Origin of the sequence: Marinicella gelatinilytica (assembly GCF_026410405.1) — a bacterium.
Classification (GTDB): Bacteria; Pseudomonadota; Gammaproteobacteria; order Xanthomonadales; family Marinicellaceae; genus Marinicella; species Marinicella gelatinilytica.
Map to the genome: position 1 here is coordinate 57,672 of NZ_JAPMLN010000014.1, position 57,671 is coordinate 115,342.

The 57,671-nt window shown below is 42.9% G+C and carries 52 protein-coding genes and 3 pseudogenes (2 of these 55 cut by a window edge); 31 read left to right on the forward strand and 24 right to left on the reverse strand.

What is annotated here, in order from left to right:
- Positions 1–348 carry the final stretch of a GspE/PulE family protein gene (locus OS173_RS09785; RefSeq protein ID WP_267184103.1) on the forward strand. The gene continues 1,413 nt to the left of window position 1, outside the view, so 348 of the gene's 1,761 nt are visible here — the last part of the coding sequence; its start codon lies off the left edge, out of view; the stop codon is at positions 346–348.
- A gap of 31 nt (positions 349–379) precedes the next feature.
- Positions 380–1,114 (forward strand): glutamine amidotransferase, encoded by a 735-nt coding sequence (locus OS173_RS09790; RefSeq protein ID WP_267184104.1) that lies wholly within the window; start codon positions 380–382, stop codon positions 1,112–1,114.
- Positions 1,115–1,343: 229 nt separating this feature from the next.
- On the opposite strand, the gene OS173_RS09795 is transcribed toward OS173_RS09790, so the two are convergent.
- From OS173_RS09795 to OS173_RS09810, 4 genes are all read right to left on the reverse strand, one after another.
- Positions 1,344–1,931, reverse strand: a complete 588-nt coding sequence (locus OS173_RS09795; protein WP_267184105.1) for an FMN-binding negative transcriptional regulator — start codon at positions 1,929–1,931, stop codon at positions 1,344–1,346.
- Positions 1,932–1,950: 19 nt separating this feature from the next.
- A complete protein-coding gene (locus OS173_RS09800; protein ID WP_267184106.1) occupies positions 1,951–2,568 on the reverse strand; it encodes a cation transporter in 618 nt (205 codons plus the stop codon).
- Positions 2,569–2,789: 221 nt separating this feature from the next.
- Positions 2,790–3,911, reverse strand: a complete 1,122-nt coding sequence (locus OS173_RS09805) for a PilT/PilU family type 4a pilus ATPase (RefSeq protein WP_267184107.1) — start codon at positions 3,909–3,911, stop codon at positions 2,790–2,792.
- Between the two features lie 26 nt (positions 3,912–3,937).
- Entirely contained in the window at positions 3,938–4,975 is a 1,038-nt protein-coding gene (locus tag OS173_RS09810) for a type IV pilus twitching motility protein PilT (RefSeq protein ID WP_267184108.1), read from the reverse strand.
- Positions 4,976–5,083: 108 nt separating this feature from the next.
- Between OS173_RS09810 and OS173_RS09815 the strand changes: the two genes are divergently transcribed.
- Together OS173_RS09815 and OS173_RS09820 are read left to right on the forward strand one after the other, a co-directional pair.
- Positions 5,084–5,497 (forward strand): DUF192 domain-containing protein, encoded by a 414-nt coding sequence (locus tag OS173_RS09815; protein WP_267184109.1) that lies wholly within the window; start codon positions 5,084–5,086, stop codon positions 5,495–5,497.
- Between the two features lie 118 nt (positions 5,498–5,615).
- Positions 5,616–7,130 carry an alanine/glycine:cation symporter family protein gene (locus OS173_RS09820; protein WP_267184110.1) on the forward strand — a complete coding sequence of 505 codons (1,515 nt, stop codon included), beginning with the start codon at positions 5,616–5,618 and terminating at the stop codon, positions 7,128–7,130.
- A 119-nt stretch (positions 7,131–7,249) separates the two neighbouring features.
- Here OS173_RS09820 and OS173_RS09825 read toward each other — a convergent pair whose 3' ends face one another.
- Positions 7,250–7,414, reverse strand: a complete 165-nt coding sequence (locus OS173_RS09825; protein WP_267184111.1) for a hypothetical protein — start codon at positions 7,412–7,414, stop codon at positions 7,250–7,252.
- A 152-nt stretch (positions 7,415–7,566) separates the two neighbouring features.
- Between OS173_RS09825 and gap the strand changes: the two genes are divergently transcribed.
- From gap to OS173_RS13480, 10 genes and pseudogenes are all read left to right on the forward strand, one after another.
- Positions 7,567–8,568 carry a type I glyceraldehyde-3-phosphate dehydrogenase gene (gap, locus tag OS173_RS09830; protein WP_267184112.1) on the forward strand — a complete coding sequence of 334 codons (1,002 nt, stop codon included), beginning with the start codon at positions 7,567–7,569 and terminating at the stop codon, positions 8,566–8,568.
- Between the two features lie 10 nt (positions 8,569–8,578).
- Complete coding sequence (locus OS173_RS09835; protein WP_267184113.1) at positions 8,579–9,754, forward strand: phosphoglycerate kinase; 1,176 nt, start codon at positions 8,579–8,581, stop codon at positions 9,752–9,754.
- Positions 9,755–9,796: 42 nt separating this feature from the next.
- A complete protein-coding gene (locus OS173_RS09840; protein ID WP_267184114.1) occupies positions 9,797–10,822 on the forward strand; it encodes a class I fructose-bisphosphate aldolase in 1,026 nt (341 codons plus the stop codon).
- A 68-nt stretch (positions 10,823–10,890) separates the two neighbouring features.
- The gene (locus tag OS173_RS09845) at positions 10,891–13,167 is read left to right on the forward strand and encodes an NADP-dependent malic enzyme (RefSeq protein ID WP_323373188.1); all 2,277 of its coding nucleotides are present in this window, start codon (positions 10,891–10,893) and stop codon (positions 13,165–13,167) included.
- Between the two features lie 4 nt (positions 13,168–13,171).
- The gene (gene aceE, locus OS173_RS09850; protein ID WP_267184115.1) at positions 13,172–15,838 is read left to right on the forward strand and encodes a pyruvate dehydrogenase (acetyl-transferring), homodimeric type; all 2,667 of its coding nucleotides are present in this window, start codon (positions 13,172–13,174) and stop codon (positions 15,836–15,838) included.
- Positions 15,839–15,857: 19 nt separating this feature from the next.
- Positions 15,858–17,213 (forward strand): dihydrolipoyllysine-residue acetyltransferase, encoded by a 1,356-nt coding sequence (aceF, locus tag OS173_RS09855; RefSeq protein ID WP_267184116.1) that lies wholly within the window; start codon positions 15,858–15,860, stop codon positions 17,211–17,213.
- A gap of 11 nt (positions 17,214–17,224) precedes the next feature.
- Positions 17,225–17,884, forward strand: coding sequence for a hypothetical protein (locus OS173_RS09860; RefSeq protein ID WP_267184117.1), 660 nt, complete (start codon positions 17,225–17,227; stop codon positions 17,882–17,884).
- 11 nt (positions 17,885–17,895) lie between these two features.
- Positions 17,896–19,671, forward strand: a complete 1,776-nt coding sequence (lpdA, locus tag OS173_RS09870; protein ID WP_407659818.1) for a dihydrolipoyl dehydrogenase — start codon at positions 17,896–17,898, stop codon at positions 19,669–19,671.
- 260 nt (positions 19,672–19,931) lie between these two features.
- A pseudogene (locus tag OS173_RS09875) lies at positions 19,932–20,432 on the forward strand (UPF0149 family protein); the annotation flags it as partial.
- Between the two features lie 21 nt (positions 20,433–20,453).
- Positions 20,454–20,549: pseudogene (locus tag OS173_RS13480) on the forward strand (SEC-C metal-binding domain-containing protein); the annotation flags it as partial.
- A 35-nt stretch (positions 20,550–20,584) separates the two neighbouring features.
- On the opposite strand, the gene OS173_RS09880 reads toward OS173_RS13480, so the two are convergent.
- The 3 genes from OS173_RS09880 to OS173_RS09890 all read right to left on the reverse strand — a co-directional run bounded on the left by OS173_RS09880 (position 20,585) and on the right by OS173_RS09890 (position 24,194).
- The gene (locus tag OS173_RS09880) at positions 20,585–22,582 is read right to left on the reverse strand and encodes a DUF262 domain-containing protein (protein WP_267184119.1); all 1,998 of its coding nucleotides are present in this window, start codon (positions 22,580–22,582) and stop codon (positions 20,585–20,587) included.
- Between the two features lie 274 nt (positions 22,583–22,856).
- Positions 22,857–23,828 (reverse strand): alpha/beta hydrolase, encoded by a 972-nt coding sequence (locus tag OS173_RS09885; protein ID WP_267184120.1) that lies wholly within the window; start codon positions 23,826–23,828, stop codon positions 22,857–22,859.
- Positions 23,829–23,843: 15 nt separating this feature from the next.
- Entirely contained in the window at positions 23,844–24,194 is a 351-nt protein-coding gene (locus OS173_RS09890) for a VOC family protein (RefSeq protein WP_267184121.1), read from the reverse strand.
- Between the two features lie 80 nt (positions 24,195–24,274).
- On the opposite strand from OS173_RS09890, the gene OS173_RS09895 reads away from it, so the two are divergent.
- On the forward strand, positions 24,275–24,553 hold the full coding sequence (locus tag OS173_RS09895) for a WYL domain-containing protein (RefSeq protein WP_267184122.1): 279 nt from the start codon (positions 24,275–24,277) through the stop codon (positions 24,551–24,553).
- A 9-nt stretch (positions 24,554–24,562) separates the two neighbouring features.
- On the opposite strand, the gene OS173_RS09900 is transcribed toward OS173_RS09895, so the two are convergent.
- Entirely contained in the window at positions 24,563–24,892 is a 330-nt protein-coding gene (locus OS173_RS09900; protein ID WP_267184123.1) for a putative signal transducing protein, read from the reverse strand.
- Between the two features lie 91 nt (positions 24,893–24,983).
- On the opposite strand from OS173_RS09900, the gene OS173_RS09905 reads away from it, so the two are divergent.
- Together OS173_RS09905 and OS173_RS09910 are read left to right on the forward strand one after the other, a co-directional pair.
- On the forward strand, positions 24,984–25,226 hold the full coding sequence (locus OS173_RS09905) for a DUF6868 family protein (protein ID WP_267184124.1): 243 nt from the start codon (positions 24,984–24,986) through the stop codon (positions 25,224–25,226).
- Positions 25,214–26,155: an FkbM family methyltransferase gene (locus OS173_RS09910; RefSeq protein ID WP_267184125.1), complete on the forward strand. Its 942-nt coding sequence runs from the start codon at positions 25,214–25,216 to the stop codon at positions 26,153–26,155. The genes OS173_RS09905 and OS173_RS09910 overlap by 13 nt, the downstream gene beginning before the upstream one ends.
- A 37-nt stretch (positions 26,156–26,192) precedes the next feature.
- Here OS173_RS09910 and bioC read toward each other — a convergent pair whose 3' ends face one another.
- Positions 26,193–27,023, reverse strand: a complete 831-nt coding sequence (gene bioC, locus OS173_RS09915) for a malonyl-ACP O-methyltransferase BioC (protein WP_267184126.1) — start codon at positions 27,021–27,023, stop codon at positions 26,193–26,195.
- The gene (gene bioH / locus OS173_RS09920) at positions 27,020–27,766 is read right to left on the reverse strand and encodes a pimeloyl-ACP methyl ester esterase BioH (protein WP_267184127.1); all 747 of its coding nucleotides are present in this window, start codon (positions 27,764–27,766) and stop codon (positions 27,020–27,022) included. The genes bioC and bioH overlap by 4 nt, the downstream gene beginning before the upstream one ends.
- Before the next feature lie 124 nt (positions 27,767–27,890).
- On the opposite strand from bioH, the gene msrA reads away from it, so the two are divergent.
- Both msrA and OS173_RS09930 read left to right on the forward strand, forming a co-directional pair.
- The gene (gene msrA, locus OS173_RS09925; RefSeq protein WP_267184203.1) at positions 27,891–28,391 is read left to right on the forward strand and encodes a peptide-methionine (S)-S-oxide reductase MsrA; all 501 of its coding nucleotides are present in this window, start codon (positions 27,891–27,893) and stop codon (positions 28,389–28,391) included.
- 160 nt (positions 28,392–28,551) lie between these two features.
- Entirely contained in the window at positions 28,552–29,445 is an 894-nt protein-coding gene (locus tag OS173_RS09930) for a restriction endonuclease (protein WP_267184128.1), read from the forward strand.
- A gap of 5 nt (positions 29,446–29,450) precedes the next feature.
- On the opposite strand, the gene OS173_RS09935 is transcribed toward OS173_RS09930, so the two are convergent.
- The 4 genes from OS173_RS09935 to OS173_RS09950 all read right to left on the reverse strand — a co-directional run bounded on the left by OS173_RS09935 (position 29,451) and on the right by OS173_RS09950 (position 32,483).
- Positions 29,451–30,614, reverse strand: a complete 1,164-nt coding sequence (locus tag OS173_RS09935) for an aminotransferase class I/II-fold pyridoxal phosphate-dependent enzyme (RefSeq protein WP_267184129.1) — start codon at positions 30,612–30,614, stop codon at positions 29,451–29,453.
- Positions 30,615–30,619: 5 nt separating this feature from the next.
- Complete coding sequence (bioB, locus tag OS173_RS09940; protein ID WP_267184130.1) at positions 30,620–31,585, reverse strand: biotin synthase BioB; 966 nt, start codon at positions 31,583–31,585, stop codon at positions 30,620–30,622.
- A 386-nt stretch (positions 31,586–31,971) separates the two neighbouring features.
- Positions 31,972–32,259, reverse strand: a complete 288-nt coding sequence (locus OS173_RS09945; RefSeq protein ID WP_267184131.1) for a hypothetical protein — start codon at positions 32,257–32,259, stop codon at positions 31,972–31,974.
- Positions 32,259–32,483: a helix-turn-helix transcriptional regulator gene (locus OS173_RS09950; protein ID WP_267184132.1), complete on the reverse strand. Its 225-nt coding sequence runs from the start codon at positions 32,481–32,483 to the stop codon at positions 32,259–32,261. The genes OS173_RS09945 and OS173_RS09950 overlap by 1 nt, the downstream gene beginning before the upstream one ends.
- 177 nt (positions 32,484–32,660) lie before the next feature.
- Between OS173_RS09950 and OS173_RS09955 the strand changes: the two are divergent.
- Positions 32,661–33,629, forward strand: a pseudogene (locus tag OS173_RS09955) (IS30 family transposase).
- Between the two features lie 53 nt (positions 33,630–33,682).
- On the opposite strand, the gene OS173_RS09960 reads toward OS173_RS09955, so the two are convergent.
- Together OS173_RS09960 and OS173_RS09965 are read right to left on the reverse strand one after the other, a co-directional pair.
- Positions 33,683–35,158: a PepSY-associated TM helix domain-containing protein gene (locus OS173_RS09960; RefSeq protein WP_267184133.1), complete on the reverse strand. Its 1,476-nt coding sequence runs from the start codon at positions 35,156–35,158 to the stop codon at positions 33,683–33,685.
- Entirely contained in the window at positions 35,155–35,685 is a 531-nt protein-coding gene (locus OS173_RS09965; protein WP_267184134.1) for a hypothetical protein, read from the reverse strand. The genes OS173_RS09960 and OS173_RS09965 overlap by 4 nt, the downstream gene beginning before the upstream one ends.
- A gap of 241 nt (positions 35,686–35,926) precedes the next feature.
- Between OS173_RS09965 and OS173_RS09970 the strand changes: the two genes are divergently transcribed.
- The 4 genes from OS173_RS09970 to OS173_RS09985 all read left to right on the forward strand — a co-directional run bounded on the left by OS173_RS09970 (position 35,927) and on the right by OS173_RS09985 (position 41,745).
- On the forward strand, positions 35,927–38,113 hold the full coding sequence (locus tag OS173_RS09970; RefSeq protein WP_267184135.1) for a TonB-dependent receptor: 2,187 nt from the start codon (positions 35,927–35,929) through the stop codon (positions 38,111–38,113).
- Between the two features lie 158 nt (positions 38,114–38,271).
- Positions 38,272–39,066 carry a TerC family protein gene (locus OS173_RS09975; protein ID WP_267184136.1) on the forward strand — a complete coding sequence of 265 codons (795 nt, stop codon included), beginning with the start codon at positions 38,272–38,274 and terminating at the stop codon, positions 39,064–39,066.
- Positions 39,066–40,913 (forward strand): cation:proton antiporter, encoded by a 1,848-nt coding sequence (locus tag OS173_RS09980; protein WP_267184137.1) that lies wholly within the window; start codon positions 39,066–39,068, stop codon positions 40,911–40,913. The genes OS173_RS09975 and OS173_RS09980 overlap by 1 nt, the downstream gene beginning before the upstream one ends.
- 46 nt (positions 40,914–40,959) lie before the next feature.
- On the forward strand, positions 40,960–41,745 hold the full coding sequence (locus OS173_RS09985) for an oxygen-binding di-iron domain-containing protein (RefSeq protein ID WP_267184138.1): 786 nt from the start codon (positions 40,960–40,962) through the stop codon (positions 41,743–41,745).
- 74 nt (positions 41,746–41,819) lie between these two features.
- On the opposite strand, the gene OS173_RS09990 is transcribed toward OS173_RS09985, so the two are convergent.
- The 3 genes from OS173_RS09990 to OS173_RS10000 form a co-directional block, all read right to left on the reverse strand.
- Positions 41,820–42,488 (reverse strand): OmpW/AlkL family protein, encoded by a 669-nt coding sequence (locus tag OS173_RS09990; protein WP_267184139.1) that lies wholly within the window; start codon positions 42,486–42,488, stop codon positions 41,820–41,822.
- Positions 42,489–42,624: 136 nt separating this feature from the next.
- The gene (locus OS173_RS09995) at positions 42,625–44,811 is read right to left on the reverse strand and encodes a M3 family metallopeptidase (RefSeq protein ID WP_267184140.1); all 2,187 of its coding nucleotides are present in this window, start codon (positions 44,809–44,811) and stop codon (positions 42,625–42,627) included.
- Between the two features lie 157 nt (positions 44,812–44,968).
- Positions 44,969–45,715, reverse strand: a complete 747-nt coding sequence (locus OS173_RS10000; RefSeq protein WP_267184141.1) for an FKBP-type peptidyl-prolyl cis-trans isomerase — start codon at positions 45,713–45,715, stop codon at positions 44,969–44,971.
- 279 nt (positions 45,716–45,994) lie between these two features.
- Here OS173_RS10000 and OS173_RS10005 point away from each other — a divergent pair, with 279 nt between their 5' ends.
- Entirely contained in the window at positions 45,995–48,250 is a 2,256-nt protein-coding gene (locus OS173_RS10005) for a carboxy terminal-processing peptidase (RefSeq protein ID WP_267184142.1), read from the forward strand.
- 56 nt (positions 48,251–48,306) lie between these two features.
- On the opposite strand, the gene pepQ is transcribed toward OS173_RS10005, so the two are convergent.
- Both pepQ and OS173_RS10015 read right to left on the reverse strand, forming a co-directional pair.
- On the reverse strand, positions 48,307–49,587 hold the full coding sequence (gene pepQ / locus OS173_RS10010) for a Xaa-Pro dipeptidase (protein ID WP_267184143.1): 1,281 nt from the start codon (positions 49,585–49,587) through the stop codon (positions 48,307–48,309).
- Positions 49,588–49,601: 14 nt separating this feature from the next.
- Positions 49,602–50,387: a TatD family hydrolase gene (locus OS173_RS10015; protein WP_267184144.1), complete on the reverse strand. Its 786-nt coding sequence runs from the start codon at positions 50,385–50,387 to the stop codon at positions 49,602–49,604.
- Between the two features lie 68 nt (positions 50,388–50,455).
- Here OS173_RS10015 and OS173_RS10020 point away from each other — a divergent pair, with 68 nt between their 5' ends.
- Positions 50,456–51,484, forward strand: coding sequence for a hypothetical protein (locus OS173_RS10020; protein ID WP_267184145.1), 1,029 nt, complete (start codon positions 50,456–50,458; stop codon positions 51,482–51,484).
- Positions 51,485–51,645: 161 nt separating this feature from the next.
- Complete coding sequence (locus tag OS173_RS10025; protein ID WP_267184146.1) at positions 51,646–51,930, forward strand: TraR/DksA family transcriptional regulator; 285 nt, start codon at positions 51,646–51,648, stop codon at positions 51,928–51,930.
- Positions 51,931–51,941: 11 nt separating this feature from the next.
- Here the strand turns inward: OS173_RS10025 and OS173_RS10030 are convergent, their stop codons facing one another.
- Positions 51,942–52,589 (reverse strand): rhomboid family intramembrane serine protease, encoded by a 648-nt coding sequence (locus OS173_RS10030; RefSeq protein WP_267184147.1) that lies wholly within the window; start codon positions 52,587–52,589, stop codon positions 51,942–51,944.
- Positions 52,586–53,518, reverse strand: coding sequence for an LpxL/LpxP family Kdo(2)-lipid IV(A) lauroyl/palmitoleoyl acyltransferase (gene lpxL / locus OS173_RS10035; protein ID WP_267184148.1), 933 nt, complete (start codon positions 53,516–53,518; stop codon positions 52,586–52,588). The genes OS173_RS10030 and lpxL overlap by 4 nt, the downstream gene beginning before the upstream one ends.
- Before the next feature lie 133 nt (positions 53,519–53,651).
- Here lpxL and sppA point away from each other — a divergent pair, with 133 nt between their 5' ends.
- The 4 genes from sppA to OS173_RS10055 form a co-directional block, all read left to right on the forward strand.
- Positions 53,652–55,511, forward strand: a complete 1,860-nt coding sequence (sppA, locus tag OS173_RS10040) for a signal peptide peptidase SppA (RefSeq protein WP_267184149.1) — start codon at positions 53,652–53,654, stop codon at positions 55,509–55,511.
- Between the two features lie 189 nt (positions 55,512–55,700).
- Positions 55,701–56,555 (forward strand): RNA polymerase sigma factor RpoH, encoded by an 855-nt coding sequence (rpoH, locus tag OS173_RS10045; protein WP_267184150.1) that lies wholly within the window; start codon positions 55,701–55,703, stop codon positions 56,553–56,555.
- A gap of 249 nt (positions 56,556–56,804) precedes the next feature.
- A complete protein-coding gene (locus OS173_RS10050) occupies positions 56,805–57,284 on the forward strand; it encodes a cytochrome c (protein ID WP_267184151.1) in 480 nt (159 codons plus the stop codon).
- Positions 57,285–57,409: 125 nt separating this feature from the next.
- A protein-coding gene (locus tag OS173_RS10055; protein ID WP_267184152.1) for a hexameric tyrosine-coordinated heme protein crosses the window boundary here: on the forward strand, positions 57,410–57,671 show its 5' portion. 68 nt of this gene lie beyond the right edge of the window; 262 of the gene's 330 nt are visible here — the first part of the coding sequence; the start codon lies at positions 57,410–57,412; its stop codon lies off the right edge, out of view.

Sequence of the window (57,671 nt, forward strand, 5' to 3'; positions counted from 1 at the left end):
CGTTTGTTGTGCCCACATTGTAAAAAACCTCATAAAGTGGATGCGGAAAAATGGGTGTCGATGGTTCATCCTTATGATTTATCACCACCTGCTGAACTTTTTGAAGCTGTGGGCTGTGACGAATGCCGAAATACCGGCTATCATGGTCGTACCGGGGTTTTTGAGATGATGCCCATTGATGCGGAAATCAGAAAAAATATTAAAAAGGACACACCTTCAGAAGTCATTACCAAAATCGCTTATGGCCAAGGTATGTTACCTTTGCGGGTGGCCATTGCAGAATTATTAAAAGCCGGACAAACCTCTTTAGAAGAAGCCATTCGTTTGGCGCCGCCGAATATGGATTGATTTAACGCTCAACAGCCCATAACTATACCGCATGAAAAACAAATTCTTGATCATTCAAACCGGTGACCCGGTACCTTTGTCCGCCCCCAATGGTGAAACTTTTGCCGACTGGTTTATCGACGGTATGCAGGTTAGTCGTGATGTTGTCGATGTGGTGAACGTTCACAAAGGCGAAACCTTGCCCAACATTGACCACGCTTTTGAAAACTACCCCGGCCTACTAATTACCGGCTCTAAAGCCATGGTCACTGAAGGCGATGATTGGGTGTTAAAAACCCAAGCCTGGTTGCGTCAGACCATGTCCCATAAAATTCCCATGTTAGGCATTTGTTTCGGGCATCAACTATTGGCTGATATGCTTGGTGGTGAGGTGGGCTATAACCCCAAAGGTCGTCGCATGGGTTTGAGCCGTTGTACCCTCAGCGCCGAAGCCGCCACGGACCCATTGTTTCAAATTTTGCCGCAACCTGAGTTTGATGTGCTGGTATCGCATTCACAAACCGTCATTAGTCCACCGCCGATGAGTATGGTTTTTGGCCACACCGAAGCCGACGCCAATCATTTATTTCGCTACCATGATTTTATCTGGGGTGTGCAGTATCACCCGGAATGGAATGCGGATATTACGGCGGGATATATCAAACAACGCAGTGAGGATTTAAAGGCGGAAGGTTTGCGCCCTGATCATTTGTTGGCAGAACTAAAGGATTGTCCTGACGCGAAAAAAGTGTTATCTCAATTTGTAAAAATAACTTCAAATGCTTAACCCGAATATTTCATGTAAAAATGGAATCGAGGGAAAAATGGCAAAATAGATTGTATAAATATCGCATCAAGCTTAGTTGTTCATAGTTTTAAGCGATTTTATGCAAGATATGCAGACATTTTCTTTCTCAAGCCATTCAGGTACAAACTGTATTTTATAGGAATTTACCTAAATTATTGATACTGATAATAAATATAGTTATTTGTACCATTTACATGAAATATTCGGGTTAAAGCTTGAGGGCTTGTTTCATGGCTTCAGCAAGTTCGGGTTGACCATTTTCTTGTAGTGCATTAATGACGTTTTGTCGGTCAGTTGCAGAACGGTCTTGACTGAGTTTAAACTGACAAGACATGTCAATAATATCAATTTTAAGGGCAACAATGGCCGATAACATGGCCGGATTGTAATCATTGCGCCAGCTTAAACCGAGCGACTTTTGGTGTAACGCTGAGAGTTCATCGACAATCCCCTGGGTGATTTTTTCAGATGTATCTGTCTGACAAATCCCCCGGGCGTGAACGGTTTGGTAATTCCATGTCGGTACCCCGGGTTTATCATACCAATTCGGTGAAATGTATCCATGTGCACCTGAGAAAACCACGGTAACGCGAGAATTACTCAGGTACTTTAAATCAGAATTGTTTTTAGCCAGATGCCCCCACAGACAGCGCTGTCCGGCATCATATAACAACGGCATGTGATTAATAATCGGGAAATTATCGCCGGCACACACCACTTGCGCAAAAGGCTGCTGTTGTACAAACGCGCTGATAACAGCGGTATCCTTAATTATGTAGTCAGACGGAATATACATGATTTACACAAATGCTCAGCTAAATACGGCAACTTGGTGTCAGATTTTCACGGGCACTGTGAATGACCTGAAATCCTGAACGTAACAGATACAAAGCCAGTAAGGTCGCGACCAGTAAATCAGGCCAGCCAGATTGCGTAAACCAGACTAAGGCGGCAGCCACAAACACCGATAGATTAGCAACTATGTCATTGCGTGAGCAGGCCCATACTGAAGACATATTCACATCTTCATGGCGGTGTTTACTGAGAAGCAATAAGCACAATGCGTTGGCAGCTAAAGCAATCAGACTAAACAAGCCCATGAGTTCAAAGATAGGCACAGCCGGATTGAATAGTTTATAGACCACCTGGCTCAAGACCAACAAACCACCCAATAAAATCAAACAGCCTTTAAAAACAGCCACTTTGGCTTTCACCGTATTGGAACGACTGACGGCATATAAACTCACCGCGTAAGTGATGGCATCACCTAAATTATCGAACGCATCGGCAAATAAAGCCGAGGACCCGGCCAGCCAGGAGGCCACAATAATCACTCCAAACATCAACGCATTGATAATCAATACATAGATTAAAGTGCGTTTTTGGCGGTGATCTCGTGCCGATAAGGCCGATTCATGCTCGCAACAACCCATAAGAATATTAACTTAAAAAAATCAGTGGTTATTATAGCAATTACGCCTTAGCATCATGCAATAGAACAGGTGTTAAATGAGCACAAGTATTCTAAATTTGAATTAAGCCAGCCATTGGTGCGCGACAGCGCATCAGCCGCTGACTCATCAAATTATTGTGGTTTGCGCCAAGTTAATTATCGATGGCAGCTTTGCTGTAAGAAGCGAATCGCAAATTCCCCTTACTTGTCCTCTTCCAAACCCACACCGTCCATGCCCATGGAGAGGGTGTCGGCGTCGCCGCCTTGGGACAGTTTAATGGCGAGGCGGACTTCGTTGGCGGAGTCAGCATGACGCAAGGCGTCTTCGTAGGTGATTTCGCCGGCTTGGTACAGCTCGAACATGGCTTGATCGAAAGTTTGCATACCCATGTTGGTGGATTTTTTCATCAGATCTTTGAGCTTTTCGATTTTGCCTTTACGGATATATTCTTGTGCCAGGGGCGAATTAATGAGAATTTCCACCGCCGCCCGTCTGCCGGTACCGTCAGGAGTTGGAATCAGTTGTTGTGCCACCATGGCACGTAGGTTAAGAGACAAGTCCATCAGCAGTTGATCACGACCGTCTTTTGGAAAGAAATGCAAGATTCGGTCTAAGGCCTGGTTGGCGTTATTGGCATGCAGTGTGGCTAAACACAGGTGGCCGGTTTCAGCAAACGTGACCGCTTGTTGCATGGTTTCTTTTGTTCTAATCTCGCCAATCATAATCACATCCGGTGCTTGTCGCAGAGAGTTTCTTAAAGCCACCTCAAAAGATTCTGTGTCGATACCAACTTCGCGCTGGGTAATGACGCAGCCTTGATGTTCATGGACGTATTCAATGGGGTCTTCAATGGTAATAATGTGGCCGGTGGTGTTGACATTGCGGTAGCCAATCATGGCTGCCAAAGAGGTCGATTTACCGGTTCCGGTACCACCGACAAAAATGATAATGCCACGTTTAGTTAAGGTCAGTTCTTTCAGTACTTCGGGTAGTTTTAATTTTTCAAAAGTGGGTATTTTCGATTCCACCCGACGAATAACCATGCCCACAGCGTTGCGTTGATAAAATGCGCTCACCCGGAAGCGGCCGACACTGGAGACTCCAATGGCGAAGTTACATTCGTGGGTTCGTTCAAACTCTTCTTTTTGATAGGGAGACATAATGCCGGTGACCATGTCCCGTGCTTGGGCTTTGGTTAACGGTTGTTGGGTAATGGGAATAACACGGCCATGAATTTTTATACTGGGTGCCAAACCGGCGGTGATAAATAAATCAGATGCTTTTTTGTGCACCATTAATTTTAAATACGAATTAAAGTCCATGGTTGTCTCCTGGAATTGGTGTCACATTAATCAAAATCAGCTTTTGACACAGCTCGCGAACGCGCTTGTGCTTTGCCAATCAGACCGCGATTAACCAAATCTTTTAAACATTGGTCCAAAGTCTGCATACCAATGGCTTGGCCGGTTTGAATGGATGAATACATTTGTGCCACTTTGTCTTCTCGAATTAAGTTACGAATGGCCGGAATTCCGATCATGATTTCATGGGCTGCAATTCGACCGCCGCCCACGCGTTTAATCAAGGTTTGTGCCACCACCGCTCGCAATGATTCTGATAACATAGAACGCACCATGGGTTTTTCTCCTGCGGGGAAAACGTCAATGATACGGTCAATGGTTTTAGCCGCTGAGGTGGTGTGCAAGGTGCCGAATACCAAGTGACCGGTTTCAGCTGCTGTTAATGCCAAACGAATGGTTTCTAAGTCACGTAACTCACCCACCAGAATAATATCCGGGTCTTCACGAAGTGCGGAGCGTAATGCGTTCTCAAAACTCTTGGTGTCCCTGTGAACTTCACGTTGGTTGATCAGACACTTATTGCTGGTGTGAACAAATTCAATCGGATCTTCAATGGTTAAAATATGTCCGTGTTCTTTTTTGTTGAGGTAGTCAATCATGGCCGCTAAGGTGGTTGATTTACCGGAACCGGTGGGGCCGGTGACCAATATTAAACCGCGTGGAACGTCAATGATGTCTTTAAAAATAGCCGGACAATTAAGATCTTCAAAGGTTAAAATTTCGGTGGGAATGGTTCTGAATACGCCGCCGCAACCACGGTTTTGATTAAAGGCATTAACACGGAATCGAGCCATACCGGGAATCTCGAAAGAAAAGTCAATTTCATAGTTTTCTTCGTACTCCTTGCGTTGGTAATCATTCATGATATCGTAAATCATGTCGTGCAATTCTTTGTGCTCAAGTGGCGGTAAATTAATCCGCCGTACGTCACCATCAACCCGTATCATCGGTGGTAATCCCGCCGACAAGTGTAAATCTGAGGCTTTATTTTTGACTGTAAAAGCCAATAGTTCTGCAATATCCACTCAATTTTCTCAACAGTAAACAGTTTATTGAGTTTAGCCTTGTTAAGTGATAAATTCCAGTATGCTGTATAAAAAAACAATGAAAAAATGTATAAAACCAGCCTTTTAATGACACTCATTCTGTTACTAAGTGCTTGCCAGTCCTTGCCTGATCGGGTCAGTATTAATGGTGTTGCCTTTCAGGTCACTGTTGCTGATGATGATAACAGTCGCGCCATGGGCCTGATGTATCGGGAATCTATGCCTGAGGATGTCGGCATGTTATTTATTTTTCCTGATAGCCAACCGCGGGCTTTTTGGATGAAAAATACCTTGATTCCTCTGGATATTTTATATTTCAATCAACACAAAAAACTGGTGAGTATTCAAGCCGATGTGCCACCTTGTCGAAGCACCACAACGCGTTGTCCAAATTATCCAAGTAAGTATGCGGCACAATATGTGCTAGAGATTAATGCCGGCTTAGCCAATAGGTATGATTTTAAACTGGGTGATGAGTTGTTGATTAATTTAAAAAAATAGGTTTACCGCTACATACCGTTAAAAAAAACAGTTAAGATGAGCCATCGATTTATTGCCCGATGTCTTAAATGCGGCGGGTAGAGACATCACTAAAACTAAAAAAACGGGAACAGTATTAATGATTTTTAAAAAACTTTTACCTTACTTATTATTGATGGTGGGAACACCTGCGTGGGCGATTAAAGCTGACGACAAAATTAACGAAATTGTACAGCCGGTGGCCGATGCCATTGCCGGTGTGGTGTTTGTTGAGGTGCCATTTTTCGGTGGACGTTCTGTGCCTTTGGTGCTGATCTGGTTAATCGTGGCGGCTATTTTCTTCACGTTTTATTACAAGTTCGTCAACATGCGATCTTTTCGTCATGGTTTTGATTTAATTCGTGGTAAATATGATCATCATGATGCCGATGGTGAGGTGACTCACTTTCAGGCGCTATCGACGGCTTTATCAGGTACTGTTGGCTTAGGTAATATTGCCGGGGTGGCGGTGGCTGTGAGTTTAGGCGGTGCCGGTGCCACTTTTTGGATGATTGTGGCCGGATTTTTAGGCATGTCAACCAAATTCGTTGAATGTACCTTGGGCGTTAAATACCGAACGGTATTGGCCGATGGCACCATTCACGGTGGGCCAATGCAATATTTAACCAAAGGATTTAGCGAGCGAGGGTTTCCTAAAATTGGTAAGTTTTTAGCCATCTTTTTTGCCATTATGTGTATTGGCGGCTCTTTTGGCGGCGGCAATATGTTCCAAGCCAACCAGTCGTTTCAGCAGGTGGTGAGCATCACCGGCGGCGAAGACAGTTTCTTAATTGGTTACGGTTGGTTATTCGGCGTGATTGTGGCGGCTTTTGTGGGTATCACCATCATTGGCGGCATTAAAGGTATTGCCAGAGTGACCTCTAAATTAGTGCCTTTTATGGGCATTATTTATGTGCTGACCGGTTTGGTGATTATTGGTATGAATTACCAACATGTGCCGGAAGCGTTTAGTGACATTTATTATGGTGCCATGGATGCCAAAGCGGCTTTTGGTGGTGTGATTGGGGTTTTGATTGTCGGTTTCCAACGTGCGGCATTTTCTAACGAAGCCGGTATTGGTTCTGCAGCCATTGCCCATTCAGCGGTGACCACCAATGAGCCCATCACAGAAGGCTTGGTGGCTTTGTATGAACCTTTTATTGATACCGTCATTGTTTGTACCGTAACTGCTTTGGTTATTGGTATTACCGGCTTTATTCCGGCAGCCTCCGATGAAACCATTCAAGGCATTGAACTCACTTCTGCGGCTTTTGCCAGTAATGTTTCTTGGTTTCCATATGTATTGACCTTGGCTGTTGTGTTGTTTGCGTTTTCCACCATGTTGGCCTGGTCTTATTATGGTTTACGTGCGTTTACTTTCTTGTTCGGTCCGGGTAAAAAGCAAGAAACGGTTTACAATGTCATGTTTCTGGTGTTTGTGGTGCTCGGTGCTTCCATGAATCTGTCGGGGGTCATTCTGTTTTCTGATGCCATGATATTTGCCATGTCTTTTCCTAATATCATTGGTTTATATTTCTTAGCGCCGGTGGTTAAACGTGAGTTAAAACAGTATTTTAAGAAGTTGCGCAATGATGACTTGCCCACGGTCGATTAAGTGTTGCGTGACAGACTTATGAATTAATAGTGAATCGGGTTAAATCGATTGCTGTTAACATAAAAAAACCCGGCTGGTGTTAACTTGCCGGGTTTTTTTTGTGGGTAAAGAATGTAATGTTAGTTAATTCTTTTTTTTGATTTTTTGGACGTGGTTTGATGTTCTGTGTCTTGATTCAAAGCTTCAGGAAAAGGCGCAAACGGCGCTAAACTTTCTCTGATGGCTTTTTTGTCGGAAATTCTTGCACAGAAACCGCGTTTCGTTATTATAGAATTATTTCTCATGGTGACTCTCCTCACAAAAATTTGTGGTTATTGACCATTTTAATTAAAATATTAGAGTAAACAATCCAATTTCCGAGCCAACCATGCTTATTTATGTTGAAATATCAGCTTTTAGCATTAGATAAGATAACTACCCTAAAAGGAACGCAATAATGACAATAAGAATAGCAATCAACGGATACGGCCGTATTGGTCGTTGTATTTTACGGGCTTTGTATGAGCTTGATAAACACGATATAAAAGTCGTTGCCATCAATGATCTTGGTGATGCCAAAACCATGGCTCATTTAACCCGATATGATACAGCACACGGCCGATTTAATGCAGACGTCTCGCAGCAAGACAATGTCATGACTGTAAACGGAGATGACATAAACATATATCATGAAAAGGATCCCGCTCAATTGCCATGGAAATCTTTGGATGTTGATGTTGTCATGGAGTGTACTGGGCTTTTTAGAAAGCGTAGTTTGGCGGCGAAGCATATTGATGCAGGCGCTAAGAAAGTCATTATCTCCGCACCGGCTCATGGAGAGATTGATAATACGGTTGTTTTTGGTGTTAACCATGACACCTTGAAAAGTAGCGATCAAGTGATTTCTAACGCCTCTTGTACCACCAATTGCCTGTCGCCTCTGGCCCAGGCTTTGCATCAATCCATTGGTATAGATTCAGGGTTGATGACGTCAATTCACGCCTATACCAACGACCAGGTGCTCAGTGATACCTATCACAGTGATTTGCGCCGGGCACGATCAGCGACCATGAGTCAAATTCCCACAAAAACCGGTGCAGCTGCAGCCATTGGCTTGGTTTTACCGGAATTAAATGGCCGCTTAGATGGTTATGCCATGCGGATTCCTACGATAAATGTTTCAGCAGTGGATTTAACTTTTATGGCAAGCCGTGAAACTTCTGTAGAAGCTGTCAATGAAGTGGTAAAATCCGCAGCCGCACAATCAGCCGTTTTGGCTTACAGTGAAGAAGACTTAGTATCAGTTGATTATAACCATAATCCATATTCTTCGATTTTTGATGCCGGTGTCACCAAAGTCACCAATGGACGATTGGTGAAGGTGTTGGCCTGGTATGATAATGAGTGGGGTTTTTCATGTCGAATGCTGGATGTGGCTGAGGCCTTAATGGACGCGTGAGGAGATGTAAATGATGAAACACATGAGTGATATCGATTTGACCAACAAGCGTGTACTCATACGTGAAGATTTGAATGTGCCCATGGACAAGGGCACCATCAGTAATGAAACGCGGCTATTGGCGGCTGTACCCACCATCAAACAGGCCTTGTCACAACAAGCAGCTGTTATACTGGTCTCTCATTTAGGCCGTCCGACTGCCGGTAAATATGAATCAAAATACTCCTTATTGCCTGTGGCCAATCGTCTTGGCCAGTTGCTCAATCAAGATGTACAGCTGATTAAAGATTGGCATCAAGGTGTGGATGTTCAACCCGGTGAAATGGTTTTGCTGGAAAACATTCGTTTTGAAGCGGGTGAAAAATCCAATGACGATGAATTGGCTAAAAAGTTAGCGGCATTGTGTGATGTGTTTGTGATGGATGCTTTTGGCACTTCTCACCGAGCCCACGCCTCAACCTATGGTGTGGCTCAATTTGCTCCCATGGCTTGTGCCGGGCCATTGCTGATCCAGGAACTGGATGCGTTACAAAAAGGGTTAAAGAATCCTGAAAAACCGATGTTAGCTATTATTGGTGGTTCCAAAGTATCTGGAAAATTACAGGTTTTACATAGTTTGGTTAATCAGGTTGACAAATTGATTGTTGGTGGCGGCATTGCCAACACTTTCATCAAAGCGGCAGGTTTTAGAGTTGGACAATCTTTGCATGAGCCGGATTTGGTGGAAGAGGCTAAACAACTGATCGATAAAGCCAAACAAGCAGGTAATGAAATACCCATACCTGAGGATGTTGTGGTGGCCACAGAATTTAGTGCGGATGCTTTAGCGGAGGTTAAAGCAGTGGATGAAGTGGCTGACAATGAGATGATTTTAGATATAGGTCCTAAAACTGCGGCCTTCTATGCCTACATTGCCAAACAGGCTAAAACCGTGGTTTGGAATGGGCCGGTGGGGGTCTTTGAGTTCCCCCAATTTAGCAAAGGCACTCAACTACTGGCAGAAGGCATTGCCGAAGGTGGGGGCTTTTCTATGGCCGGAGGTGGTGATACCTTGGCAGCACTGGCGCAATTTGGTATAGAGGATAATATATCCTATATATCGACCGGTGGCGGGGCTTTTTTACAGGTGCTGGAAGGCAAGCCTTTGCCGGCCGTTACCATCCTTGAACAAGTGGCTGATCGATAACCATCGACAGCACAACAAATTTAAAAACTATTAGGAATGATTATGACTGACAGAATTGAAGAAATGATTGAAACAGCGGCTGCTATGGTGGCTTCAGGACGGGGCGTTTTGGCAATTGACGAAAGTACCGGCACCTGTCAAAAGCGTTTTGACACCATTGGCGTGGAATGTACTGCCGATAACCGCCGTGATTACCGCCACACCTTATTAAGTGCCGATGGGCTGGGTGAATATATTTCCGGAGCCATCTTGTTTGATGAAACCTTGCGTCAACAAGCCCCCGACGGAACGTCTTTGGTAAAAATTATGCAGGATGCAGACATTATTCCGGGTATTAAAGTGGATAAAGGCGCTAAGGAAATGGCTGGATTTGAAGGTGAAAAAATCACCGAAGGTTTAGATGGCTTACGTGAACGATTACAGGAATATTATGATTTGGGTGCACGTTTTGCCAAATGGCGAGCCGTCATAACCATTTCTGAAGGCACCCCAACGCAGGCATGTGTGGATGCCAACAGCCATGCTTTGGCACGTTATGCAGCTTTGTGCCAGGAAGTGGGTCTGGTGCCGATTGTGGAGCCCGAAGTATTAATGGATGGCAGCCACGATATTGCCACAGCTTATGAAGTGACTGAATTGACATTAAAAACATTGTTTGATCAGTTGTTTCAGCAGAATGTGATTTTGGAAGCGTGTATTTTGAAATCATCGATGGTGGTTCCCGGCAGTGACTGTGCGGAACAAGCAGATGCTGAAGAAGTGGCGGAAGCGACGTTAAGCTGTTTTTTTAATACTGTTCCTGCATCTCTGGCTGGTATTGTGTTTTTATCCGGCGGACAATCAGAAGTTGAGGCCACTGAGCATTTGAATGCCATGAACCAAATGGGTCAACTGCCTTGGCCGTTGAGTTTTTCCTATGGTCGTGCCTTACAGGCGTCTGCACTTAAAGTCTGGGGTGATAACCCAAAAGCCAATGTCAAAGCGGCTCAGGAAGAATTACTACACCGTGCACGTATGAATTCTCTGGCAACTTTAGGGCAATACGACGAACAATCAGAAAATAATTAAATTTGCATAGTTGACGGCGTGACCCGGATGGTCATGCCGTTTCGCCAACATCTAACCGGGGTGACACCATGAGTCTGACAGAAGACATGAAGCAAGCGGCGCTTGAGTACCATCAGTACCCAACGCCCGGAAAAATTAAAATCACCGCAACCAAACCGCTAACCACCCAGAAAGAATTGGCTTTGGCTTATTCGCCCGGTGTCGCTGCGGCCTCTGAAGCCATTGCCACTGACCCAGATAAGGCCGCTGACTACACGGCGCGTGCTAATTTAGTCGCCGTTATTTCCAATGGTACCGCTGTGTTGGGATTAGGTGATATTGGTGCCTTGGCCTCAAAACCGGTGATGGAAGGTAAGGGGGTCTTGTTTAAGAAATTTGCCGGTATTGATGTGTTTGATATCGAAATCGATGAAAAGGATCCGAAGAAACTGATTGAAATCATTGCTTCTTTAGAGCCCACTTTTGGCGGCATTAATTTAGAGGATATTAAATCACCGGAGTGTTTTGAAGTTGAAGCGGCATTAAAAAAACGCATGAAAATCCCGGTGTTCCATGATGACCAGCATGGCACCGCCATCATTACGGCAGCGGCTGTGATCAATGCCTTAAAGATTACCAATAAAAAAATCGAAGATGTTAAATTGGTGACATCAGGAGCCGGTGCGGCCGGTATGGCGTGTTTGGATTTGTTGGTTGCCATGGGTATGAATAAGGACCATATTATTGTTTCTGACTCTAACGGTGTACTTTATGAAGGCCGTGAAGATTTAGAGGGTCCCAGACGGATTAGTTATTCAATCGGTATTAAGCCGCAAACCCTTACAGAGGCCTTAGATGGTGCGGATATCTTTTTGGGTGTTTCTGTGGCTGGGGTATTAAAACCGGACATGATTAAAAAAATGGCCAAAGATCCGCTTATTTTGGCTTTAGCCAACCCAACGCCCGAAATCATGCCGGAATTGGCGTTAGAGGTGAGACCGGATGCCATTATTGCCACCGGGCGTTCTGATTATCCTAATCAGGTCAACAATGTGTTGTGTTTCCCTTATATGTTTCGTGGCGCTTTGGATGTGGGTGCCACGGCCATTAATGAAGACATGAAAATTGCCTGTGTCAATGCTTTAGCAAAACTGGCACGTTTAGAAATCAGTGATGTCAGTCGTGAAGCTTATGGTGGTAAAGATTTGAATTTTGGCCGTGATTATTTGATACCACAACCTTTTGATCCGCGTATTTTGTTACATGTGGCACCAGCAGTGGCGAAAGCAGCCATGGATAGTGGTGTTGCTAATCGGCCGATAGAAGATTTGCGTCAGTATGAGCATCAGCTCAGTGAGTTTGTCTATCAAAGCGGGCTTTTGATGCGTCCGGTGTTTGACCAAGCTCGAAAAGATTTAAAAAGGGTGGTGTTGGCTGAAGGTGAAGATGAGCGGGTTTTACGTGCGGTACTAACCATCAACAACGATAAGCTGGCCAAACCCATTCTTATTGGACGTCCTGAAGTGGTTGAATCACGCATTAAACGCATTGGCATTAAGCTCACCATTGGTGAAGATTTTGAGTTGGTTAACCCCCAGGAAGATCCGCGCTTTAAAGATTATTGGATGCTCTATCACAGTCTTATGGAACGCCGTGGTGTCAGTCCGGAGATCGCCAAAGCTGTGGTCAGAACCCGAACCACCGTGATTGCAGCACTCATGGTGAAACGCGGTGAAGCCGATGCCATGCTGGCCGGTCTCAATGGCCGCTACCACAAAGTATTACAGCATATTATTGATGTGATAGGTTTAAAAGACCAAACGCCATCGAGTTTAAGTGCCGTGGCCACGGATCGAGGCAGTTATTTTATTACTGATACCAATGTCAATCCTAATCCAACCGCGGAAGAATTAGCCAGTATGGCCATCAGCGCGGCCGAACGGGTGAAAGCCTTTGGTAAAACACCCCGTTTGGCGCTTTTGTCGTATTCAAATTTCGGTACCCGTGAAGGTAACAGTCCGGAAAAAATGCGCAAAGCCCTAAAACTGATTAAACAACAAGCACCTGAATTGCAGGTAGAAGGTGAAATGGATGCCGAATATGCCTTAGTGCCTAAAATCCGTTCACAAGTTTTTCCCAATGGCCAATATGATCAAAAGGCGAACTTATTAATTATGCCTAATTTGGACACTGCCACCACCGCTTTGAATATGATAAGATATTTCTCTGAAGGCGTGACTGTAGGTCCCATGCTCATGGGTACGAAATTGCCGGCTCATGTGCTTACCCCATCCTCCTCTGTTCGCAGAATTTTAAACATGGTCGCCATCGCAGCTGTTGACGCCCAAAACACCCAAGTGAAGTGATATTATGACAAACATTAAAACCCAACATGATATTGATGAATTAGAAACCCAGGAATGGTTGGATTCTTTAAGGGCCGTGATTGCCGAAGAAGGCCCGGAGCGGGCTCACTATTTGATTGAGCAATTAATTGATTTAAACCGCCGATCCGGTGGTCACTTACCCTATCAAGCCACCACCGCATACTTAAACACCATTCCGGTGACGGAACAAAAACAGTCACCCGGTGACAGTGATTTGGAATGGAAAATCCGCGCCATGATTCGTTGGAATGCCATGGCCATGGTGGTACGCGCTAATCGCCGCCCCGGTTCATTGGGTGGTCACATTGCTTCATTCGCGTCAGCCGCCACCATTTATGATGTTGGTTTTAACCATTTTTTCCGTGGTAAAGACCATGATTCCGGTGGTGATTTGTTGTATGTGCAAGGTCACAGTTCGCCGGGATTTTATGCCCGTGCCTTTTTAGAAGGTCGCATCAATGAACAACAACTGGATAAATTCCGTGAAGAAGTCGGTGGTGAAGGTTTGCCTTCCTATCCGCATTCATGGTTGATGCCGGACTTCTGGCAGTTTGCCACCGTATCCATGGGCTTAGGACCGATTCAAGCGATTTACCAGGCCCGTTTCATGAAGTACCTGCAAAGTCGCGGTATCATCGAAAAAACCGACCGTAAAGTCTACTGTTTCTTAGGTGACGGTGAAACCGATGAGCCGGAATCTTTAGGCGCCATTTCGTTGGCAGGCCGTGAAAACTTAGACAATTTGGTGTTTGTGGTTAACTGTAATTTGCAGCGTCTGGATGGACCGGTGCGCGGTAACGGTAAGATTATTCAAGAACTCGAAGGCGTGTTCCGCGGAGCCGGCTGGAATGTGATTAAAGTGATTTGGGGCTCTTATTGGGATAAATTATTTGCCAAAGACACTGACGGTTTATTGCGTAAGCGTATGGAAGAAGCCGTGGATGGTGACTACCAAATGTATAAATCCAAAGACGGTGCTTATGTGCGTGAACACTTTTTTGGTAAATACCCTGAACTGAAAGCCATGGTTTCACACATGACTGATGAAGATATCTGGCGCTTAAATCGTGGCGGACATGATCCGCATAAAATGTTCGCCGCTTACAGCGCGGCCACATCTCACGAAGGTCAGCCGACTGTGATTCTGGCAAAAACCGTCAAAGGTTACGGTATGGGTGCCACGGGTCAGGCCGCCAATACCACCCATCAACAGAAGAAAATGGACACGGAAGCGATTCGGGAATTTCGGGATAAATTTAATGTGCCAATTAAAGACGAGCAGCTTGAAGACGTGCCTTACTATAAGCCTGATGAAGATTCTGAAGAAATAAAATACATGCTGGCACGGCGGCAAGAACTGGGTGGGTTTTTACCACAGCGCAGCTATGACGACCAACCTTTAGAGATCCCGGAACTGGGGGCCTTTGAAAGTATTACCAAAGGTTCCGGTGATCGGGAAATTTCGACCACCATGGCCTTTGTTCGATCTTTGGCGGTGATGTTGCGTAATAAAGACATCAAAGAAAAAATCGTACCGATTATCTGTGATGAAGCCCGAACATTTGGTATGGAAGGTTTATTCCGACAGCTCGGTATTTATTCCCATCAGGGTCAAAAATATGAACCGGAAGACTCAGATCAATTGATGTTTTACAAAGAATCTGAAGACGGCCAGGTGCTGCAAGAAGGTATCACCGAAGCCGGCGCCATGTGCTCATGGATTGCCGCCGCGACGTCCTATGCCAACTACAACACGCCGATGATACCATTCTACATTTATTATTCCATGTTCGGTCATCAGCGCATTGGTGATTTGTGTTGGGCTGCCGGTGATATGCGCGCCAAAGGGTTCCTGCTGGGTGGTACTTCCGGTCGAACCACCTTAAACGGCGAAGGTTTACAGCATCAGGATGGCCATTCTCATTTGATTGCCTCCACTGTTCCAAATTGTATTAGTTATGACCCGACCTATGGTTATGAGGTTGTGGTGATTTTACAATCCGGGCTTAAACGCATGTATGTGGACAATGAGGAAGTGTACTACTACATTACCCTGTTGAATGAAAATTACCCACACCCTGAAATGCCCAAAGATTGTGAAGCAGGCATTATTAAGGGTATGTACAAATTGAAAGAACGTCCGAAAAAAGGTAAAGCGCAGGCACAATTACTTGGCAGTGGCAGTATTTTACGTGAAGTAGAGGCCGCCGCTGAGATGCTGCATAAAGATTTTGAGGTGGCTTGTGATGTCTGGAGTACCACCTCGTTTACCGAGCTCAAACGTGAGGGCCAAACGGTGCAGCGTTATAACCGCTTACATGCCGATAAAAAAGCCAAACTCAGCTATGTCGAAGAATGTCTCGATAAACAACCGGGACCGGTGATTGCCGCGACTGATTATGTGCATGATTTTGCCGAACAAATCAGACCCTGGATTAAGGCGCCTTATGCCACTTTAGGTACTGATGGCTATGGCCGCTCGGATACCCGTGAAAAACTCAGAGAATTTTTTGAGGTATCGCGTCATCACATTGCGTACACCACGGTGGTGGAATTGGTAAAAACCGGTGATTTGCCGAAAACCGCGCTTAAAAAAGCCATCAAAGCCTATAACATTCAGACGGATTTAGACGATCCAAGAATCAGCTAAGCCAATCGAGGACAGTATTGTGAGTGAAACAAAACAAATTAAAGTACCTGATATCGGTGATTTTTCCGATGTTGAGGTGATTGAGGTATTGGTTAGTGTCGGTGACGAAGTGGCCGCCGAAGATGCCATTATTACGCTTGAATCTGAAAAAGCCACCATTGAAGTCCCCAGCCCCGAAGGTGGGAAAGTGGTCAACATGTTGGTGAAAGAAGGTGACACGGTTTCGCAAGGTACGCCGATGATGGAACTGGAAATCAGTGCTTCAGATGATGAGTCTGACGATGATAAACCAGAAGCTAAAAAATCTGCTGATAGTAAAACTGAAGCCAAACAAGACAAGTCAAAAGAAGATAAAGCCACAGAAGATGAGCCGAAACAAACCAAGAGCAAACCGGAACCAGGCAACAGTGACGATGAAGGTGGTCCTAAACCACCGCCGGTGCCCGAAGAAGTGGCTACAGAACGCAAAGGAAAATTAGCCCATGCCTCACCTGCCGTGCGCAAATTTGCGCGTACCTTGGGTGTTGATGTGGCGCAAGTCAAAGGCACCGGACGTAAAGGTCGGATTACCAGGGAAGATGTGGAAAAACACGTTAAAACCGCGATGCAATCCGGTGATACCGTGGTGAAAAGCGGCTTTGATGTACCACCATTCCCGGCGGTTGATTTCACTGAATTTGGTGAAATAGAAACCCAACCCTTAACCCGAATTCAGAAAATATCCGGTAAATACCTGCACCGCAATTGGGTGCGTATTCCCCATGTCACCCAGTATGATGAAGCCGATATCACTGAACTGGAAGAATTTCGTCAGGAAAATAAACAAGATGCCAAAGACATGGGCTTTAATTTAACGCCGCTGGCGTTTATGGTCAAAGCGCTGGCCAAAGCCCTGAAAAAATTCCCGAGATTCAACAGTTCACTGGATATCAACGGCGAAAATATTATTTACAAAAAATATTTCCACATTGGTATTGCCGTGGATACCCCCGATGGTTTGGTGGTGCCGGTGATTCGTGATTGTGATAAAAAAGAAGTGTTCGAAATCGCCAAAGAAATGGCTGAAATATCAGAGCGTGCCCGGGACGGCAAACTATCACCCTCAGATATGCAGGGTGGCAGTATGTCGATTTCTTCCTTAGGTGGCATAGGCGGCACCGCCTTTACGCCGATTATCAACGCACCCGAAGTGGCGATATTGGGTATTTCAAGATCACAAATGAAACCGCTATGGAACGGCCAGGATTTTGAACCGAGACTGATGTTACCATTGTCTTTAAGTTATGATCATCGGGTGATTGACGGTGCCGAGGCCGCCCGATTTATCGTGTATTTATCCGATATCTTATCTGATATGAAGAAAATGCTGTTGTAAATTTAATAGCAATGAAAAAGTGGCTGGAAAAAATAAAAGCCCAAGCTGAACAAGCCATGGCGGCTGAATCGGTTGATGTGGCACACAGCCGTTTTAATGATGAATTTAGTCGCCGGGTAGACTGGTCACCGCTAAAACCCGGTGGAAGTAATTTTGGCACCCACTATTTAGTGGCCCCGGAATCCGGCGGTCGAACATTGATTTTTAAAGCCACCAAAGGTGGTATGGCTTTTGGCCTGTTGTTTTTAATCATTGGTGTGGCCATGGTAGGCTTTGTGGCTTGGCAGATTGTGACCGGGCAGGGCTTTGAACTGTTTTGGCTGGGTTTATTCATTGGTCTGCCGTTTACCGTGGCCGGTTTTTTTCTGGTGCGTTGGCTCACTAAACCACGGGTTTTTGATCTGGTTAATCGAGATTATTATGTCGGTTTTAAGAAACCCGGCAGACAGCAGCAAGACAATCTCACAGATTTAAACCGGGTTAAAGCCTTACAACTGATCACAGAGCGCGTAAAAAGCAAAAATAACCGCTATAACAGTTACGAACTGAATTTAATTTTAGATGATGGCAGCCGAGTTGCGGTTATCGATCACGGCAATTATGGACAGATGCTACTGGATGCAGAACAATTGGCCCAAGCTTTACATGTACCCTTATGGGATAACACTTGACGAGATTTATTATGAGTAAAACAATAGACATAAAGATACCGGATATCGGTGATTTTGATAATGTACCGGTGATTGAAGTTTTGGTCGCTCAAGGTGATCAGGTAGAAAAAGACCAGTCATTACTCACACTGGAATCAGAAAAAGCCACCATGGAAATTCCCAGTCCTGAAGCCGGTACCATTGTCAGCTTAACGGTCAGTGAAGGAGATAATGTTGCCAAGGGTGCGGTGATTGGGCAAATGGAAGTCAGCGAAACCACTGGCGAAGAAGTCAGAGAAGACAGTAAAAAAGAATCAAGCCGGGAAAACAAACCGGAGGCCAAACAGGATAAGCCTGCAACAGAAAAGCAACAAGAACCTCAGAAAGAAACAGACCGGACTGTTTCACAAGACCATGACTACGACACGGATCTGGTGGTGATTGGCGCCGGTCCCGGTGGTTATACCGCCGCTTTCCGAGCCGCCGATTTGGGGTTAAAAGTGACGCTGGTTGAACGCTATGACACCTTGGGCGGTGTCTGTTTAAATGTCGGCTGTATTCCTTCAAAAGCCCTGTTGCACACCGCTGCCATCATTCGCGAAACCGAAAGCCTGAGCCAACATGGCGTGGTCTTTAAAAAGCCGGACATTGACCGTGAGAAACTGCTCGACTTTAAAAACGGCGTGGTCAGTAAACTCACCGGTGGATTGGCACAAATGGCGAAACAACGCAAAGTCACAGGCATCACCGGTGAAGCGCAATTTATCGATGACCATACCTTACAGGTGGGTGATGAGAAACTAACCTTTAATCAGGCGATTATCGCAGTCGGCTCACGGGTCTTTAAACTCCCGGATATGCCCTGGGATGATGAGCGTCTGATGGATTCCACCGATGCCCTGGATATGAAAGAAATCCCGAAATCTTTACTGATTATCGGCGGTGGCATTATCGGTTTGGAAATGGCCGCGGTATATTCAGCACTGGGCAGCAAAATCACCGTGGTAGAAATGATGGACCAATTGATTCCCGGTGCCGATAAAGACCTGGTTAATCCCCTGCATCAGTATATGAAAAAAACCATGGGCGCCGAGATTAAACTCAAAACCAAAGTCACCGAATGTACTGCCCAGAAATCCGGACTTAAAGTCACCTTTGACGGTGATGACAGCGCCACCTTTGACCGAGTGCTGGTGGCCGTCGGTCGCCGACCGAATGGCGATTTAATTGCCGCTGATAAAGCCGGTGTCAAAGTCGATGACCGCGGTTTTATCGCCGTCGATAAACAAATGCGCACCAACGTAAATCACATCTTTGCCATCGGTGATGTGGTCGGTCAACCGATGTTGGCACACAAAGCCAGCCACGAAGCCAAAATTGCCGCCGAAGCCGCCGCCGGTGAAAAAGTCTATTTTGATGCCCGCGTCATTCCATCGGTGGCCTACACCGATCCGGAGGTTGCCTGGGTCGGTCTGACTGAACATGAAGCCAAAGAACAAGACATTGATTACGAAATCGGTAAATTCCCCTGGGCCGCCAGTGGCCGTGCCATCGGCAACGACCGCACCGAAGGTTTTACCAAGCTCTTATTTGATCCCGAAACCGAACAAATCCTCGGCGCCGGTATCGTCGGCACCAATGCCGGTGAACTGATTAGTGAGCTGTGTCTGGCCATCGAAATGGGCTGCGAAGCCGCCGATATCAGCCTCACAATCCATCCGCACCCAACCCTGGCCGAATCCGTCGCCATGAGCGCCGAAGCCTTCGAAGGTACAATTACAGATATGTATTTGCCGAAGAAGAAGTAAGATACTCATTAATGCCAATTTGACATAAGTGGTATTGATGGTATAAATTAAAATAAAACAAAACCCGCCCAGGTTAGTTCAATGCACTGCACTAGGATCTTCGGATTATCCTCAAACTGGCGGGTTATTTTTTGACGATAATAAAGTTTACAGTGCGGAATTAATTAATGTTAATAGATAAACAGTTAACTCAGGAAGAACTCGAAACACTGCATGAATTTCTGATCTATCGTGGCTACAGCGAAGAAGAGTTACTCAAGATGGAGGAAAAGGGCACGATCGGCGATGAGGGTATTTTTGAAATCAATGGATTAGACGGTTTTTTAGCGGCCATCTGTAGTTGTCCAACCATGGTACCGCCATCACGCTGGATTCCGATGGTTTGGGGCGATCTTGAGCCACAATATGAATCCCAGGAGTCAGCCACTGAAATCATGGGCTTACTCATGCGTTTTTATAATGAGGTCAATGAGATGCTGCGCAGTGACCAAGCGCCGTATTCACCGTATATTGGACAGCGAGAGACCGTAGATGGTGAGTATGTGGATATACTTGATGAGTGGTGTCACGGTTATATAAGGGGTATTTATTTAACACTGACGAAAACTGAGCTAAACGATGAAGCGTTGCAGAAAATGCTGGTGCCGATGGCTGCGTTTACCGAATACACGGATTATGAAGCGCATAAACGTAAAGAAGCGGGTGATGAAGATGTTTTTGAACATTTTAAAGAATTGGTGAAAATTAATCCGCAGCGCATCTACGACTATCTGGTTTATCAACCGGCCCAGCAACCCACTACACGTCAAAAAATTGGCCGCAATGACCCTTGTCCATGCGGGAGTGGAAAGAAATACAAAAAATGCTGTTTGCATTGAGCTATATTTTATTAACCCCAACAATAAAATTGATTTTAATCTATGAGTTTATAAATTTTTTCACCACAAGGTTTTAATTCTTTATATTTGAAACTATTAATTTCTACCTGGCTGTTTCTGGCATTATTTGAATTTAAATTTGGCACTGCCCACTCTTTTAATGCAAAGTTGATAAGTTTGGATTCCCATATATCTAAAAAAACAGAATAATTTAAGACGTCTTGACCTTGTGCTCCTTTAAAATTAACCCCCTTGTAACTGAAGTTTTCTTCATGCTTAACGTACGAAAAATATTCCTCAGCAATTTCGACTAGTTTTTTATTAAGCATATAATCTGAATTTCTATAGATTTCCATTTTGTTTAATATTGGTAGATGGTAATTAACTGAATTTTCAGATCTAGATAGTAACGTAAAATTTCCTAATCGTTTTTTATTAAATTCAATTAAGTATGTTAAGTTAGTTTTAGGAACGGATATATTCATATTCGCAGGATTAAATTCTTTTGACCAAATATGTTCTCGCTCACTATGATTGTTTGTTTTTATTTTTTGTCTTTTTGGAATAATCTCTTTTAGAGAGTAAGTTTTTCTTTTATCTTTTGTAATCCTTAGGTCAAGTTCATACCTTGATAATAAGAATAAAAGACCTCTATTCCAATTTCTATAAAAATCTGTCTCTTCTTCTGGATGAGTTGCTAATTTTTCTATAAATTGTTTGTCTTTAGTTTTAGTGCTTAAAAAAGCAATTAACAATGCTTTAAGGTCAGGTTCGGAAAATGAATTTCCATTTTCATCCTTCTTGGTATATAACCAGTGAGCCCACTTCAACAAATCAGCTTGATTACTGTCGTTTCTATTGGCTATTTGTAAAATATAGTATCGAAAATTAAAAATTTCTATTAATTCAAGTAATTCAACATGAAAATTATCTTTACTATCTGTTATTGCGAATACAGAAAGCACTAAAGGCAACATACTTGATTTGTTTATGTTTAAATTTACAGATAATTTTTCATAAAGGCTATCCAATTTTGAGTAAGGTTTATTTTTATCGAGTTTAGCTTGAAATAAATTAGATAGGGATTGACTAGAAAAAACTAAGAAATCAAAGAAGTCAGAACAATATCTCGATCTGATTTTTTTGTTATGAGTTTTATCTTTTAAAGATTGATAAACTTTGTAGCTATTTTTCTTTATCGGTGAACCAAAAACAATCCAAGCAGATCTTAAAAATTCATTTTCTTCCTGAATTGTCTCAAAACCAGCTTCTTGAATATTCCTTAAAATAGTACCCCATTTATTGTTAATTTTTTTTAAAAACTTATCGTAATTTTCATCTTCCGCAATATAGACAAAATAATTTTTAATTTTATCTAACTCGCTCAGGTTTTTTCCGCGGTTATTAATTACCTCGAACATTCGACCTGCTGTTTTTGAAGTTTTTGGAACAAAAAATATAAACCCTAATTTGTTTTCCAAAATATTTAAAAATTCATGAGGTTTGAGGATGTTTTCTCCATTTTCTGAATTAAATCGCTTACTATTGAAGAAAATAATAAATTGATTTATGGCGTCAATAATATTTTGGTCTTGTTTGATTTTGGCTTGTTGACTGTAAAGTGAACGACTTAAAACATCTGCAAGAATTTCTTCCTGTAAACCGGATTGAAAAACTTGTTTATTATTACGGTATAGATATAAATTATTAAGTCGATCTATCTCATCGGGCTTTAATATATTTTCAAACACTGTTACGAATGAATGAATTAATAAAATAATTGTAGTTAACCTCTGTTGACCATCAACGATATCATAGTTCTTTTCATCTTGTTTATTTACAGCAACGATAGTTCCCATAAAATGTTTATATTGGGAATCAGTTAAATGTTTTTGTGTAGATAAAATATCATCCAAAAGAGCTTGGCGATGTTCGTTTTCCCAGCTATATCCGCGTTGATAATCTGGTATATAAAAATAATTGTTATTAAAAAGTGTTGGCAAATCTATTTGGCTGACTATTACGTTGTTCATAATTATATTTTTATAAGATTCTGCAAAAATTTAAATAAAGGAGGTTTGTGCTAATGTAATAAAATTATAACTAATAAGCAATGTATTGGTGCTGTAATAGATTGAGTAAAACTGTCTAACCTTGAATTTAAGTCATATATTTTTAATAAAAAGAGATTAAAAAATAACTTTGATTAGTGATTGAAAATAGCCATAATATCAAAAACTTAAAATCTACAAGATTCCTCCATGCGGTCCGCTTAGTCGGAATGACAAGCAAGAAATCAAAAATCTTCTAAAACCGCCAACTATTATTGATATCATCGTAGAATAAATCCAGTGAATCATCGGGACGTTTTCCGTTGAGGACGGTTTTGAAGAAGGTTTTGATGGTGGCGTTGGTGTCGGCATAGAACAGGCCATGGGTGCGTTCCACGCCGGGGCCGTCGGTGAAATCGTAGTAGTTAGGTTTTTGCGCGATTAGGCCGCGGGCGGTGCGGCCGAGGCGGTCTTTTTGGAAATTGCTGTCAGACCATTTCAGGACCCAGTCGTTTTCGTTGATGGTGATGTAGATGCGTTTGCCGGTTTCGATGGCATCGACCCAGTATTGATGACCGGGGTGATCGACATCGGCTTGACAGAGAACTATATTAGCGAAAATATTGGCATCGTTTTCATAAAGGGCATCGCGGACATAGTTTTGCAGCAGGAAATTACCCAGGCTGTAAGCCATTAAAGACAGTTTAACGTCACAACTTTCTTGGGCTTCTCGGTCAAAGGGGCCGCAATGGTAAGCGCCAAGTTTCATTAAAGTGGCATCCAAAGCGGCCACCGAGGCCTGGGCGGTGCGTTTTGCGTCACGGTATTCTCTGGTGGTGAAGCCACCGGTATTGGATGGCCAGGAAAAAGCCACCACTTCGACATCGTACAGTTCTTCAATCAGTAGGCTTTGTTCCAGGTTCTTCTGAAACGACTGGTTATAACCGTGGATAAAAAACACACAATTCTTATTGGCTTTTTGCAGGCGTTTACGCAATGCCGCAAACTCATGTTTTGACGGCAGGTTTTCGGCGGTCAGGTTTCTGGGCTCTTTGACTAGTTTGATGCGCCAATCTCCTGAATTGGCACCGGTTTTAACTTTTTTGGCGTGTGCCAGGCGGATTTCATTGGGACCTTTGGTATTGACCTGTTCGCCAAAAGCGAATTCATCGGCCACACCGTTTTCAAAGCGGTCTTGATTGATATTGCGGTTGGTGACAATAAGCATAACAGTGACTCCACCTTATTCAGACCACACGGCCATTTCATTGCCGCCGGGTTCTTTAAAATGAAACCGTCGGCCGCCGGGAAAGTCAAAAATATCACGGGTAACTCGACCACCGGCGTGGCGTATTTTGTTTAAGGTTTCTTCTAAATGGGCGGAATAAAAAACCGTTAATTGACCGCCTTCATGGGCAGTTTTCACGTGTTTGGCAGCATAAAATCCACCATCGATATTGGCTAAACTAAAGGCCGTATAATCAGGACCGTAATCGGTAAACGACCAGTCAAAAACGGTCTTAAAAAAAGATTTTGTTTCGCTTAAGTCCCGACTGGCAAATTCTAAATAATTGATTGATTCGTGTTTTGGCATGCTCAGTCTCTATAAAGTACTGATTTTATTATAGCCTGTTAACGAGGCGGCTTAGTGGCTTTTAGTGGTAAAATGTTTCCATGACTGCGCAACTGCCATGTGGCGCCCATGATTTATTAGAGTCGGCGATTGTTCAACGGCGGCGCTTGGATGTGGTTTATGTTAAGAACAACGGTCATACTCAGCATTATGCGCATGTGTTACCGGTGGACATTGCGAGCGAAAAAGGGGTCGAGTGGTTGACTGTTATGGCGGCTGATAAATCCGGTCAGATTCGTCGGTTACGTTTTAATACCGCGCAACTGATATCTTTTCAGGCGGATGATCAACTACAACCGATCATCGCCTATAATCCGTAAGACTGTGGATTAAGCGGATTCCAAGGGCAACTCAAAACCACAGGACCAGCATAAAAAATAATGGCCGTCATTGGCTTCACCACATTTGGGACACGTCCAGGGTTGCTGGGGTGCATCATCTGTTAAAGTGGCTTTGAAAGTGTTGACCATTTTCATGGCAGATTCGTAATCGGCGTTGCTGTGAATCCACAATTCCGGCCAAGTTTCAGTAAAAGGTAATTCACCGGTACCACCGGACAGCATCTCGTTTTTAACAAAACAGGAAATACCGGCATCCAGCAATTGTTGTTTAAGCTGAATTAAAACAAATAATCGATTATCGGTGAAAACTTTACGCATCTTGTGATTATACCAATATTTATCGACAAGTAGGATTGCTGATTCATACTAAACAACAATCGGTTATAATAATGATTGATTTCTAAACGAGATGATGATGTTTGATTGGCAGGCTTTTTTGGGTTGGAATGTGATTGTCCATTTTGGTTTATTAATGTTGGCAACCTTAATGGTGGCCGGTGCCACGGATTGGGTCATACGCATTCATCAAAAAATGTTTGATCTGCCGCGAGAGCGTTTATTATTGTCTTATTGGTATTTTTTGGCCTTTTATAAGGTGCTTATCTGGGCCTTGTTTTTAGGTCCTTATGTGGTGATTAGATGGTTGATGTAGATCAGATAATGAGCCATCATTTTGGGCACTTTGCACCGGATGAGGTGACCGCCGGGCGCATTGCCTGGTGCCGTAAATTACCGACCAATTGGTTGGGTAAGCAATTGGCTCAGTGGCAACGAAAGCGAGTGATCAGGGATTTGGACGGGCCGCTTGATTTAAGACTGGATGGCATTAAGTTACGGGTATTCTTAGTGGATAATGTCTCAGAGCGCAGTTTTGTGTTTATGCCGTGGCGGTTTGATGCCATAGAGCGGGATTTAATGTTAAAACTATTACCAAAGGATGGGGTGATGGTGGATATCGGTGCCAATGCCGGCATTTATAGCTGTTTAGCGGCAAAGAAATTAGGTCAATCGGGGGTGGTGGTGGCGGTTGAACCGAATCCGGCGATGGTGACACGTTTACGGTTTAATCTCGAAGCGACGCTGGCCGATTGTGTCAACAAACCACGGCTAGAAATCCAACCAATCGCAATCAGTGATGACAATGGTTCGATGCCTTTTTACATCAACCGTAAAAATTTAGGTGCGTCATCTCTGACCGATACGCGACAGGGCGACAGGATTGACGTGGAAAGTCGGCCCTTACTGGATCTGATTAAAGACTTAAAGTTATCCCGAATCCATGTCCTGAAGTGCGATATTGAAGGCAGTGAAGATCGGGCCTTGGTACCGTTTTTTACCGATGCACCGAATCATTTGTTGCCCGGCTGTGTGATTATTGAGCACAATGCCAATCAGTGGCAACAGCCCTTGTTAGAAGTGATTAAACAGCGCGGTTATGTAGAAAGTCATCGCACCCGTATGAATGTGGTGTTGCAACAACGGCGACAGATAAAACTCAGTGAAACAGAACAAACCGTTCGACAGGCGGCAAAAAACAGCAGTGTCGCCGGTTTAGCTTACCACGAAAAATTTAGAGATTAGCCCGAATATTTTATACTGGTTACATAAAATATGTGGATTAGTCCTTAATGCGTAGCGGCAGACCTTTGTCTTCACCGGATTTTTTTGCCCGTAAATACACCAGTTCAAAGGTGGCGGGATAAAGACCGTCATCGGTGCGGAACTGTTCATAGTGTTTCGCCAATTCCTTTAATGTGCGTGGTGAGGTCAGGCCTTTACTGCGTTTGTCATCGGTATTATGAGCGCCAATATTTTTCAGGTCCTTCATGACATCAATTACCGAAGCGTAGGTCATGGTAATTAATTCTGAATCGGCAATAACATCATCATAAGATTGACGCAGGGCTAAATCAGCCAATTCATTGGCGGGTAAAAAATGATTAACATGCGGCTTGTCATCAATCTGCGACCAAGCATAGCGCAGTTCATGCAAAGTGTGTTGCCCCATGGTGGTGAGATGTACCAGACCGCCGGGTTTTAAGGCACGTTTAATTTCACGTAAGACGGTTTGTTCATCGCACCACTGCAGCATCAGATTAGAAAACAATAAATCGATACTGCCGGCATGGACATCAATGGCATGGGCATCGGTTTGACGGGTTTCGACTTGTTTATGCGGTTTAATTTGTCGCAGCATATCAGCACTGAAATCAGCGGCAATAATTGTGCTGTCGGGAAAGCGTTTGAGTAAAGGTTCAATCGCCCAACCGGTGCCACAACCCAAATCAAGAATGGTTTCAGGAAGAAAAGCTTGATGAGATTCAAAGGCATCAAAATCCACACGATCTAAAAGACGCGCCAAGGCTTCTTTTTGTAAAACAGCGTGTTTTTCATAGTGTTTGGCTGCTTTACTAAAAGCCGCTTTAATTTGGTGGTGCTCTAAACTCATAAAAATTCTCGAATGACTGTCGACATGTCATCGGCGTGTTGTAAAAAAGGCGCATGACCGCCCCGGAATAAGTGAAATTGACCGTTTGCCAACTGTGCGGCATGACGCATGGCGTCAGGGTGAACTATGCGGTCGCGCCGTCCACTGAGCCAAAGTGAGGGCATTTCAAGGTTTTTCAATGCCTGACTTAAGTCCATGTTCTGTAATAATTTCAGGCCGTTAATCAGCGAGGCTTTTTGCGGTAGGGGTTGTTGAAAAACAATTTCTTTTAATTGCTTTAAATGTTGCTGTTGATTGCGTACTCCCATGACTTCCAACGTCAAAAAGCGGTCAATGGTGGCCTCAACATCTTGTTGTAAACCGGCTTGAAAGGCTTGCACAGTTTTTTCCGGCATACCATGTGGCCAGTGTGAGCTTGCCTGGAAACACGGTGTGGCGCAAACCATCACCAATGCATGGACTTGTTGTGGTTGCTGAAGGGCTTGATTGAGGGCAATTAAACCGCCCATCGACCAACCGAGCCAAATGCCTGCAGGTAATTCTTTAAAATCAGCCACTAAATCACTTGATTGGTCAGGCAGGTGTTGATTTTGATTTTGACCATGGCCCGGCAAATCAATGAGATTCAATGTGAAGTCATTTGATAAATGAGTCGCCCAGGTGCTAAAAATACCGGCATGCATGCCCCAGCCATGCAGCATATTAATGACCGGGCCCTGGCCAAGGGTTTTAATTATTTTCATAAACTGGCGCTGTTGTATTCAATGGCCAGCATTGTATCGGAAACCACTTTAGACTGAAATTTGTCTCTTGATTATTTCATTATTAACACCCAAAATTAAGTCTTGGACTTTTGAGAATATGACCATGACACAAGAACGCATTATTTTAGCCGGTGGCTGCTTTTGGGGTATGCAGGATTTATTTAGAAAACAACCCGGTGTGGTATCAACACGGGTAGGTTACAGTGGTGGCGAAGTGGCCAACGCCACCTATCGAAATCATGGTAATCACGCTGAAGCCATCGAAATTATTATTGATAGAGATAAGACCAGCTTTAAAGACATGTTGCGGTTTTTCTTTCAAATTCATGACCCCACCACAGAAAATCGCCAAGGTAACGACATCGGCGCAAGCTATCGTTCGGCAATTTTCTATACCTCGGATGACCAAAAAGAGATTGCCGAAAAGGTTATTGAAAAGGCCAATGATTCAGGTTTCTGGAACAATGAAGTGGTCACAGAATTAGTACCTGCCGGTGACTTCTGGGAAGCGGAACCCGAGCACCAGGATTATTTAGAGCGCTATCCCGATGGCTACACCTGTCACTTTGTGCGTAATGAGTGGCAATTACCGGAAGATTTGTAAAGGGTTCATCAACTTAATTAAGTGAAGTCTTGAGTTAACTGCGGATTACTTTTAAATATCTGTTAAGCCCTAATAAGATCCAGTGTGAGTCGCTTATATTTAAGATAGCTTCATGTAATGAATTTGTTTAGAATAAACAAATCTAAAGCACGGTAATCAAATGGCTATACCTGACTATGAAACACTAATGTTACCAATTTTAAGCTTTCTGGAAGACAAGAATGTAAAAAGAACCAGAGATATTATCAATCATATAATTTTAAAATTTAATATTACCGAAGAAGAAAGCAAAGAGTTGATACCAAGTGGTCGCGCTAAATTAATTGATAATCGTGTGGGCTGGGCATGCACGTATTTACGTAAGTTCGGTCTTATTACATCTCCTAATCGAGGTCAAAATGTTATCAGTCAAGAAGGTTTATTTATATTGTCTGATAATCATAAAAAATTAAGTCATAAGAAATTAAAGAAGCTTTTTCCTTTAGTAGATACTGAAAGAGATGGGAGTGATCAGGTCTCTAACAAAGATCTGGCAGAAAAAACACCAGAAGAAATTATTGGTCTTCAGCATAAAGAAATTAATGAAGCATTAGCAAAAGAAATTATCGATCAAGTTATTCAAATTGATCCTAATCAGTTTGAGCAATTAGTTGTCGATTTATTGTTGGCCATGGGGTATGGAGGAACCGTTGAGGATGCTGGTAAATCTGTTGGCCAATCTAATGATGGAGGAATAGATGGACTTATTAAAGAAGACGTCCTTGGCTTAGATACGATTTATATTCAGGCTAAACGATGGCAGGGGATAGTTCCAATTAAAGAAATAAGAGATTTTGCAGGTGCGCTTCTATCAAAACGATCCAATAAAGGTGTTTTTATTACAACAAGTGATTATCCTAAATCTGCACATGAATTTGTTGCAACCATTGATCGCAAAATAATTTTAATCAATGGTGCAAAGCTTGCAAATTTTATGATTAAGTTTGATTTAGGGGTTAGTACTAAGGATATCATTACAATAAAAGAAATTGATTCAGATTATTATAATTTTTAAATTTGTCAATAATTTCGAATTAAACATTGCACCAATAAATCGATGTCTTCGATTTCTAAGGCGTGATGGAGCGTAAATCGCAATCTTGATTGGTTTTTGGGTACCGTGGGTGGTCGAATGGCGGCGGCGAAAATACCTCGGGACTTCAGATAATTAGCCGTTTCTAAGGCGGCGGATTCCGTGTTGAGAATAAACGGTTGGATGGGTGTTTCACTGTCGCTGAGACTATCGGCAATACCGTATTCCTGGCATTGTTGCTGTAAACGTTCGATTAACTCCAGTAATTTTTCACGTCGCCAGGGTTCGGATTGAATCAGTTCTAAGGCTTTTAAACTGGCGGCGGACACCGGTGTCGGCATGGCGGTATTAAAGCGATAGCTTCTGGCTTTTTGCAGAATGGTTTCGATTAATTCATCATCACCCACCACAAAAGCCCCGGCACTACCGAAGGCTTTGCCAAAGGTGCCGGATAGAAGTGGTATCTGGCTCTGGCCTAAGCCTTGATGTTCTACTATCCCGCCACCTTTGTCACCCAGTACGCCGATACCATGAGCATCATCCACCCATAATAAGGCATTAAACATATCAGCACTTAAGGCTGTGGCGGATAAGTCCGGACTGTCACCATCCATACTAAATACACCCTCAGTGGCCCATAAAATGGTATTTTTTGGGTGTTCTTCATGGAATCTTTGGCCATGCTTTTCGACTTTTTCATGGGCTAAGTGTGGATAGCGCTTTAATTGAGCGCCGGCCAATTGAGCGGCATCAAGCAAAGAAGCGTGGTTAAGTTTGTCCTGGATAAATAAATCATGACGATTTAGTAACGCACCGGCAATGCCTAAATTGGCCAGATAACCCGATGAGAACAGCAAGCAGCGTGGATATCCTAAAAATTCAGCCAGGGCAAATTCCAGTTCCTGATGAACCGATGTGTAACCGGATAACAGCGGTGAGCCGGTGGCGCCAAAGCCAAACCTGACGGCGGCTTCATGGGCCGCTAAAATCACTTCCGGGTGATTGGCCAATCCCAGATAATCATTGCTGTTAAAGTTAAGTAACTGTTCACCATTAATACTGACATAACGACCTGCTTGGCTGGTTCTCAGTGACCGCCGACGGAACAAATTCTGTTTTTTTAAGCGATTTAATTCAGATTGTCGAGACATAGCGCTTAGTGACGTTTCGGCATGGGTTTAATACCGAGTTTTTGGAACAGAGCCATGTCTTTGTTTTCTTCCGGGTTCTGAGTAGTGAGTAATTTTTCGCCATAGAATATCGAATTGGCACCGGCCAGGAAGCACATCGCTTGTACGGCTTCAGACATCTCATTCCGCCCGGCAGACAAACGCACCATGGATTTTGGCATCATAATCCGCGCCACCGCAATGGTGCGCACAAAATCCAAGTCATCAATTTTTTCAATGCCATGCAGCGGTGTGCCTTTAACTTGCACCAACGCATTAATCGGCACGCTACCCGGGTGCTGGTCCAAATTAGCCAAAGCCATCAGCATACCGGCTCGGTCCTGTTGTGTTTCTCCCATACCGACAATGCCACCGGAGCAGACATTAATACCCGACTGCTGCACGTTCTTCAGGGTATCCATGCGCATCTCAAACTTTCGGGTGGTGATGATTTTTTCATAAAAAGATTCAGAGCTGTCGATGTTATGGTTGTAATAATCCAATCCGGCATTGGCCAGTTTTTGGGACTGTTGTTCATTCAACATACCCAAAGTCAGACAGGTTTCCATGCCCAGGGCTTTCACGCCTTTCACCATATCAATCACCTGATCTAAATCGCGGTCCTTGGGTGAACGCCAGGCGGCGCCCATACAAAAACGGGTGGCACCTTGTTGCTTCGCCGCCGCGGCTTGTTCGACAACGCTATCAACTGCCATAAGCGGTTCTTTTTCGACACCCGTGTCATACCGTACTGACTGTGGACAATAACTACAATCTTCAGGACAAGCACCGGTTTTAATACTGAGTAAGGTGCTGATTTGTACCTCGTTGGCGTCGAAATAATGGCGGTGGATTTGTTGCGCTTGATACATCAAGTCATTGAAAGGCGTCGAAAACAACGTGTCCACTTCTTCTTGGGTCCAATCATGACGGATTGGTGAGGCTTGGTTCATAATGTGCAGGTGTATTAAGAATAAAGCAGTATGCTTTTTTGACTGGCAATAGTCAATAAACAGGCGTTTGAAATTATTGCGGGTCTAGTAAATTTAAATTTATAGTCATTAAAACTGTTAAGAATAGGTTGATACCCCGTCCTTTGAGTAAGCTAATTAAATATTAGATCACATCCGGACGGTAGGTAGCTTTAACTTAAGCATACCCGTGGTGCATTTGGAGTAAATTGTGCTATTTTTGGCATCGGATAGCAGTTAAAAGCCGTAAAAATGAACAACTTTTATGGTCATCTTGCGTGTTTTAATCTAAAAGATCAGCTTTTCTGGCCAAAAACTTACATAAATTTGATTAAATTCCGGTAAAAATTTCCTAAATGCACCACGGGTTAAGCATGTTTTTTCAAATAAGTTATTGAAAATGCGTTAATTAAAATTAATAAGGAAAATGTTACCACAATGATCACTTTCAAAACTTCAGCAGATACATCTAAAAACCCCACGATTAAGCATAATATTGAATAAGCCAAGAATAAAAAACTCATCGTGGTATGTGAAGCTTGGGATAGAATGGCTTTCCCTCTTTCATCGACGCCTTCCTCTTTAGAAAAGATAATGTACTTACCTGCTCCCCAAGCAGATAAAATGACGGAAATTACAATAAATAGATTTAACATTAGCTGTCTCCTTTATTCTCATAAGTAAAAATTTCTTCAATTTTTTTGTTAAATAATAAAGCAATTTCAAAAGCCAGTTTTAAAGATGGATTGTATTTATTTGATTCAAGTGAATGAACCGTTTGTCTGGTGACGTTAATTTGCTCCGCAATATATTTTTGTGTCCAACGTTTTTCAGCTCTAAGGATGTAAATATTATTCAATATATCCCTTTCTTTTTTCATTGCTTACCTCTTTTCAATAAAAATGCAATAAATATATTACATATGCAAAGTATGTATTACATAAGCTATCTTTGTCAACTTTAAAGTTACCTGAATTCGGATAATAAGTGCAATTTCCTGAGAAGGTCGGTTAACTAATATAGTTACTGATTTTTCTCACCAAAAGGAAAATGCAATATGAGCTATAAACAGTTAACCGAATTAGAACGATATCAGGTTTACAGACTAAAGAAAATGGGTTTTAAGCAAAAGATTATAGCCAAAGAGCTTGGCCGATCACCTTCGACTATTTCTCGTGAGATATCCCGCAATACTGGCAAAAAGAATTACCGGCCGAAGCAAGCCCAACGAATGACTGAAAACCGTCGTAAGAACGCCCATAAAGCCATTAAAATAACAGAGTAAGTTAAACATTGGATTATCACACTTCTGTATCATGACTTGAGCCCGGAACAAATCACCATTTATCTTAAAAAGAACAACGGTGTCTCATTGCATCATGAAACGATATACCAGCTTATTTATGCTGACAAGAAAGCAGGAGGTGCTTTATATAAGCAATTAAGGGTTGCCAGTAAAAAATACCGCAGGCGTTACGGCAGTTATGATAAACGCGGTAAAATCAAGAACAGGGTCAGTATTGACGATAGACCAGCTGTGGTTGATAAGAAAACCAGAGTTGGTGATTGGGAAGGTGATACAATCATTGGCAAAGGTCGTCAAAGCGCTTTACTCACCTTGGTTGAAAGAAAGACCTTGTACACCATGATTTTCCGGTTAACCGGAAAACAAGCCTCATTATTGGCAGAGGTGGCCATTGAAGGTATGGTGCATTTGGTTGACCAAATACTGACAATCACATTGGATAACGGCTTGGAATTTGCAGCACATGAATTGATAGCTGAGGGACTAAAGGCTGATATTTATTTTGCCCACCCGTATAGTTCCTGGGAACGTGGTATCAATGAAAACATCAATGGATTAATCAGGCAATATTTTCCAAAGGGAACCGACTTCAATCAAGTCACAGATAAACAAATAGAACACGTGATGGATCGCCTGAATAACAGGCCACGAAAAACCAGAGGTGGGAAATCACCAAATGAATTATTTATGGGGCAGCAAGTCGATTTACTTGCTGCATAATTAAATTGCACTTATTACTTGAATCCAAGTTAAATAAAACTCCGGGACAGACATTAAGACTTAAAGGTTGTTTTAACCGGTTTTTTGAGAAAGGCGAATAAAACAGCGGTCACTATTAAAATCAGGTTAAAACCGTTAAACCAACTCAGTAAAGCATAATCGTAGTGTATTAAATGGCTAAGGACGCTGACAATGATGACGGCTAACGTGGCGAATCTCAGGTATTTAACCCATTTTATTAAGCGCTGTTGCTGTTGCGGGTGGCTTGGGTTAGCGACAAAAAACCAAGCGGCAATCAATAGGTAGCTTACCCAGAAGCTCAAGGTCACGGTTGTGCCGAAAAGGATTGACGTTAATAAAGCCAGACTGAAGCTTAAGGGCGCGCCCCAGATAATGCCCTGCCATAGTGCGTACCAGCGGTTCAAACGATGTCGCTTAATAAACCAGAGATTGACACCGGTGGCCACCATAATTGTCATGGCAATGCCTAAGAAAAAGTAAAGAACTTTGATGGCAAAGGGTCCGAATTGTCCGAAATGCAGCCGATAACTGGAATAAGCCACTTGCCGACCCCAGTCGCCGTCTGACATGTGTTTGGAGTCGATGTAGTCGCCGTTGTTGTGGAAACGAAATACTTCTGAGTAAACTAAACGTTCCGGCATGTGTAAATTGACTTCAATATATTGTCCGGTGCTGCCACCGTTTTTAAGGGTTACGAACATTAAGTCAGCTTCGGGATATTGATTTTTGAGCTGATTTATCATCGGTTGTAATTGTACAGGCTCGGTTGGTCTTTCTATATCAAGCTGTGCCGGAAATATGGTATCAACAATCTCACCAGAACTGGTGTCTTTATCCAGTAAATCATAACCAAAAACAGTGATACTAAATAAACCGATGTAAGCACCGGTTAAACAGACAATAAAAAAGAAAGGCAGGCTCCAGACACTTAAACGGTTGTGAATATCGGTTTGTTCCAGTTGACGACTACCGCCCCAGCGCAACTTAAAAGCATCTTTGAATAAGCCCGGGTGGGCTAAAATACCTGAGATCATCAGGCCCAGCATCATCGCCCCCAACAAGCCCACCAATATAATACCGATGGTGCTGGGCAGGTGCAGATAAATATGCAAATCACTGAGCATGTCGGTCCAAGGTGTGTGCATATCAACACCACGGCTGCCGTCTTTATTCAGGTAATAGCCGCCACTGCGGTTGCTGACATGTGCCCGCGGGATGACGTCCGAGGGTGGTGCAAAGTAGAGTGTTTTAGGCAGTGTCTCCTGGTTGTTGATTGCGCGATTAATTGCATTATTGATGGCGGTTTCTAACTGTTGAATATCAACTTGGGCGGATTCGGTAACCGTTGGCTGCTCCCAACGTTCTGTTTCTTGAAAAAACACCACCAGGGCGCCGCTTAAGCAAACCAGATAGAGGAATACCGAAAAAAACAAACCCAGCCAGGCATGACTGCGCAGTGATTTTTTAACCACATGTTTTGAAGTTGTGAGTGATTTCTTTAAGTTCATTGTAGCCCCCAAATACTTAAACAGCTGATACTAATTAAAATAACACTGGTTCGACTCAAATGGGAAGTGGCCGTTAACCAGACGGCAATCAGGCCCCACAACAAAGGCACCAACATAATCATCACAACCAATCGATTCAAAGCTAACAGCGGCAATAGGTATGTGATTGCAGCGGACAGAATAATGGCCATCGCCAATGCCAAAGGACCCGCCATAATAACCATAAAAAGTTTATACCAAACAGAAGCGGTGGATTGGTAAGGATGTGTGCGTTTTGGGGACTTTTCTGGTTTACGGGTGCTGTTTACATATATCCATAGATAAGCAGGGAGCGTGATTAAAAATAAGCTGAAAAAAAGTGCATATTCAAATCCGTTAGCCCAATTAAAGAGATAAAAAGAAGTGGCGAATAACAGTACAATGAGTAAACGTAAGGGCCATTTTCGGCTTGTCTTTTGGCTGAAATAACCAATACCCGGTGTCGCGGCCAGTAGTAAAAAGGCTATGGTCGTTAAGATAGCAGGCATAAAGATGGATTGTATAAAGGCTAAGAAGAATCGGTATATTAGGACAAATGATAATCATTATCAATCATTTAAGAAGACTTTTAGGGTGATTTTAATGCGCTAATAAAATAAAAATACCATTGAAATAGGAATCATTATCGTTATAATTCGCATCTATCTTCTGTTTGAGTGAATGTCCACCCATTATCTAACGGGGTTTCTCAACGAACAGTTCTCACATGACTCAAAAAAAGAAATTATAATGATGAATATAAAATATTTTAGTGTCCATATTTTGTTAGCAACGACCTGTCTTTTTATGGCAGATGTAAAAGCACAAACTGAAAACAACACGTCCGAAAACATGGCCATGGATGAAATGGTGGTTATCGGCTCCAGAACACCCACAGAAATCAGCCAAATTCCGGGTACTGTTTGGGTTATTGATACCGCTGAAATCCAACAGCAAGCGGATTCTGGCGCTGATTTAAAAACCGCTTTGGGCCGTCTGGTACCGGGTTTGGATTTAGCGCCTCAAGGCCGCACCAATTTTGGTCAAAATTTACGCGGCAGAAGTGTGCAAGTATTGATTGATGGTGTTTCCATGAATGGCTCTCGCGGTTTATCGCGACAATTTGATGCCATCGACTTATTTAATATCGCCCGCATTGAAGTGTTATCCGGTGCCAGTAGTTTATATGGCGGCAGCGCCACCGGTGGCATTATTAATATTATTACTAAGTCAGGTGATGGCGGGGATTTAAGTTTTGAAACACAAGCACAATTAAAATCCGGCTTTAACAGCAGCGATGATTTACAAAAACAATTGGCGCAATCAATCAGTGGTGGTAATGAAAATGCCCAAGCAAGGCTGGGTATTTCGGTCACCGACAACGACCGTTTTTATGACGGCAGTGGTAACGAAATATTCCCTGATATTACGCAAACAGATTTACAGGACAATCGCATGGTTGATGTGTTGGGTCGTTTACGTGTTAATCTGACAGAGACTCAGACCTTGGATTTTGGCGGCCAATTTTATCGCTCAGGATTTAAAGGAGATCGTGATGTTTTCTTTCCCGGCATTGCCGATAACCCTGTGGCTAATTTGAATGGTGCTGAAATTCGTGATGGTTTTGATTCAGATCGGGAGCCGGCGACAGACCGTGAATTATTTAATATCCAATACCATAACAGTAATCTATGGAATCAGGATTTTTACCTGCAGGCTTTTTATCGCAATGAATCATCGGCCTTTCATGCTTTTCCATATCCCTTTTTATTGGCAGCGGAACAACGTTTTGCCATTCAATTCGCCGCATCTGAGCAAAATACACGTCAAACAGGTCTCAAAGCATTGTTTGATAAACGCATCAATGACCGGTTTAGAATCAGTTATGGGCTGGATTTTGAACGGGAGCAATTTAATGCCAACCAGATGTTTTTTGATTTTCGACAAAGTGATGCCAGCGGTGGTTTAGTGCAACGTCAAAACAACATAGAAGATCGTTACCCGACCTATGATGTCGATGGTCTGGCAGGCTATGTGCAAAGTGATTGGCAAATCACCGATGCCTTTAAATTGACCGGAGGTTTGCGTTATCAGCACACTGATGTCTCAGTGAATGATTTTATTAAATATGGTTATTCCGGTTTTGACGAAACTCGAATCGGTGAGTTGGTGCCCGGTGGCAGTAATGATTATGATTCCACTTTAATAAACCTCAGTGGTTTATATGATTTTGGACGTCATCAAACCTGGCTGCGTTTTTCACAAGGTTTTGAATTACCCGATCCGGCCAAATATTATGGTAAATCACCGGACATTAATGTCAATGATAATCCCTTAACCGCGATTAAAACCGATCAGGCTGAATTAGGCTGGCGCTATATGAATGATCGCATCTCAACCCAATGGGCTTTGTATTATGCTTGGTCCGATAAAGCGGTTGAAAATACCGATGATTTAGCAGTGATAGTGGTGGATGAGGATAAGCGTGATTTTGGATTAGAAGGGGCTTTTAACTACTATGCTGATCATGGTTTTGAATATGGTGGTACCATGCATTGGGTGCGTTCAGATCAAAAGAATGCCAATGATGAGTGGAAACGACAAGATGCCCGATATGCTTCAGTGTCATCATTAACGGCTTTTGCCGGATGGTCGGACAATAGTCATGAAGTACGAATACAAGGAAATCGCGCTTTTGATTTAAAAGATTCAGCCGGTCGCGACATAAATGGTCAGACAACGTTTGATTTAGTGGCGTCAAAAAACACAGGGTTTGGTCGTTTTACATTGGGTATTGAAAACCTATTGGATAACAGCTACTCAACCATTTGGGGCCAGCGTGCGGGTATGTTTTATGCATCCTACGGACCACCCTATTTATTTGACTTCCAAGGCCGAGGACGAACATTTGCTTTAAATTGGTCGTATAGTTACTAAGTAATTAACAATTAATTTCAAAGCCGTTACTCATATTGGGTGCGGCTTTTTTTTGTGTTTTGATAAAAATAAAAAAATGTCTGCTTATGACTCAGAGGTTCTATACAATATTGGTCTTGAAATGAATTTCGTTTTTAACAAGATTAAGAGGACAGGATATGGAAGGCTTATTGACCATTGATAATTTATTGACCTTGGGCATGTTAATCATGTTGCAAGCAGTTTTGGGGTTTGATAATTTACTTTATATTATTATTGAGTCCAAACGGGTTGAAGTGACACGACAATCCAAACTGCGTAAGACCGGTATTTGGCTTGCAGTGGTTTTCCGTTTGGTGTTGTTGTTTTTATTGCTCAAAATTCTCAGTTATTTTACTGAGCCTTTGTTTTCAATCGGCTGGCAAGGGGTGGTTGAGGGGACTTTTAATCTCAGGGCAGTGGTGGTGCTTTTGGGTGGAATTTTTATTATTTATACGGCCACCAAAGAAATTTTGCACATGCTTTATATGGAAGAACACATGCAGGAAAAAGACAAGCCACAATCCTCTTTTGCCAAAGCCCTGATTCTGATTGTCACCATGAATGTGGTGTTTTCCTTTGACTCGATTTTAAGCGCCATGGCCCTCACCGATAATTATATTGTGATGGCCACTGCGATTTTAATCGGCGCTTTGCTGATGGTGTGGTTGGCGGATACCATTGCTGACTTCTTACAGCGTAACCGAATGTTTGAGGTTCTGGGTTTATTTATTTTGTTAATTGTCGGGGTGATGTTATTGACCGAAGGTGGCCACATTGCCCATTTGAAATTCTTTGATCATGAGATTGTGCAGATGAATAAAGCCACCTTCTATTTTGTGATTGTGGTGTTGGTATTGACTGATATTGTGCAATCACGTTATTCGAAAAAATTAAATGCCATGAAAAAAGCCGCTCAAAAGGATGTTAGCTGATGGATAACTATTTATTGATTGCAATTGCCGCCATTGGTGTTTTAGGTTCTTTAGCGCATTGGCTATCCTGGTGGTTAAAGCTGCCTTCGATATTGTTTCTGTTGCTGATTGGTATTGTTTTAGGTGCGCCGGTGACCGGTTGGCTCAAGCCGGATCTGATATTTGGTGATCTGTTATTTACCATTGTGTCACTGTCGGTGGCGGTGATTCTATTTGAGGGTGCTTTAACCTTAAATTTTAGTCAGATTCGTGGGCTTGAAACAGTGGTTAGGCGCATGGTGACCATCGGTATGATTGTCACTTGGTTGGTCATTGCAGTGGCAACGCACTTATTGCTTGATTTAGACTGGTTGTTATCTTTGCTGTTTGGTTCCTTGGTGGTGGTGACCGGGCCGACAGTGATTGTGCCGATGCTGCGGATTTTAAATTTAGATAAACGCATTGCCAATGTACTGCGCTGGGAAGGCATCGTCATTGATCCGTTGGGCGCTTTACTGGCGGTGTTGGTGTTTAACTTTATTATTTCCTCTCAAAAAGGTGCCGAAGGTTTGCTGGGTGTGTTGTTTGATTTTGGCTGGATCATCATGGTTGGTGTCATTCTTGGTGGTTTAGCCGGTGAGCTCATGGCACAAATTTTGCGCCGACATTGGGTGCCTGATTATCTGCATAATGTGTTTACATTAACCTTGGTATTTGGTGTTTTTGCTGTTTCTGATGTTCTGGCACACGAATCGGGCTTATTAACCGTGACGGTGATGGGTATGTGGCTAGCCAACAGTAAGAATGTTGCGATTGAGGATATTTTAAACTTTAAAGAAAGTTTAACTTTGTTACTGATTGCCGGCTTGTTCATTATTTTGGCGGCACGCATGGACATTGAACCGTTAATTGAAATCGGTTGGTTGTCGTTGGTGTTGTTTTTGATTATTCAGTTTGTGGTGCGACCTTTAAAAATTGCTGTCTGTACTTGGGGATCTGATTTAAACTGGAAAGAACGGGTGATGTTGTCGTGGATTGCACCGCGCGGTATTGTGGCTGCTGCAGTTTCGGCTTTATTTGCTTTGCGACTTGAACAAGAAGGTTATGCAGAAGCACCATTGTTGGTGTCACTGACTTTTATGGTTATTATTGGTACGGTTGTGTTTCAGTCAGCAACCGCCGGCTGGTTATCAAAACGTTTGGGCGTGGCCAGTCCTGAAAGTAAAGGAATTTTAATTGTTGGTGGTAATCCGGTGGCTTTAGCGATTGCTGAAGCGCTGAATAAACAAGGTTTTGATTGTATGATTACGGATTCCCACTGGCGCTATATTAAAGAAGCCCGGATGCGGGACATTAAGTCTTATTGGGGCAATGTGGTCTCCGAGCATGCTGATCAACAATTAGATTTGATTGGCGTCGGCCGAATGCTGGCCATATCAATGAACCGAGAATTGAATTTATTGGCCGCCACCCGATATAAATCGGAATTTGGTGCGGCTAATATCTACGTTATCACCAATGAAGAAAAGCAAAAAGATGAACGCAAACACACCACCTCAAAAGGTGGAAAAGCGCAAACCTTGTTTTCGCGTCAAGTAACCTTTGCAAACTTAGCCAGCTATATTTCTCGTGGTGCACAAATTAAAACTACGTTGTTAACCGATGAGTTTGATATTGAAGCCTATTTGGCGAAGCATGGTGATAATGCCATTCCTTTGTTTGGTATCGCGCCGGATGGTATTGAGCTGAAAGTTTTTACCGGTGAGCGTGATTATGAGAAACTGAAAAGCGATTGGAAAGTCATGAGTTTAATTATTGAAGAAGACACCGATGACAAACGGATAGTTGATAAAAGTCAAAACTTCTAATCTCAGCCGGTTTTACAATGCCGGTTTTGTTTAATAGAGATTGACTATGTCCGGTAAGGCAGAGGTATTGTTTCGTAGTGGTACACATGAATGTTTGATGTTTAATGACTTGGTGGAAGGTCACGGTGTTCAATCAAACCAATTTTTAATTCGCAGCGGGCAACATTCAATGCTCCTGGATCCGGGTGGTGATTTAACCTATATACCGCTGACCATCGCCTTGTCTCGACATATTCGCTTGCGAGAGCTGGATTATATTTTTGCTTCACACCAAGACCCTGATATTATCGCGGCCATTGATCGATGGATTGTTAACACCGGATGCCGGGTATTGGTGTCGCAATTATGGAGTCGCTTTTTACCGCATTTAGTGGCAGCAAATGTGGATAAACAGATGGGTAGCTTTGCCAATCAGATAGATGCCATTCCGGATGCCGGTAAACGCGTTTTATTGGGAGAGGCTGAATTGATTATTTTACCGGCCCATTTTTTACATTCTGTTGGTAATTTCCAGATTTATGACCCCACCAGTAAAATTTTATTTTCAGGTGATATGGGTGCTTCCATTGATGATCATGTTGGCAGTGCTTTTGTTGAGGACTTTGATAGCCATATTCCAAAAATGGCCGGTTTCCATAAGCGCTATATGGTTTCCGGGAAAGTCACCGGCTTATGGGCGAGAATGGTGCGTGATTTGGATGTTGATATGATTGTGCCACAGCATGGTAAAGCCTTTAAAGGCGAGCATGTCGAAACGTTTTTAGATTGGGTGAGTGATTTAGAGTGTGGTATTGATTTAATGAATCGAGGAAATTACACCATACCTGATTGATGAGATGGGAATCGTTTAGGACACAAAAAAAGCCGGTATAAAACCGGCTTTTTGGGGCACAAAGATATTGGTTTTTAAAAGGTTTTACCAAAACCAATACCAATAACAGTGGGGTTAATATCGACATCGACAGAGGCTTTGCCTAAAGCGGTGTCAAAGGTGGCTTCGGTATCAATATCAATGTACTTGACATCGACATTAAAAGACCAATTGTTACTCAATTCCCAGTCGATACCGAATTGAGCGCCCCAGCCGAAGGAATTATCCAAATCCAGGTTATCAGCACCCAATACTTGTTGCGCAGCCGCACTTAAATCATCATTAAAAAAGTGTGTATAGTTAATGCCGACACCCATATATGGTCTGACTTTAGCAGTCGGGCGGAATTGGTACTGTAAAAATACGGTGGGTGGTAAGACATTGGTATCAACCACATCAGTACCGTCTGGAACCCCTAAAGCGCCTAAGCCATTAGCAGAAACCGTGTGTTTCGAGCTTAAGTCTGCCAATAATTCAATGGCCCAGTTATCTGTCATCATGTAGCCGATGGAGATATCTAAGGAGTAGTTGTCATCCACAGTGACACCGGTACCGGGAACTGCGACACCATCGACACGGATGGCACTGCTGTCATCGTTAGGATTAATATTGATGGCACGCATATGAAGCAGCCAATCGCCTTTTTCTACTGCCATGGCTTGCGCCGCGGCCATTACTAATAAAACAGTGAATAATTTTCTCATTACGTTTCTCTTGGTTAAAAACGTATTTTAAAAAATAATAATACACTTGATTTTGACAATTGTCATGGTGCGTCATAATTAATCAAAAAAGCCCCAAAAAATTGGGGCTTTTAAGGATCTTAAAAACAAATTTTGGTTAATCGGCTTTTTTATCTTTTTCGGTGCTTTCTTTGGGTTCAGCAAATCCACGATCACGCATTAAAGCATCAATCTTAGCATCACGGCCACGGAACTTGCGGTAGGCTTCAGCCGGATCCATGGCATTACGCGGTGCGAACAGATAGTTAACCAATTTAGCGGCCATTTCTTCATCATAAAAACCACCGGGTGCTTCTTGAAATGCTTCAGCGGCATCGGCGGTAAGCACATCGGCCCACATATAACCATAATAAGCGGTGGCATAACCCTCGCCTGAGAAAACGTGACCAAAGTGCGGTGTACGATGGCGCATCACCAATTCATCGGGCATACCCAAAGCACTTAAGGTTTCTCGTTCAAACTTATCGACATCTAAGGTGTCAGGGTCAGCTAAATGTAACTTCATGTCCATTAAGGCTGAGGCCAGGTATTCGGTGGTGGCAAAACCCTGATTAAAAGTGCTGGCTTTTTTGATTTTAGCAATCAATTCATCCGGAATCACCTCACCGGTTTCGTGGTGTTTTAAGTATTTATTAATAACTTCATCGGTAGATAACCAGCGTTCCAATAGTTGTGACTGAAATTCGGTGTAATCGCGGACACCACCGTTTAAGCTTGGGTACCGCACATTGGAGGATAAGAAATGTAAGGCATGACCAAATTCATGGAAAAACGTGGTGGCATCATCCCATGAAACCAATACCGATTCACCGGGTGCCGGTTTGATAAAGTTAGAATTATTCGATGACAATACATTTTTTGGTCCGTCAAAGGTGGAATGTGAACGGTAGGAGGTTGCCCAAGCGCCTGAGCGTTTGCCGGGGCGCGCGAAAGGGTCTAAATACCATAAACCAACCAACTCACCGGTGGTTTTATCGTTGACTTCCCAAACCTTGACATCTTCATGAAATACCGGAACGGTACCTTCTTTAACCGGTTTGAAATCAAAATTAAACAACTTGCCGGCCACATAAAACATGGCTTCTCGTAAATTGTCTAATTGCAGGTATTGTTTCACCTCATTGGAGTCAAGCGCATATTTATCCATGCGTACTTTTTCTGCATAATAACGATAGTCCCACGGCTTAATGGTAATCTCGTCGCCTAAGCTATCAGCCACGGCTTGCATGTCGGCCACTTCCTCTTTAACACGGGCAATGGCAGCCGGCCAAACAGCCTCCATTAAATTCATGGCATTTTCAGGAGTTTTTGCCATGCGGTTTTGTAAACGCCACTCGGCATAATTTTCATGACCCAGAAGTTCAACCCGTTCACGACGCAGTTTAAGGATTTGTTTGATTAAATCATTGTTATCATATTCATCGCCATTATCACCGCGAGAATAGTAGTTGTTCCAAACTTGTTTGCGCAGCTCGCGTTCGGTAGAGTAAGTTAAAAAAGGATCCATGGAAGAACGGGTATTGGTAACAGCATACTGACCTTCTTTGCCGTTATTTTCTGCGACTTTCGCTGCCGACTTAATAAAAGAATCCGGCAAGCCGCCCAACTGATCTTTGTTTAGATAGGTAATGTAACCTTCTTCGTCATGTAGTACGTTATTGGCAAACTGCGTGTACATGCTTGACAGTTCTTTGTTGATTTCAGCATAGCGCTTTTGTTTTTCCGGCGATAAATCAGCACCGTTCATGGCAAAGGATTCATAGGTGGTTTTAACTAAGCGCTGCTGATCAGACTCAAGTGGCGTTTTAAGACTGTCTTCGTAAACGTTCTTAATGCGGGCGAATAATTTTTTGTTTTGAGAAATTTTAGAACGCATCTCGGAAAATTTCGGTGCCAATTCCATTTGTAATTTGCGAACTTCGGGACTAGACAGGTTTGCGCCCCAGATACCGAAGTAAACCCCGGCACGGTTGAGTTTTTCACCGGCTTTTTCCATCGCCACGATGGTGTTTTCAAAGGTTGCCGGCTCATTGTTATTGGCAATTTTGTCGTAATCGGCTAAATTTTCTGTCATGGCCACTTCAAAAGCCGGTATGACGTCTTCTAACTTCATTTTATCAAAAGCCGGAACACCGCCATAAGGGCCGCTCCATTCCGCCAATAAGGTATTGTTTTCAGTGGTTGTTTTAGATTGTGGTGAATCTTTGGCTTGTAAACCAAAACTGAGTGTTAAGCCCAAAGCCAAAAGGCCGGACCATTTCTTTATGTTGTGTAATGTATGCATAATTAATAATAAGTTTTTGATGATGTATAGTGTGGGGACTGAACAGGGTGTTTACCAGTGCCAAAAGTCCCATATGTTGACAAAGCTGTCACCATAAAATGATCAGGCATAAAAAAGCCCTGCATCTTATCAGGGCTTTTTATCGAATAAATAAGATTTATTCTGCTTTTGGTTTGTCCGCTTGTGGATTGATATCAATGAGCTCAACATCAAAAATCAGCGTACTATTGGGGCCAATCGGACTGCCTGGGCGGGCGTCAGAACCATAGGCCAATTCAGGTGGGATATAAAAACGGTATTTAGCACCTTTTTTCATTAATTGCAGGCCTTCAGTCCAACCGGCAATAACTTGATTTAATGCAAAAGTGGCCGGTTGACCACGATCAACGGAACTATCGAATTTAGTGCCATCCAATAAAGTACCGGTGTAATGAACCACCACAGTGGCATTTTCACTCTCAGGCTTATCACCGTTGCCGGCTTCAATGACTTCATACATTAAACCTGAATCAGTGGTTTTAACCCCTTTTTCATTGGCTTTTTTTGCACGAAACTCATCGCCTTCTTTTTTATTGGCAACTTTTTGCGCTTCCATTTCAGCCATCATTTCTTGTTGGCGTTCTTGCGCCAGCTTTTGTTGTTTTTCACGGATGACGGTTTGAACTTTAGCCAGCTCTTCGTCACTTAATCGCAAATCACGTCCCGCTAAACCGTCTTCTAAACCGGTAATAAAAGCTTGTTTGTCGAATTCCATTTCAGACTTATTCATGTATTGTCCGACGTCAGAACCGATTTTGTAATTAATTTGGCTGTTTTCATTGTCTAACTGTGCCAAACCGGTGGTGCTGATTAAACTACCAACCAGACCTGAAGTTAAAGCAAAAGTGAGGGCGATTTTTTTCATTCGTTTCTCCGATTTTTAAATTTGGTTATGATTAAAAGAAGTGAGCCATATTGAGCTCAGTGTAATTTTAATCAAGCATTATACAAAAATATAAAACCATTCACAGTGACAAGCCATTGTTTTTGGTATTCTAACGAACAGAATCAAAATAACGTGAAACTTGTATTGCCATTAATTGGTCTATATGATTTACATGTTCTATCAGGCAGTATTTGATCTAAAAAGTTCAACTGTCCTTTTGACCACCGACAAAACTTCGCTTTTTGAAGAGAGATTATAATGATTAAACCAACATATACACGATTGCTGTTAACTCTTTTGTTAACGACCTGGCTGGTTTCAGCTTCAGCTTTGGTAGCTGATAAGCCACTCAATCCGGAAATTAAACACGAACAAGAAAGTCGTTTACTGGTTACTTTGGTTGATGAGCTGCATTATCAGAGTAAGGAGCTGAATGATGAATTATCAGGCAAAATATTAGATGAGTATATTGCGGTTTTAGACCCCAATAAAATGTATTTCTTAAGTACGGATATTGTCAATTTTGACCGTTGGCGAAATCAAATGGATGATTTTATCAAAGCCGGCGACTTAAAACCTGCTTTTGAAATCTTTAATTTATTCAAAAAACGTGTGGAAACCCGCAAGAATCATTCTTTGTCGCTGTTGGAAAGCACGTTTGATTTCAGTGAAGATGAATCATATCAATGGGACCGTAAAAAGGCTGAATGGGCCATGACGGAAAAAGAACTGGATGAAATCTGGCGTAAAAAAGTTAAAAACGACTACCTGTCTTTACAGTTGTTAGACAAAGAGACAGATGATATTAAGAAAACTTTGACAAAGCGCTATAAGGTCATGGCTAAACGCGTTAATGATCTAAAAAGTGACGATGTGTTTCAATATTTCATTAATGCCTATTTAAGTTTAGTGGAGCCGCATACCGGCTATATGTCACCGATTACTTCTGAAAATTTTGACATGAATATGAGCTTGTCTTTAGAAGGTATTGGCGCGGTGTTGATGAATGATGGTGAGTACACGCAAATAAACACCATTGTTAAAGGTGGTCCGGCTGATTTGGAAGGCACATTAAAAAAAGGTGATAAAATTTTAGCTGTCGGCCAAGGCAGTGAAGGTACCTTTGAAGATGTGGTGGGTTGGGGCATTGAAGATGTGGTACAACTGATACGTGGTGAAAAAGGCAGCACTGTTCGCATGCGTGTCATCGGTGAAGATGATGGTCCTGATACGCCGCCGACAATCATCAGAATTGTTCGGGATAAGGTCAAGCTGGAACAACAAGCGGCCCAGTATAAAATCTTAGAAATTAAGGAAGGTGGTGCGCAACATAAAATCGGAGTGATTGATTTACCGACTTTCTATTTGGATTTTGCTGCTTTGAGAGCCGGTGACAGTGATTATCGAAGCACCACCAAAGATGTGAAAAAAATATTAGAAACCTTCAAAAAAGAAGAGGTTCAAGGTGTGGTTGTGGATTTACGCAACAATGGAGGTGGTTCACTCTATGAGGCCATTAATTTATCGGGTCTGTTTATTGAACGCGGCCCGGTGGTGCAAACCAAAACCTACAGCGGTAAAAAAGATGTTAAAAAAGATGTCGATCCAAGAATTGAGTGGGAAGGCCCCATGATGGTGATGGTCAATCGCTTTTCGGCGTCTGCCTCTGAAATTTTTGCCGCCGCCATGCAGGATTACGGCAGAGCTGTGGTGGTTGGTAATCAGACTTACGGTAAAGGCACCATCCAAAATGTCATGAAATTAGCGGATTATATTGAGGACAACGAAGAAGAATTGGGCCAATTAAAAATGACCATGGGTCAGTTTTTCCGCATCAACGGCGGTAGTACGCAGAATCGTGGTGTTATTCCCGATATTGAGTTTCCGGCGTCTCCCGGCTCCGATAAATATGGTGAGTCAGAGTATGAAAATGCGTTACCATGGAGCAGCATCGCGCCCAGTGATTACAATTTGTATGCGGACTTGTCCGATGAAATTGTTTACTTGAAACAGCGTTTTAATGAGCGTTCAAAAGTTAATTTCGAATTTGACTTTTTGGAAAAAGAAAATCAGTTATATCAAGCAGAGAAAGATGATTTGACCGTGTCATTATCTGCTGAAACTCGGCAACAAAAAGTGAAAGAGCGCGAGCAGCGTAAAGAAGCACGCAAAGTCAAACGAAAAGCCATGTTAGAAGCCACTGAGCCCAATCCTTTATTGGGAGAGATTACGGTGCTTGTGGACTCCGCAGAAGACCTCATTGTTGATGCTGAAAAAGAAAGCAGTGATAAAGCGACTCAAAAAATAGCTGAAAAAGATGCGCAACTGATCGACTCACCGAATGATAAAGAAGAAGTCGAAACACTTCAGGAAGAGACCGATGAGGAAGATGAGGATGAGTTATATGTGGATTTTAGATTACACGAAAGTGCACGTATTTTGAGTGATTTAATTGACTTTAATCAGCGCCGGTTAGTGGCTAAACACGATAAAAACAATGATGAAGAAAATTGATAAGTGATTGCTAACAATGAACAAAGCCCCACCTTTTGAAGTGGGGCTTTTTTATGTCAGCTGCTGCGGGTTAAGTTACGGCTTTGATTCTGTCCTACCACGACATTGTCTTCAATGCGAATACCGCCATAGGGTAAGAATTGTTCTACTTTGTCCCAGTTGATGTGCTTATTATCCCGTTGTTGCTGTAATAGCATAGGTATAAAGTACAATCCCGGTTCTACGGTAATAACTGCGTTTTCGCGTAACACATCAGTTAAACGCAAGAACGGATGATTTTCAGGTGGTTTTTTAACCGTGCCATCAGCATTACTTTGGTGACCTGCGACATCGTGCACCTGTAACCCCAAATAGTGACCTAAGCCATGCGGAAAAAAGGTGGCACTTAAGCCCGATTCAAGTGCGACTTCAGGACTGCAATTAATCACATTAAACTGCTTAAGTACTTCGGCGATTTTGATATGGGCTTGCTGATGTAAGTCGACGTAATCTTGGCCGGCCACACAGGCATCACATAATTCCACTTGCAAACGATCCATGGCCGCAATCATGTTATTAAACTCACCATTTTTATCAAAAGCATAGGTGCGCGTAATATCAGCTGCATAACCTTTATAATTAGCCCCGGCATCGATTAAAAAAGTACGGTGGTTAGCGGGTTTGTCAGTGGCCTGATATTGGTAATGCAACACCGCCGCGTTTTCATTCAGTGCCACGATATTGCCATAAGGCATTTGACTTTGAGATTGTTGGCAAGCCTGTAAATAAGCCGCATTGATGTCATATTCACTGGCACCCGCATAAAAAGCCTCTGCTGCAGCAGCATGACCTTTTAAAGCCAGTTGGTTGGCTTGTTGAATACAGTCAATTTCGTAGCTTGTTTTCTGTACCCGTGAAAAATGCAAATGGGCCAAAAGTTTATCGGGATTGGTGTATTCCGCTGCCATCGGCTGCCAGCTGCGATCGCCTATCCAGGCATGATTCAGTTGGTCGTTAACAGTGGGCATTTCAGATTGATGGTGAATAACCCGCACATCAAAATGACGCGCCCAGTCTGCGTTACTGCGGTCTTCTATCTTGTGCCAGAAATCTGCCGGTTGAGATAAATATAAAGTTGGTTTTTGGCCGGGCACGATGTGTAAAAGGCTGTGACTGATATCAGTTTCCGGTATCCACCAGTTAAAATGAGGATTGACTTGATGCGGTGGCGCATGGTCGTCTAAAAAATAATTTTCAGGATGGCCTGAATAAATCCATAAGCCATCATAATCGTTGGCTTTAAGGGCTGCTTCTGTGGCGGTTTGTAGGTTAGCTAAGTGTTGTTTGTAGTCGGTCATAAGGGTCTCCTGTTTTAGGCCGCTAAACGGAAAAGTCGGCGGCTATTGGTGACGGTGTGAGTGATAAAGTTATCGGAGTCTAAATTTAATTCTTGGGCAATAAAGTCAGCAATATGCGGTAAATATTTGGGCTCATTGCGACGGCTTTTGGGTTTAGGTTTTAAATTGCGCGGCATTAAATAGGGTGAATCGGTTTCTATCAGGAATCGATTTAAGGGTATGTCGTGAATCAGAGGTAATAAATGTTGACCACGGCGCTCATCACAAACCCAACCGGTGATGCCGATATAACAGTCTAAGTCCAAATAGTCGTATAAGGCTTGTTGGTTGTCTGTAAAACAATGTACCACCACATCACTGAGCGCATCACGGTGTTGTTTTAAAATCGGCAAAAAATCTTTATGCGCTTCTCGCTGATGTAAAAACATGGGTAAACCCGTTTCTACAGCCAATTCTATATGTGCCTCAAAAGATTCGATTTGTTGTGGTCGCGGTGAAAAATCTCGAAAATAATCCAAGCCGGTTTCCCCCACAGCCACCACTTTGTCATCATTAAGCAGTTCACGCAATTCAGTCATAACCACTTGATTAAAATCTTTGGCGTGGTGTGGGTGAATACCGACCGTGGCATAACAACAGTTTGTATATTGATGTGCTAAATTAATGGCTTTTTGAGAACATTCAAGGTCGGAACCGGTGATAATAAAAGTGTTTACGCCGGCCTCTATGGCCTCTGCAATCACCGTATCACGATCCTCATCAAAGCTGTCATGGGTTAAATTGGCGCCAATATCAATCATGGTTCATGCTTAATTCAGTCAAAATCTGTAGTATATAGGACTCACTTAGTAATATATATGAGTAAGCCATGAAAACAACAACGTCTTTTCTGATTTTTTTGCTGATGTCTTTTCAAATCTCAGCATTCACCCCTGAATCAGGGCATTATTGGGATCCTGAAGAGCCCGGTAGCGGCTACACCTTTGAAATTCAAGATAATTATTTTTTCAGCACATTTTATGTGTATGAAGATGGTTATCCGGTGTGGTTTACTTCAGAGGGTTTCTTAGATGGTAATTCCAGCTTTGAAGGGAATTTAATGTATTTTACCGGTGGTCAGTGTTTAGGGTGTTACTGGCAACAAAACAGTGGTGAAGATGCCGGCTATGGCAATGTTAACATTGAATTTATCACCGAAACCACCGCTGAGCTCACCATTCTTGGTGTCACTAAAACGGTGGAACGTTTTAATATGTATTTAGGCGATGAGCTGCAAAAAATGCGGGGTGAATGGCAGATGGTTATTGATGCTTCGCAATACACAGATGTTAATCAGTTCCCGTATTTTTCTGACGTAATGATATTTGAGCAAGTGGAAAAATTTAAAGGTGATGATTTAGTCACCGGTTGTCGCTCGGAAAGTACTGTTTATTACCATTACTGTACCACGCGGGCACTTCAAAATAACGACTTGGCTGCCATCTATGATTATGATTATGACGAATTGGTGGCAGTAATGCGTGATGATGCGGATTATTATCTGGCCTATTATTTAAAAACAGGCACCGATCAGTTTGATGGCATGGCCTATTCTTATCGGGTTGGCAGTGAACCGGACTTGTCCCTTGACGGTTTTACGGTACGCGGTTTTAGAACAGCCAGCAAAACGTTTGTGGACAATGGTGTCGGGCCTTCAGCGGCAGACGAAAATGGTGGTATTGATAAGCGCCTGCAGGCTAAATCATCTTCAGGAATTGCCCGTTATTTACCTGAACGCACGCTTACAAATTTAACCATGGGTCAGCACAAGCTTGAAGCCACCCCAATGTTAGACGTAAAAACTCAGCAGCGGCTGCTACATCGCATCAAAAAGCTGGAGCAACAGCTGCAACCGTAATTGATGTAACCATGACTGGCCTGCAAATATACCCCATGTTTGCAGGCTTTTTTGTGGCTAATTTTTTGAACAGGGAGTTAACAAAACTTGATTTTAGTCAACCCATGATTAACAGGATATTGTTACACTAACGGCTGGTTAGATAATTAAGGTCGTTCTCTGTGGTGGTAGTAGAACAAGAAATCAATGAATTAAAACGGCGGTTGCTGGCGCGTCAAAAGAAATTAGCCAATCTAATTCGACCCATGTCGGTATCCGTTGACAATAAAACCATAAAATCCATCGATCAACAAGCACAATTAGAATGGTCTCAAATAAATAAGGCGTTGGCTCGCATAGATAACGGGACATATGGAACCTGTGTGGTCTGTGGTGTCGACATAGATCATCAACGGCTTAAAGCCTATCCGCATTCAGCGTTTTGTCGTACTTGCGTTAATCCATAAAAAGCGATTATTTAGTCGTCATCTTCAGGAAAATAATCTTCTAAATTCTCATCCAAATGCCATTCTTTTAATTGTGGCCGATCGATGTCTTTGGTATTCCATGCCAGAAAAATGCCGGTTAGCAGACCAAACATATGGGATTCCCATGAAACACCGGCTTGTCCTGGAAAAATACCCCAAATCATATAGCCGTATAAAAAGGCAATAATCAATGAAATACCCATACTTTGCAGGTCTTTCTTTAAAAAGCCGCTGACGAATAAATAGCTTAATAAAGCGTAAAATAAGCCGCTGGCGCCAATGTGATTAACCCCGCGGGCAAATACCCAAACCAAAGTTCCCGTCATGATGGTGGCGTAAATCATTATACGGGTGGCGACTTTCGGATAATTACCGAATAAGGCCACCGTTGTTAAAAATAGGGGTAGGGTATTATTGATTAAATGTGACCAGTTGGCATGTAGAAATGGCATGGTGACTAAGCCCAATAAACCTTCAATGGTTCTTGGCTTGTTGCCAAAGTAAGTTAGGTGGAACAGGGGTGATAATAAAAAAATCAGCCAAACCACCGCTAATAATTGTAAGGCAATGCGAAAAGCTTTTGGCCACTGATGCCAACGGGCGCGGGCAAAATCAGGATCTAAATGAGGGATTTTCATATCGTATCCTTGGTGTCCGCGACAGCTTTTTCGTCATTGTAAAAGTCAGGTGAATTCGGAGGTCTGGTTTTGAAGCGTTTGTGGAGCCATAGATATTGCTCAGGCGCTTGTTTGACCATGGCTTCTATGCCCTGATTAATGCGATCCGTGTCAACGTGAACATCTTTACTGGGAAATTCACTTAACACCGGTGAAATCTGCAGTTGGTAATAAGGTGCTTTATCAATTCGTTTAACACTGTAAAACAAGACCTTAGCGTCACCCATGCGGGCCAGTTGGTGGGTGGCGGTTATGGTGTTGGCCGCAACCCCAAAAAAATTTGAAAACAGCGAATGGCCACGGCGATAATCCTGATCAGGTGCGTACCAGACGATACCGCCCTTTTTTATGTGTCTGACAATGCTTTTTAAACGATCACGGCTAAACATATCTTGTGCATAAGCGGTGCGTGCTTCGGTGACCACATATTCCATCACCGGGTTTTTATGGGGGCGATAAACGCCGGCCACAGGGAACCGTTGACACAAAGCCCGTCCACCGACATCCAAAGCCGTAAAGTGACCACTGACCAGTAATACGCCTTGTTGTTTGTCGATACATTCTTGTAAATGCTGTTCGCCGGTAATGGTTAATCGATCAAACAATCGGTTTGAGCGATGAAAAAAAGCATACAGGGTTTGCGTGACCATGTAACCGGTTTCTCGGTAATTGTCTTTGATAAGTTGTTGTTGTTGTTCGTCAGATAGCTGCGGGAAACAGGCAGCCATATTGCGGCTGATAACATTTTTTCTGATGTGAAAAACCGGCCCGATTAGCCAGCCAAAAAAACCACCTAAAGTACGTAACACACGGTAGGGCAGTTGTGATATCAGCCACAAAAGAACGTACACAAACCAAGCAGGAAAATAGCGCCAAAAAGAAGGTCTCATGAAGTCATTATGTGGTTATATTTCGGTATTTAAAGTGATTATAACGGGCTTATATTTTTACACATGCTAAAAAGTGAAAAATAGTGACTTTAGTAACATGAGCCACTGCCTTAATGGGGTTAGAATATCGCTCATGAATACTAAAACCCAAAAATCATCCCCTGTGCGCACCTTTTTCGGCTTTTTCACCAAGCCTTTTGTGCTGATTGCTAATTTTACCCGTCATATTATTTTATTGCTGATATTCATTCTGATTTTGTGGCTTATCTTCGGTGGCCAAAAAATCCATGTCAGTGATAAAACCGCTTTGGTGTTGGCGCCGACCGGCTTTATTGTGGATCAATATTCAGGTAATCCGGCCATGCAAGCCCTACAAACCATTCAAGGTACACGGGTGCCTGAAACCCGCATGCGTGACATTGTACGGAGTTTAGAAATGGCAGCGGCTGATGACAGCATCAGTGCTTTGGTGATTAACCCCGATGAGTTAATGGGTGTCGGTTTAGCGCATTTGCGAGAAATTGGTGACGCGGTCAAACGTTTTAAAGACGATAGTGGTAAACCGGTCATCGCCATGGCCACATCTTTATCCCAGTCACAATACTATTTGGCCAGTTTGGCGGATGAAATTTTAATGGATCCGCAAGGCTTTTTGTTTATTCAAGGTTTTGGCGGTTACCGCAGCTACTTCAAGGAAGGTTTAGATAAACTGGGCGTTGATGTGCATTTATTCCGAGTCGGCGAGTATAAATCAGCAGCAGAGCCTTATGTGCGTAACAGCATGTCCGAAGAAGCCAAAGAAGCTAACTTACATTTTATGAATGATTTATGGCAAACTTTCTTACAAGATATTGGAGAGCGTCGCAATTTATCAGTGGCTGAATTAACGTCGATAATCGATGATCAAGCCTCACGCTTGCAAGCCAAAAATGGTTCGGTGGCAGATATGGCATTGGAAGCCGGTCTTGTTGATCGTATTTTAAAACAACCATTTATGCATAAACGTATTGCTGAGGTCAGTTCTTTTGATGATGAAGGCAATCATTTTCGTGGCATTAATTTCAAAGATTATCTAACGCTTGATTTGCCTCAATTAAAAGCCAAAAATCAGGTTGCCGTAGTGGTCGCAGAAGGTGTCATTATGCCCGGTCAACAGCCGGCCGGCACCATTGGCGGCGATTCTACATCAGCCTTATTGGAAAAAGCTCTTTTAAATAAAAAAATTAAAGCCGTGGTGTTACGGGTTAACAGTCCCGGTGGCGGCGTTTATCCTTCAGAACAAATCAGACGCCAGGTAGAAGCCCTACAAGTCGCCGGTAAGCCGGTGGTGGTGTCGATGGCCAATGTGGCGGCTTCCGGTGGCTACTGGATATCTATGACCGCTGACAGCATTTGGGCCAATGAAGGCACCATCACCGGATCCATTGGAATCTACGGTATGTTTATGACCATTCCTAAGTTATTTGATAAATTAGGTATACATTCTGACGGTGTTGGCACCACCCAATGGGTGGGCGCTTTTAATCCCGATCGGCCGCTTGATCCTGAATTTGCAAAACTGATCCAATCTAACATCGAATATGGTTACCAACAGTTTATTACCGCGGTTGCTATGGCCCGTGGCTTGGAAGTGTCGATGGTTGATCAAGTGGCACGTGGTCGCGTATGGACCGCTAAACAAGCCAAGGATCTAGGCTTAATTGATCAATTAGGTAATCTACAGCAAGCCATCAAAGATGCTGCCGACAGAGCCGGTTTAAGCGAAGATTATCAAGTCAGCTGGCTGGAGAAGGAATTGTCCTTTACTGAACAAATGTTGGCCGATAGCATGGTGAAAATGGCGAGCTTAATGGAGCCTCGACAAGTCAGTGGTCAAATGCAATTGCAGCAACTTCTGGCGCCAATGATGGCAGATATGCAGTTGTTTATGAATCGGCGCCCCGGTGAGGTGGTGGAGCTGGCGCATTGTCTTTGTCAGGCACCGCAATTGTAGTTTGTAGAAGTTAGCAAACGCTTAAGCGTCTTTTAAAAAAAGCCATTTTATGCTATAATTCAGCGTCCGTTGCTCATTGGAGGACGGAACTTTCGTGGTGTTCGATGTGTCTATTGTCTATAAATACCGAACATCAATTCTCGATCACATGGGCTTATGAAAGCCATGATAGATTTTGGAGCAAAATTAATGACAACTAAAACACTTAAAAATTTACCCATCCCTTCTTTGACCGGATCATTGGATGCATACATCAGTACTGTTAATCAAATCCCGGTATTAACGGTTGAAGAAGAACGCAGTTTAGCTGACCGTGTACGTGATGAAAATGATTTGGATGCAGCTCATTCATTGGTGATGTCGCACTTACGATTTGTGGTTTATGTGGCCAAAGGTTATGCCGGTTATGGCTTGCCGGTGGGTGATTTAATACAAGAAGGTAATATCGGTTTGATGAAAGCCATTAAGCGATTCGACTCCGTGCACAAAGTTCGTTTAGTATCCTTTGCGGTTCACTGGATTCGTGCTGAAATACATGAATATATTTTGAAGAACTGGCGAATTCTCAAAGTGGCCACCACCAAGGCGCACCGAAAATTATTCTTTAATTTACGAAAAAATAAAAAGCGCTTGGGTTGGTTTACTTTGGATGAAGTGAATCGTGTTGCTAAAGACTTGGATGTTAAACCAGATGTGGTTGTGGAAATGGAATCCCGATTACACGGCCAAGACGTTTCGTTTGAGTTGCCCGGGGATGACGATGAAGATAACACTTATTCGCCACAGGCCTGGTTAACCCATAATAGTCCGACGCCTGAAGCGACCATGATTAAAGACCGTGAATATGAAAAAAATCACAATGCCTTATTTCAGGGCTTGGACAAATTGGATGAGCGTTCTTTGGATATTATAACCAGTCGATGGTTGGTTGATGATAAGGCCACCTTGCAGGAGCTGGCTGATAAATATGGAATTTCAGCAGAACGTGTGCGTCAATTAGAGGCAGTTGCTTTGAAAAAACTGAAGACACAAATGGCTGCTTAATTAAATTATTATCCTTGAATTAAAAAACCGCCTTCGGGCGGTTTTTTTGTACCTAAGATATATTCATCACAGATAACTTTGATTCAAATCAAACAAATAGTTTTTCTGCCGTGCTAATATAATACGTTTAAATACAGATGTTTATGATTAATCACAATACTTATCAACGTTGTGATGGTCATATTATCTGTATGTTGAGTATAAGTTTATCGGTTAAACGATGATTTTTTAAATTGTTGGAGAATGAAAATGATTAAAAAAATGGTCATGCTGTGTATTGTGTTAATGACAGGCGTATTACAGGCTGAATCTGAAAACGATCAAGTCAACGCAATAGGCAGTCAATTACCGAATCATATCAGGAGCTTACTGATTGAGGAGATGCAAGCCATAACCACGTCCATGGATGTGATTTTTCGGGCAATAATTGCCGGTGAACATGACCAGGTCGTGCCTCAGGCACAGGCCATCCATGACAGCTTTATTATGGCGCAAAAAATGACAGAAGCCGATAGAAAAATCCTCGAAGAGACCTTGCCCGAAGCATTCATTAAACGCGATCAGGCTTTTCATCATTTAAGTGCAGAACTCGCGGAGGCGGCACGCAATGAAGATCAGGCAAAACAAATTAAGCTGTATCAAGACATGCAAAATGCATGTATAGCCTGTCATCAAAATCACGCCTTGGATCGATTTCCAAATTTAAAAAATGTATCGACCGGGGAATAGTTAATAGAGATTTTTGAATTAATCTGGGTCGGTCGATTTTTAGGCTTGCCCTCAGGGCTCTACTTTTGGTTTAACTCGGCTCACGATTAATTCGACTGTCTCTAATATGTGAACGGAGAAGTAAAATGCAAAAATTAATCACATTAGTGGGTGTTATTGGCTTACTGCTGTTAACTGTAAACCTACAAGCCCAAGAGGAGCCAACAGCCATGCAAACAACCGAAAATTCAGATTACATGCCCAGTTTAATCACCGATACGCCCTTAGAAGGCCGCAAGCTGGCCATTACCATGGTTCGAAAAACCATTGGCGCCATTCAACAAGATGGTGATATTAAAAAAGCGGTGCGTGCAGAGTATCAGGATGATGCTGCTTTACTGATGCGGG

Bases quoted from the DNA above. Each gene is read 5' to 3' on its own strand.
- OS173_RS10015 (WP_267184144.1), bottom strand. From the start codon at position 50,387: ATGATTGATATTGGCGCCAATTTAACCCATGACAGCTTTGATGAGGAT.
- OS173_RS09990 (WP_267184139.1), bottom strand. From the start codon at position 42,488: ATGAGAAAATTATTCACTGTTTTATTAGTAATGGCCGCGGCGCAAGCC.
- OS173_RS09835 (WP_267184113.1), top strand. From the start codon at position 8,579: ATGATGAAACACATGAGTGATATCGATTTGACCAACAAGCGTGTACTC.
- OS173_RS09840 (WP_267184114.1), top strand. From the start codon at position 9,797: ATGACTGACAGAATTGAAGAAATGATTGAAACAGCGGCTGCTATGGTG.
- OS173_RS09885 (WP_267184120.1), bottom strand. From the start codon at position 23,828: ATGCTTATTGTCACCAACCGCAATATCAATCAAGACCGCTTTGAAAAC.
- bioH (WP_267184127.1), bottom strand. From the start codon at position 27,766: ATGAAAATAATTAAAACCCTTGGCCAGGGCCCGGTCATTAATATGCTG.
- bioC (WP_267184126.1), bottom strand. From the start codon at position 27,023: ATGAGTTTAGAGCACCACCAAATTAAAGCGGCTTTTAGTAAAGCAGCC.
- pepQ (WP_267184143.1), bottom strand. From the start codon at position 49,587: ATGACCGACTACAAACAACACTTAGCTAACCTACAAACCGCCACAGAA.
- OS173_RS09790 (WP_267184104.1), top strand. From the start codon at position 380: ATGAAAAACAAATTCTTGATCATTCAAACCGGTGACCCGGTACCTTTG.
- OS173_RS09895 (WP_267184122.1), top strand. From the start codon at position 24,275: ATGACTGCGCAACTGCCATGTGGCGCCCATGATTTATTAGAGTCGGCG.
- OS173_RS10030 (WP_267184147.1), bottom strand. From the start codon at position 52,589: ATGAAAATCCCTCATTTAGATCCTGATTTTGCCCGCGCCCGTTGGCAT.
- OS173_RS09825 (WP_267184111.1), bottom strand. From the start codon at position 7,414: ATGAGAAATAATTCTATAATAACGAAACGCGGTTTCTGTGCAAGAATT.
- OS173_RS09945 (WP_267184131.1), bottom strand. From the start codon at position 32,259: ATGTTAAATCTATTTATTGTAATTTCCGTCATTTTATCTGCTTGGGGA.
- OS173_RS10020 (WP_267184145.1), top strand. From the start codon at position 50,456: ATGAAAACAACAACGTCTTTTCTGATTTTTTTGCTGATGTCTTTTCAA.
- OS173_RS09905 (WP_267184124.1), top strand. From the start codon at position 24,984: ATGATGATGTTTGATTGGCAGGCTTTTTTGGGTTGGAATGTGATTGTC.
- OS173_RS09815 (WP_267184109.1), top strand. From the start codon at position 5,084: ATGACACTCATTCTGTTACTAAGTGCTTGCCAGTCCTTGCCTGATCGG.
- OS173_RS09880 (WP_267184119.1), bottom strand. From the start codon at position 22,582: ATGAACAACGTAATAGTCAGCCAAATAGATTTGCCAACACTTTTTAAT.
- OS173_RS09985 (WP_267184138.1), top strand. From the start codon at position 40,960: ATGTCCGGTAAGGCAGAGGTATTGTTTCGTAGTGGTACACATGAATGT.
- OS173_RS09805 (WP_267184107.1), bottom strand. From the start codon at position 3,911: ATGGACTTTAATTCGTATTTAAAATTAATGGTGCACAAAAAAGCATCT.
- lpdA (WP_407659818.1), top strand. From the start codon at position 17,896: ATGAGTAAAACAATAGACATAAAGATACCGGATATCGGTGATTTTGAT.
- rpoH (WP_267184150.1), top strand. From the start codon at position 55,701: ATGACAACTAAAACACTTAAAAATTTACCCATCCCTTCTTTGACCGGA.
- gap (WP_267184112.1), top strand. From the start codon at position 7,567: ATGACAATAAGAATAGCAATCAACGGATACGGCCGTATTGGTCGTTGT.
- OS173_RS09910 (WP_267184125.1), top strand. From the start codon at position 25,214: ATGGTTGATGTAGATCAGATAATGAGCCATCATTTTGGGCACTTTGCA.
- OS173_RS09970 (WP_267184135.1), top strand. From the start codon at position 35,927: ATGATGAATATAAAATATTTTAGTGTCCATATTTTGTTAGCAACGACC.
- OS173_RS10000 (WP_267184141.1), bottom strand. From the start codon at position 45,715: ATGAAAAAAATCGCCCTCACTTTTGCTTTAACTTCAGGTCTGGTTGGT.
- OS173_RS09900 (WP_267184123.1), bottom strand. From the start codon at position 24,892: ATGCGTAAAGTTTTCACCGATAATCGATTATTTGTTTTAATTCAGCTT.
- OS173_RS09930 (WP_267184128.1), top strand. From the start codon at position 28,552: ATGGCTATACCTGACTATGAAACACTAATGTTACCAATTTTAAGCTTT.
- lpxL (WP_267184148.1), bottom strand. From the start codon at position 53,518: ATGAGACCTTCTTTTTGGCGCTATTTTCCTGCTTGGTTTGTGTACGTT.
- OS173_RS10005 (WP_267184142.1), top strand. From the start codon at position 45,995: ATGATTAAACCAACATATACACGATTGCTGTTAACTCTTTTGTTAACG.
- msrA (WP_267184203.1), top strand. From the start codon at position 27,891: ATGACACAAGAACGCATTATTTTAGCCGGTGGCTGCTTTTGGGGTATG.
- OS173_RS09820 (WP_267184110.1), top strand. From the start codon at position 5,616: ATGATTTTTAAAAAACTTTTACCTTACTTATTATTGATGGTGGGAACA.
- OS173_RS09950 (WP_267184132.1), bottom strand. From the start codon at position 32,483: ATGAAAAAAGAAAGGGATATATTGAATAATATTTACATCCTTAGAGCT.
- aceE (WP_267184115.1), top strand. From the start codon at position 13,172: ATGACAAACATTAAAACCCAACATGATATTGATGAATTAGAAACCCAG.
- OS173_RS09995 (WP_267184140.1), bottom strand. From the start codon at position 44,811: ATGCATACATTACACAACATAAAGAAATGGTCCGGCCTTTTGGCTTTG.
- sppA (WP_267184149.1), top strand. From the start codon at position 53,652: ATGAATACTAAAACCCAAAAATCATCCCCTGTGCGCACCTTTTTCGGC.
- OS173_RS09975 (WP_267184136.1), top strand. From the start codon at position 38,272: ATGGAAGGCTTATTGACCATTGATAATTTATTGACCTTGGGCATGTTA.
- OS173_RS09860 (WP_267184117.1), top strand. From the start codon at position 17,225: ATGAAAAAGTGGCTGGAAAAAATAAAAGCCCAAGCTGAACAAGCCATG.
- OS173_RS09960 (WP_267184133.1), bottom strand. From the start codon at position 35,158: ATGAACTTAAAGAAATCACTCACAACTTCAAAACATGTGGTTAAAAAA.
- OS173_RS09965 (WP_267184134.1), bottom strand. From the start codon at position 35,685: ATGCCTGCTATCTTAACGACCATAGCCTTTTTACTACTGGCCGCGACA.
- OS173_RS09935 (WP_267184129.1), bottom strand. From the start codon at position 30,614: ATGTCTCGACAATCTGAATTAAATCGCTTAAAAAAACAGAATTTGTTC.
- bioB (WP_267184130.1), bottom strand. From the start codon at position 31,585: ATGAACCAAGCCTCACCAATCCGTCATGATTGGACCCAAGAAGAAGTG.
- OS173_RS09795 (WP_267184105.1), bottom strand. From the start codon at position 1,931: ATGTATATTCCGTCTGACTACATAATTAAGGATACCGCTGTTATCAGC.
- OS173_RS10050 (WP_267184151.1), top strand. From the start codon at position 56,805: ATGATTAAAAAAATGGTCATGCTGTGTATTGTGTTAATGACAGGCGTA.
- OS173_RS09980 (WP_267184137.1), top strand. From the start codon at position 39,066: ATGGATAACTATTTATTGATTGCAATTGCCGCCATTGGTGTTTTAGGT.
- OS173_RS09800 (WP_267184106.1), bottom strand. From the start codon at position 2,568: ATGGGTTGTTGCGAGCATGAATCGGCCTTATCGGCACGAGATCACCGC.
- OS173_RS09890 (WP_267184121.1), bottom strand. From the start codon at position 24,194: ATGCCAAAACACGAATCAATCAATTATTTAGAATTTGCCAGTCGGGAC.
- OS173_RS09845 (WP_323373188.1), top strand. From the start codon at position 10,891: ATGAGTCTGACAGAAGACATGAAGCAAGCGGCGCTTGAGTACCATCAG.